At 71.8% G+C, this 57,671-nt stretch carries 39 protein-coding genes and 1 pseudogene (1 of these 40 running past the window's edge); 24 read left to right on the top strand and 16 right to left on the bottom strand.

The genetic code is table 11. The features are described 5' to 3' along the window. A protein-coding gene (locus tag ACZ58V_RS12780; RefSeq protein WP_471290680.1) for an FtsK/SpoIIIE domain-containing protein crosses the window boundary here: on the top strand, positions 1–1,845 show its final stretch. 2,031 nt of this gene lie to the left of the window's left edge; only the last 1,845 of its 3,876 coding nucleotides appear in the window; its start codon lies off the left edge, out of view; the stop codon is at positions 1,843–1,845. 86 nt (positions 1,846–1,931) lie between these two features. Here ACZ58V_RS12780 and ACZ58V_RS12775 read toward each other — a convergent pair. Next, positions 1,932–2,285 (bottom strand): annotated as a pseudogene (locus tag ACZ58V_RS12775) (RNA-guided endonuclease InsQ/TnpB family protein); the annotation flags it as partial. A gap of 257 nt (positions 2,286–2,542) precedes the next feature. On the opposite strand from ACZ58V_RS12775, the gene ACZ58V_RS12770 reads away from it, so the two are divergent. The 8 genes from ACZ58V_RS12770 to ACZ58V_RS12735 all read left to right on the top strand — a co-directional run bounded on the left by ACZ58V_RS12770 (position 2,543) and on the right by ACZ58V_RS12735 (position 16,539). Beyond that, positions 2,543–3,955: an ABC transporter substrate-binding protein gene (locus ACZ58V_RS12770; protein WP_468190425.1), complete on the top strand. Its 1,413-nt coding sequence runs from the start codon at positions 2,543–2,545 to the stop codon at positions 3,953–3,955. 4 nt (positions 3,956–3,959) lie between these two features. Further along, positions 3,960–5,306, top strand: a complete 1,347-nt coding sequence (locus tag ACZ58V_RS12765) for a carbohydrate ABC transporter permease (RefSeq protein WP_468190427.1) — start codon at positions 3,960–3,962, stop codon at positions 5,304–5,306. Next, the gene (locus tag ACZ58V_RS12760) at positions 5,303–6,163 is read left to right on the top strand and encodes a carbohydrate ABC transporter permease (RefSeq protein ID WP_468190428.1); all 861 of its coding nucleotides are present in this window, start codon (positions 5,303–5,305) and stop codon (positions 6,161–6,163) included. Before ACZ58V_RS12765 ends, ACZ58V_RS12760 begins: the two co-directional genes overlap by 4 nt. 141 nt (positions 6,164–6,304) lie before the next feature. After that, positions 6,305–8,566, top strand: coding sequence for a bifunctional glycosyltransferase/CDP-glycerol:glycerophosphate glycerophosphotransferase (locus tag ACZ58V_RS12755; RefSeq protein WP_471290004.1), 2,262 nt, complete (start codon positions 6,305–6,307; stop codon positions 8,564–8,566). Between the two features lie 63 nt (positions 8,567–8,629). Next, complete coding sequence (locus ACZ58V_RS12750; RefSeq protein WP_471290003.1) at positions 8,630–10,828, top strand: bifunctional glycosyltransferase/CDP-glycerol:glycerophosphate glycerophosphotransferase; 2,199 nt, start codon at positions 8,630–8,632, stop codon at positions 10,826–10,828. Positions 10,829–10,836: 8 nt separating this feature from the next. Next, on the top strand, positions 10,837–13,077 hold the full coding sequence (locus ACZ58V_RS12745) for a bifunctional glycosyltransferase/CDP-glycerol:glycerophosphate glycerophosphotransferase (RefSeq protein WP_471290001.1): 2,241 nt from the start codon (positions 10,837–10,839) through the stop codon (positions 13,075–13,077). Beyond that, a complete protein-coding gene (locus tag ACZ58V_RS12740) occupies positions 13,074–14,876 on the top strand; it encodes an arabinofuranosyltransferase AftB family protein (RefSeq protein WP_471290000.1) in 1,803 nt (600 codons plus the stop codon). Before ACZ58V_RS12745 ends, ACZ58V_RS12740 begins: the two co-directional genes overlap by 4 nt. 103 nt (positions 14,877–14,979) lie before the next feature. Then, positions 14,980–16,539, top strand: coding sequence for a hypothetical protein (locus ACZ58V_RS12735; protein WP_471290679.1), 1,560 nt, complete (start codon positions 14,980–14,982; stop codon positions 16,537–16,539). Positions 16,540–16,550: 11 nt separating this feature from the next. Here ACZ58V_RS12735 and ACZ58V_RS12730 read toward each other — a convergent pair whose 3' ends face one another. Continuing rightward, positions 16,551–16,964, bottom strand: coding sequence for an organic hydroperoxide resistance protein (locus tag ACZ58V_RS12730; protein WP_382580063.1), 414 nt, complete (start codon positions 16,962–16,964; stop codon positions 16,551–16,553). A gap of 95 nt (positions 16,965–17,059) precedes the next feature. Between ACZ58V_RS12730 and ACZ58V_RS12725 the strand changes: the two genes are divergently transcribed. From ACZ58V_RS12725 to galE, 3 genes are all read left to right on the top strand, one after another. Beyond that, on the top strand, positions 17,060–17,563 hold the full coding sequence (locus ACZ58V_RS12725; RefSeq protein WP_471289998.1) for a MarR family winged helix-turn-helix transcriptional regulator: 504 nt from the start codon (positions 17,060–17,062) through the stop codon (positions 17,561–17,563). A 112-nt stretch (positions 17,564–17,675) separates the two neighbouring features. Beyond that, on the top strand, positions 17,676–19,292 hold the full coding sequence (locus ACZ58V_RS12720) for a glycosyltransferase family 2 protein (RefSeq protein ID WP_471289996.1): 1,617 nt from the start codon (positions 17,676–17,678) through the stop codon (positions 19,290–19,292). Positions 19,293–19,349: 57 nt separating this feature from the next. Further along, positions 19,350–20,333 (top strand): UDP-glucose 4-epimerase GalE, encoded by a 984-nt coding sequence (galE, locus tag ACZ58V_RS12715; protein ID WP_468190441.1) that lies wholly within the window; start codon positions 19,350–19,352, stop codon positions 20,331–20,333. Between the two features lie 237 nt (positions 20,334–20,570). Here the strand turns inward: galE and ACZ58V_RS12710 are convergent, their stop codons facing one another. Further along, the gene (locus ACZ58V_RS12710) at positions 20,571–21,206 is read right to left on the bottom strand and encodes a TetR/AcrR family transcriptional regulator (protein WP_189724007.1); all 636 of its coding nucleotides are present in this window, start codon (positions 21,204–21,206) and stop codon (positions 20,571–20,573) included. Between the two features lie 196 nt (positions 21,207–21,402). Between ACZ58V_RS12710 and ACZ58V_RS12705 the strand changes: the two genes are divergently transcribed. The 4 genes from ACZ58V_RS12705 to ACZ58V_RS12690 all read left to right on the top strand — a co-directional run bounded on the left by ACZ58V_RS12705 (position 21,403) and on the right by ACZ58V_RS12690 (position 27,059). Continuing rightward, a complete protein-coding gene (locus ACZ58V_RS12705) occupies positions 21,403–22,323 on the top strand; it encodes an ABC transporter permease (protein ID WP_468190444.1) in 921 nt (306 codons plus the stop codon). Then, positions 22,316–23,140 (top strand): ABC transporter ATP-binding protein, encoded by an 825-nt coding sequence (locus ACZ58V_RS12700; protein WP_468190446.1) that lies wholly within the window; start codon positions 22,316–22,318, stop codon positions 23,138–23,140. The genes ACZ58V_RS12705 and ACZ58V_RS12700 overlap by 8 nt, the downstream gene beginning before the upstream one ends. An 80-nt stretch (positions 23,141–23,220) precedes the next feature. Continuing rightward, on the top strand, positions 23,221–25,416 hold the full coding sequence (locus ACZ58V_RS12695) for a CDP-glycerol glycerophosphotransferase family protein (RefSeq protein ID WP_471289993.1): 2,196 nt from the start codon (positions 23,221–23,223) through the stop codon (positions 25,414–25,416). Further along, positions 25,413–27,059: a glycosyltransferase family 2 protein gene (locus ACZ58V_RS12690; RefSeq protein WP_471289991.1), complete on the top strand. Its 1,647-nt coding sequence runs from the start codon at positions 25,413–25,415 to the stop codon at positions 27,057–27,059. The genes ACZ58V_RS12695 and ACZ58V_RS12690 overlap by 4 nt, the downstream gene beginning before the upstream one ends. 204 nt (positions 27,060–27,263) lie before the next feature. Here the strand turns inward: ACZ58V_RS12690 and ACZ58V_RS12685 are convergent, their stop codons facing one another. The 5 genes from ACZ58V_RS12685 to ACZ58V_RS12665 form a co-directional block, all read right to left on the bottom strand. After that, complete coding sequence (locus ACZ58V_RS12685; RefSeq protein ID WP_471289989.1) at positions 27,264–28,733, bottom strand: hypothetical protein; 1,470 nt, start codon at positions 28,731–28,733, stop codon at positions 27,264–27,266. After that, complete coding sequence (locus ACZ58V_RS12680) at positions 28,717–29,175, bottom strand: GtrA family protein (RefSeq protein WP_471289987.1); 459 nt, start codon at positions 29,173–29,175, stop codon at positions 28,717–28,719. Before ACZ58V_RS12680 ends, ACZ58V_RS12685 begins: the two co-directional genes overlap by 17 nt. 117 nt (positions 29,176–29,292) lie before the next feature. Beyond that, entirely contained in the window at positions 29,293–34,254 is a 4,962-nt protein-coding gene (locus ACZ58V_RS12675) for an NAD-glutamate dehydrogenase (protein ID WP_471289985.1), read from the bottom strand. A gap of 589 nt (positions 34,255–34,843) precedes the next feature. Continuing rightward, positions 34,844–35,509 (bottom strand): HAD family hydrolase, encoded by a 666-nt coding sequence (locus ACZ58V_RS12670; RefSeq protein WP_468190458.1) that lies wholly within the window; start codon positions 35,507–35,509, stop codon positions 34,844–34,846. A gap of 74 nt (positions 35,510–35,583) precedes the next feature. Further along, positions 35,584–36,099, bottom strand: coding sequence for a DUF6912 family protein (locus tag ACZ58V_RS12665; protein ID WP_471289982.1), 516 nt, complete (start codon positions 36,097–36,099; stop codon positions 35,584–35,586). 615 nt (positions 36,100–36,714) lie between these two features. Between ACZ58V_RS12665 and ACZ58V_RS12660 the strand changes: the two genes are divergently transcribed. Next, complete coding sequence (locus ACZ58V_RS12660) at positions 36,715–37,437, top strand: Rv3235 family protein (RefSeq protein WP_471290678.1); 723 nt, start codon at positions 36,715–36,717, stop codon at positions 37,435–37,437. A 109-nt stretch (positions 37,438–37,546) separates the two neighbouring features. Here ACZ58V_RS12660 and secA read toward each other — a convergent pair whose 3' ends face one another. Continuing rightward, positions 37,547–40,393, bottom strand: a complete 2,847-nt coding sequence (gene secA, locus ACZ58V_RS12655; RefSeq protein WP_471289980.1) for a preprotein translocase subunit SecA — start codon at positions 40,391–40,393, stop codon at positions 37,547–37,549. 277 nt (positions 40,394–40,670) lie between these two features. Between secA and ACZ58V_RS12650 the strand changes: the two genes are divergently transcribed. Both ACZ58V_RS12650 and ACZ58V_RS12645 read left to right on the top strand, forming a co-directional pair. Further along, a complete protein-coding gene (locus ACZ58V_RS12650) occupies positions 40,671–41,240 on the top strand; it encodes a GNAT family N-acetyltransferase (protein WP_468190464.1) in 570 nt (189 codons plus the stop codon). 210 nt (positions 41,241–41,450) lie between these two features. Further along, positions 41,451–42,623 (top strand): winged helix-turn-helix domain-containing protein, encoded by a 1,173-nt coding sequence (locus tag ACZ58V_RS12645; RefSeq protein WP_468190466.1) that lies wholly within the window; start codon positions 41,451–41,453, stop codon positions 42,621–42,623. Positions 42,624–42,626: 3 nt separating this feature from the next. On the opposite strand, the gene ACZ58V_RS12640 is transcribed toward ACZ58V_RS12645, so the two are convergent. The 7 genes from ACZ58V_RS12640 to mtnA all read right to left on the bottom strand — a co-directional run bounded on the left by ACZ58V_RS12640 (position 42,627) and on the right by mtnA (position 51,778). Then, entirely contained in the window at positions 42,627–43,373 is a 747-nt protein-coding gene (locus ACZ58V_RS12640; protein WP_471289977.1) for a response regulator, read from the bottom strand. A 205-nt stretch (positions 43,374–43,578) separates the two neighbouring features. Beyond that, complete coding sequence (hpf, locus tag ACZ58V_RS12635) at positions 43,579–44,274, bottom strand: ribosome hibernation-promoting factor, HPF/YfiA family (RefSeq protein WP_189724019.1); 696 nt, start codon at positions 44,272–44,274, stop codon at positions 43,579–43,581. 313 nt (positions 44,275–44,587) lie between these two features. Further along, on the bottom strand, positions 44,588–45,487 hold the full coding sequence (locus ACZ58V_RS12630) for a ComF family protein (RefSeq protein ID WP_468190471.1): 900 nt from the start codon (positions 45,485–45,487) through the stop codon (positions 44,588–44,590). A gap of 167 nt (positions 45,488–45,654) precedes the next feature. Next, positions 45,655–47,487, bottom strand: coding sequence for an LpqB family beta-propeller domain-containing protein (locus ACZ58V_RS12625; protein WP_468190473.1), 1,833 nt, complete (start codon positions 47,485–47,487; stop codon positions 45,655–45,657). Beyond that, a complete protein-coding gene (mtrB, locus tag ACZ58V_RS12620) occupies positions 47,477–49,735 on the bottom strand; it encodes an MtrAB system histidine kinase MtrB (RefSeq protein WP_468190474.1) in 2,259 nt (752 codons plus the stop codon). Before mtrB ends, ACZ58V_RS12625 begins: the two co-directional genes overlap by 11 nt. A gap of 1 nt (position 49,736) precedes the next feature. Next, the gene (gene mtrA, locus ACZ58V_RS12615) at positions 49,737–50,426 is read right to left on the bottom strand and encodes a two-component system response regulator MtrA (protein WP_009188938.1); all 690 of its coding nucleotides are present in this window, start codon (positions 50,424–50,426) and stop codon (positions 49,737–49,739) included. Between the two features lie 200 nt (positions 50,427–50,626). Further along, the gene (gene mtnA / locus ACZ58V_RS12610; RefSeq protein ID WP_468190477.1) at positions 50,627–51,778 is read right to left on the bottom strand and encodes an S-methyl-5-thioribose-1-phosphate isomerase; all 1,152 of its coding nucleotides are present in this window, start codon (positions 51,776–51,778) and stop codon (positions 50,627–50,629) included. Positions 51,779–51,918: 140 nt separating this feature from the next. On the opposite strand from mtnA, the gene ACZ58V_RS12605 reads away from it, so the two are divergent. The 5 genes from ACZ58V_RS12605 (at position 51,919) to ACZ58V_RS12585 (ending at position 57,550) form a co-directional block, all read left to right on the top strand. Further along, complete coding sequence (locus ACZ58V_RS12605; protein WP_471289973.1) at positions 51,919–53,283, top strand: DUF7847 domain-containing protein; 1,365 nt, start codon at positions 51,919–51,921, stop codon at positions 53,281–53,283. Between the two features lie 61 nt (positions 53,284–53,344). After that, on the top strand, positions 53,345–54,058 hold the full coding sequence (locus ACZ58V_RS12600) for a DUF4129 domain-containing protein (protein ID WP_468190481.1): 714 nt from the start codon (positions 53,345–53,347) through the stop codon (positions 54,056–54,058). After that, entirely contained in the window at positions 54,055–55,251 is a 1,197-nt protein-coding gene (locus tag ACZ58V_RS12595) for a DUF4350 domain-containing protein (protein ID WP_471289971.1), read from the top strand. The genes ACZ58V_RS12600 and ACZ58V_RS12595 overlap by 4 nt, the downstream gene beginning before the upstream one ends. Continuing rightward, positions 55,251–56,240, top strand: a complete 990-nt coding sequence (locus tag ACZ58V_RS12590) for an AAA family ATPase (RefSeq protein ID WP_471290677.1) — start codon at positions 55,251–55,253, stop codon at positions 56,238–56,240. Before ACZ58V_RS12595 ends, ACZ58V_RS12590 begins: the two co-directional genes overlap by 1 nt. After that, complete coding sequence (locus ACZ58V_RS12585; RefSeq protein ID WP_468190485.1) at positions 56,240–57,550, top strand: DUF58 domain-containing protein; 1,311 nt, start codon at positions 56,240–56,242, stop codon at positions 57,548–57,550. Before ACZ58V_RS12590 ends, ACZ58V_RS12585 begins: the two co-directional genes overlap by 1 nt. The last annotated feature ends 121 nt before the right edge of the window (positions 57,551–57,671 follow it).

Below are 57,671 nucleotides of genomic sequence, written 5' to 3'. Positions count from 1 at the left end.
GACCGCTCCCGCCCTCTGGAGGAGCGCACCGCCGAGTGGTCCTGGCTGGGCTGGCTGCCGCATGTCCGTCCCGGGCACGGCCAGGACTGCCGGCTGCTCCTCGCCCACGACCGGGAACAGGCCGCGGCCCGCACCGACGAGCTCCTCCGCCGCCTGGAGGACCAGCTGGCGGAGGCGGGCGCGGGGGGCGCCGACCCCGTCACCGGCCACCCGGCCCCCGACGACACCCCTAGTACGGACGCTTCCGTCCCCTTCCCCGGCCCGTTCACCGTGCTCGTCGTGGACGGCGACCCCGGCGGGGCCGATCTGCGCGAGGCCGTGGCGCGGCTGGCGGCGGAGGGCCCGCAGGCCGGGATACACGTGGTGTGCCTGGCCGAGACCCCCGCCGCCTCCCCGGCCTCGCCGGTGACGGAGACCTACGAGGCGGCCTGCGCGGTGTCGCCGACGTTCCGGCAGTGCGGCGCGGTCGCGCTGCTCAGCGGGGACGTGGCGACGGCGCTGCGGCTGATGCGCGTGGCCCGGGCCGGAGCGGGCTCCGCACCGGCCGGTCACGGCACGGTCGCCACCGTGGACGCGGTCTCCCCCGCCTGGGCCGAGCGCTTCGCGCGGGCGCTGGCGCCCCTGCGGACGGACGCCGCGACGAGCGAGCGGCAGCCGCGCGTCTCCGCGCCGCTGCCCCAGGCGGCCCGGCTGCTGGACGAGCTGGGCCTGGCCCGGGCCACCCCGGCGTCGCTGATGGCGCGCTGGGCGGACGCGGCCGACGACGCGGACGCGCTGGGCGGTCGGGTGCGGGCGGTGCTGGGCGCCGGGCCGCGCGGCCCGGTCGGCGCGGATCTCGCGGCCCAGGGACCGCATCTGCTGATCGAGGGCCCGCCGGGCAGCGGCCGCACCGAGCTGCTGCGGGCGGTCGTCGCGTCCCTGGCCGCCGCCGAGCGGCCGGACCGCCTGGGCATCGTGCTGGTCGACGGCCGGGGCGGCCCCGGCCCCGGCTCGGGCGGCGGGCACGGCGAGGGGCTGCGGGTGTGTACGGACGTGCCGCACGTCACCACGCATCTCTCGGCCCACGACCCGGTCCGGATGCGGGAGTTCGCGCAGTCACTGAGCGCCGAGCTGAAGCGGCGCGCCGAGCTGCTGGGCCGGTCCGACTTCGCCGAGTGGCACAGCGGTCGCGAGCTGTCGGGCCGTATGGTCGCCCAGCGCACCGCCACGGCCCGGGGCGGCGACCGGGGCGAAGCCGCCGCCGGGCCCGGTGCCGGGGATCTCGACTCCCCGTCCAGCTCGACCATGCGGCTGCGGCCCGGAGCGGCCCGGCGGCAGACGGAGGCGGCCTCGCCGCTGCCCCGGCTCGTCGTGGTCGTCGACGATCTGGACGCCCTGGTCTCCCCCGCGCTCGGCTCGACCGGGCGGCCCGCCGCCGGCTCGGTGATGCGCGCGCTGGAAGCCGTGGCCCGGGAGGGCGAGCGACTGGGTGTCCACCTGGTGACGGCCTCCGGCCCCTGCCCCCGTACGGCGGAGACGGAACCGGCCCGCCGCGCCACCCTGCGCGTCAAGCTCGACGCCCCGGCACCGGGTCCGGACGAGCCCGCGCCCGGCCGGGGCAGCCTGACCTGCGCGGACGGGCGGGTCACGCCGCTCCAGGGCGGGCGGGTCACCGGCCGTATCCCCCGGACGGCGACCCTGCGCCCCACGGTCGTACCGCTGGAATGGCACCGCATGGGTGACCCTCCGGCCCGGCGCCCGGTGCGGGAACTCGGAAACGGCCCGACCGACCTGGCACTGTTGGCCAGCGCGCTGGAAAGGGCAGCGAAAGAGGTCTCGGCGGCAGAGGTGCCGTCCCTTCTTTGACATGCTCCTCGCCCTGAAGGGCGAGGATTCTGGCCTTCTCGACCGGGTGCGGTGCCGCTAGGCGGCATGGGGTCCGGTCGGGAATCCGTGGCGGTCCACTCCCGCACGTTCAGGGCTTTGGGCCCGTCCTTGACGCCGCAGGTGGAGCAGGTCTGGGAGGTCGGCTCGAACCGGCCGATCTTGACCAGGGTGCGGCCGTAGCGGGTCGCTTTGTACTCCAGCATGCTGAGGAACGAGGACCATCCGGCGTCGTGCACGGACTTGGCCAGCCTGGTGCGGGCCAGTGCGGTCACCGACAGGTCCTCCACGGCGATCCCTTGGTTCTCGGAGATCAGCTTCGTGGAGAGCTGGTGGTGGAACTCGCGACGGGCGTCGGTGACCTTGGCATGGGCGCGGGCGACCTTCAGGCGGGCCTTTTCGCGGTTCTTCGAGCCTTTCTCCAGATCCGCTTCACCCCCGACCTGAAGGCCGGAGCACTGCGAAATGAATCCCGGTGGCAGTCGTCAGCACGCGTACATGGCACTGGCCGGAAGCCGACCCCGCCCGTGGATTCAGAGGTTCAGTCCCTGGTCACGAGGGGGTCACGATCCCCCGCTTGACAGCCGACGCCATCTTGCCGCCCCCGCACACCCGGGCGTAGACCAGACCGCACGGGAGCGCGCTCGACGTTCGACGAGGAACGAAGAACGGGGCAGTCATGCGCATGACGAGCAGCACCATCCGGACACGCTGGTCGCCCAAGCAGGACAAGGCGACCCTCCAGCACCGCAGAGCAGCCAAGGCCGCGGCCGCCGTCGCCGCGGGAGCGCTCGCGCTCTCGCTCACCGCCTGCGGAGGCGACGGCGACAGCGGCGGTGGAAGCCAGGGCACCGCCGAGGAGACCGCCGACAACGTCACCCTGCCGAAGCTGGACGGGACGAGCCTGGAGATCGCCGCCGTGTGGAGCGGCACGGAACAGGCCAACTTCAAGAAGGTCCTGGCGGAGTTCGAGAAGCGCACGGGCGCCAAGGTCACGTTCGTGCCCGCCCAGGACCCGATCATCAACTTCATCGGCTCGAAGGTGGCCGGCGGGCAGCCGCCGGACATCGCGATGCTGCCGCAGCCGGGCGCCATCAAACAGGCCGTCGACCGGGGCTGGGCCAAGCCGCTGGGCGCCGACGCCCTCAAGGAGCTCGGCGAGAACTACTCGCAGGGCTGGCAGGACATCGGCAAGGTGGGCGGCAAGCAGTACGGCGTCTACTACAAGGCCGCCAACAAGTCCCTGATCTGGTACAACAACCAGGTCTTCGAGAACGCGGGGGCCAGCGAGCCCGAGACCTGGCCGGATCTGCTCAACACCGCGCAGACGGTCTACGACTCCGGCGTCACCCCGTTCTCCGTCGGCGGCGCCGAGGGCTGGACGCTGACCGACTGGTTCGAGAACGTGTACCTCTCCCAGGCGGGTCCGGAGAAGTACGACCAGCTGGCCCAGCACAAGATCAAGTGGACGGACTCGTCCGTGAAGGACGCGCTGACCACGCTCGCGCAGGTCTGGGGCAAGCCGGACTACATCGCGGGCGGGGCGAAGGGGGCGTTGCAGACCGACTTCCCGGCCTCCGTCACCCAGGTCTTCACCGGCGGGGACCAGCCCAAGGCCGCCATGGCCGCCGCGGGCGACTTCGCGCAGGTCAACATCCCCTCGAGCATGAAGGTCGGTACGGACGCGAAGGTGTTCCCGTTCCCGGCGGTCGGTGACAACGGGCCGGTGGTCTCGGGCGGCGACGCGGCCGTGATCCTGGAGGACTCGAAGGGGGCGCAGGCCCTGGCCACCTGGCTCGCCTCACCCGACGCGGCACAGATCCAGGCCAAGCTGGGCGGCTACCTCTCGCCGAACAAGAACGTGCCGAACTCCGCGTACCCGAACGCGGTGCAGCAGAAGATCGCCAAGGCGCTCATCGGCGCCGGTGACGACTTCCGCTTCGACATGTCCGACCAGGCCCCGCAGGCCTTCGGCGGCACACCGGGCAAGGGTGAGTGGAAGATCCTGCAGGACTTCCTGAAGAACCCGAAGGACATCGCGGGTACCCAGGCGAAGCTGGAGGCCGAAGCGGCCGCGGCCTACGGAGACTGATGTCATGACGTCGGCCACGGCGGCAGGGGGCAACGGGCCCCCTGCCGCTCCCAAGACGCGCAAGAGCGTGACCGGCACCCGCAGGACCGTCGTGGCGCTGTTCCTGCTGCCCGCGCTCGTCCTGCTCGGCGCGCTCGTGGTGTACCCGATCGGGTACTCGGTCGTGCGCAGCTTCTACGACCAGCCCGGCGAGAGCTTCGCCGGGATAGACAACTACAAGGCCCTCTTCACCGACGAGGGCATCCGCACCGCGCTGAAGAACAACGTGTTCTGGGTGGTGTTCGCGCCGACGGTCGCGACGGCGCTCGGCCTGGTCTTCGCGGTGCTGACCGAACGGGTGCGCTGGGGTACGGCGTTCAAGCTGGTCGTCTTCATGCCGATGGCGATCTCGATGCTGGCGGCGGGCATCATCTTCCGCCTGGTGTACGACCAGGATCCGGACAAGGGCGTGGCGAACGCGGTGTGGGTGGGCGTGCACGACACGTTCGCCCAGGCGTCGGCGTTCCCGAAGGCCCACCCGGGCCGACAATCGCCGCTGGAGCCGGCCGGCGGCGGCGCGTTCATCACCAAGTCGCCCGTCCGCGCGGGCGAGACCGTCTCGCTGCCCCTGGTGGGTGTGGCGCCCGATCTGATGCCCGACGGCGCGAAGGGCGCGGTGGCGCCGAAGCCCGAGCCGGACAAGATCACCGGTACGACCTGGCAGGACTTCACGCGGGGCAAGGGCGTGGGCACGCTGGGCGGGGTCGACGCGGCCGAGCTGGGCTACGCCGGCATGAAGGTCGAGGCGGTGAAGGACGGCAGGGTGGTGGCGTCGGCGACGGCGGCCGACGACGGCACCTTCACGCTGCCGGCCTCGGCGGACGGGGCCCAACTGAGGCTTCCGGCAAGCAACTTCAAGGAGCCGTACAACGGCCTGGACTGGCTCGGCCCGTCCCTGGTCACCCCGTCCATCATCGGCTCGTACATCTGGATGTGGGCGGGCTTCGCGATGGTGCTGATCGCGGCCGGGCTCGCGAGCGTGCCCCGGGAACTGCTGGAGGCCGCCCGGGTCGACGGCGCGAGTGAGTGGCAGGTGTTCAGACGGGTCACGGTGCCGCTGCTGGCGCCGGTCCTCGCGGTCGTCACGGTCACCCTGATGATCAATGTGCTGAAGGTCTTCGACCTGGTCTTCATCATCGCCCCGGGCTCCTCCCAGGACGACGCGAACGTCCTGGCCCTGGAGCTGTACCGCAAGGGCTTCTCCGAGGACCAGCCCGGTATCGCCAGCGCCATCTCGGTGTTCCTGCTGCTGCTCGTGATCCCGGTGATGTGGTTCAACGTAAGGCGGCTGAGGCGGGAGGTGCGGCGATGAAGGCGAAGCAGTCGCTGGGGTCCCGGCTCGCCGAGAGCGTCAGCGGTGGGCTGGTGAGGGTGTTCCTCATCCTCGTCGGCCTGTTCTGGCTGGTGCCGACGATCGGTCTGCTGCTGGCCAGTCTCCGCTCGCCGGAGGACATCGCGGCGAGCGGCTGGTGGAAGGTGTTCACGGAGCCCTCGCAGATCACCTTCGACAGCTACGCGAAGCTGCTGGAGAACGACGACATCACCGGTTCCCTGCTGAACACGGTGTGGATCACCGTCCCGGCGACCCTGCTGGTCGTGATCATCGGCTCGCTGGCGGGCTACGCCTTCGCGTGGATGGAGTTCCCGGGGCGGGACTGGTGGTTCCTGGCCGTGGTCGGCCTGTTGGTCGTACCGGTGCAGGTCGCGCTGATCCCGATCGCCGAACTCTTCGGCAACATCGGCATCTTCGGCTCGGTGCTCGGCGTGGTGCTCTTCCACGTCGGATTCGGTCTGCCGTTCGCGGTGTTCCTGCTGCGGAACTTCTTCGCGGAGATCCCGAGAGAGCTGCTGGAGGCGGCACGCCTGGACGGGGCGGGCGAACTGCGGCTGTTCTTCCGAGTCGTGCTGCCGCTCGGCGGCCCGGCGATCGCCGCCCTCGGCATCTTCCAGTTCCTGTGGGTGTGGAACGACATGCTGGTCGCGCTGATCTTCTCGGACTCCGGGAGCCAGCCGATCACGGTCGCGCTCCAGACGCAGGTACGGCAGTTCGGCAACAACATCGACGTGCTGGCACCCGGCGCGTTCATCTCGATGGTGGTCCCGCTGGCCGTCTTCTTCGCGTTCCAGCGGCAGTTCGTGTCCGGCGTGATGGCCGGGGCGGTCAAATAGCCGTAGCGGCAAGGGAGTCGGAGGGACGGACCCGTGGTGGTCCGTCCCTTCCGCATTCCCCCGGATGACGTAGCCGCCGTAACCAAGTGGCCTTCCCGGCCGTTCCCGGGCCGAACGCCCGCGCCGACCGATGGATGCCTCTTGCCCAGGTTCAGTGTCATTGTCCCCGCGTACCAGGTTCAGGCGTACCTGCACGAGTGCCTGGAGTCGGTGCTCTCCCAGTCCTGTCCCGATCTGGAACTGATCGTCGTCGACGACTGCTCGCCGGACGCGTGCGGCGCGATCATCGACGAGTTCGCCGCCCGCGACGCGCGTGTACAGCCCGTCCATCTGCCCGAGAACGTCGGCCTGGGCCCCGCCCGCAACGCCGGCGTGGCGCACGCCAGCGGCGACTATCTGCTGTTCCTCGACAGCGACGACACCCTCACGCCGGACGCGCTGCGCTCCATCGCCGACCGGCTGAAGGAGACCGGCGAGCCGGACGTCCTGGTCTTCGACTACGCGCGCACGTACTGGACGGGCGAGGCGGTCCGCAACCAGGCGGCCCTGCTGCTCGCCGAGGAGGGCCCGGCCCCGTTCCGCCTGGAGGACCGGCCGGGTCTGCTGAAGCTGCTGATGGTCGCCTGGAACAAGGCCTACCGGCGGGAGTTCGTCGAGCAGAAGGGGTTCGTCTTCCCGCCCGGCTACTACGAGGACGCGCCGTGGACGTACCCGGTGCTGATGACGGCCGAGTCGATCGCGACCCTCGACCGCGTCTGCGTGCACTACCGCCAGCGGCGGATGGGCAGCATCCTGCGCACCACCAGCGAGCGGCACTTCGACGTCTTCGACCAGTACGACCGGGTGTTCGCGTATCTCGAGGAGCGCCCCGAACTGAACCGGTGGCGGCCGGCGTTGTTCCGCCGCATGGTCCACCACCTGGCGATCGTGTACTCCCGGCGGGACAGGCTGCCGCGCGGCTCACGGGCAAGCTTCCTGCGCCGGGCCCGCACCCACTACCGCCGCTACCGCACCCCGCTCCCGCCCACCTCCCTGCGCGCCCGGGTGCACCACACCCTGATCCGCTTCGGCCTGCACCGCACCTACCGCACGCTGCAACTGGCGTCGGCCCTGCACCGCGCCACCGCAAGGACCGCAGGAAAGCTGCTGCACGGTCTGCGGACCGCCGCGCTCAGGGTCCACTACGGCGTCCAGCGCTGCCTCCCCGTGCGCTCCGACCGTGCCGTCTTCGCCGCCTACGACGGCCGCGGCCACGGCTGCAACCCGGGCGCGCTGGAGTCCACGATCCGCGGCCTCGCGCCGCACATCCGCACGGCATGGATCGCCCGTCCGGAGCACCACCACGCCAGCCCGCCGGGCCCGCGCTGTCTCGTCCCCGGCACGGCCGCCTACTGGACGGCGCTCGCCCGTTCCCGGTACCTGGTCAGCAACACCGACTTCGACCACCGCCTGGTCAAGCGCCGGGGCCAGATCCTGATCCAGACCGGGCAGGGCACCCCGCTGGGGCACATCGGCCTGGACCTGCAGGAACGCCCGGCGGCCGCCCGCGGCAGGGACTTCGCCCGGCTGCTCAAGGGCGTCGACCAGTGGGACTACGTGCTGTCCGCCAACCGCCACACCACCCTGACCCAGGAGCGCGTCCACCCCGGCCGCTACACCACGCTGGAGTACGGCTACCCCCGCAACGACGTGTTCCGGACGGCGACCGCGGCGGACGTGGCCCGGCTGCGCGCCTCGCTGGGCATCCGGGAGGGCACGGTGGCGATCCTCTACGCGCCGACCCACCGCGACTACCGCCGCTCCCAGCACCGCACCCTCGACCTCCAGCGGATCGTGCGCCGCCTGGGCCCGCGCTTCGTCGTCCTGGCCCGCGCCCACCACGCCTACGGCGCCCCGCTGACCACCACCCGCGGCCGGGTCGTCGACGTCAGCGACCACCCGAGCGTGGAGTCCCTCTGCCTGGCCTCGGACGCCCTGGTCACGGACTACTCGTCGCTGATGTTCGACTACGCCAACCTGGACCGGCCGATCGTGATCCACGCCGACGACTGGGAGGCGTACGAGGCGGCCCGCGGCACCTACTTCGACCTGCGCGCCTCCCCGCCGGGCGCCCTGGCACGCGGCGAGGACGAGCTGATCGACATCTTCGCCACCGGCCACTGGCGGGGCTCCCGCTCGACCCAGCTGCGCGCGGCGTTCCGCGAGCGGTTCTGCACCTACGACGACGGACGGGCCGCCGAGCGGGTCGTCCGCCGCGTCGTTCTCGGGGAGTCGGAGCTGCCGCCGGTCGTCCCGCTCGACGAGCGCCGTCCGGTGCCGTCGGCGGCGGCCTCGCTGACGCGCGAGCCGCTCGCCACGGTGCCGCGACCGGCCGGTCCCCCGAACGTCACCGACCACCTCTGAAGAGCCTCGAAGCCCCTCGAAGATCCCCGTAGACCCTCGAAGACCCTCGACAGAAAGAGCAGAATGCCCCGCTTCAGCATCGTCGTCCCGTCCCATGGGGTCGCGGGCCGGCTGTCCCTGGCGCTGGACTCGGTCCTCGCCCAGTCGTTCGGCGACTTCGAGCTGATCCCGGTGTGCGACGCACCCGACGCGCCGGCGGCCGATGTCGTCGCCGGGTACGCCGAGCGGGACTCCCGGGTGACGCCGGTGCACTCCCCGCCGTCGGCCGGTCTGGCCGGGGCGCGCAACACCGGGCTGCGGGCTGCGGTCGGCGGCCATGTGCTGTTCCTCGACGGCGACGACGTCCTGGTCCCGGGGGCACTGGCGGCGCTGGACGCCCGGCTGAGCACGGTGGGCGACGTCGACGTGCTGTACGTCGAGCACGAGCGCGCCCCCTGGTGGGAGGGCGAGCCGGCCAACCCGGCCGCGCCCCTCCTGGCCAGGGCGCCGGACGGGGTCTTCGCCCCCGACCGGGCCCCGGAGCTGACGGGCGTGACGCTCCCGGCGTGGAGCGCGGTCTACCGCCGGGCCTTCCTCACCGAGCGGGACATCACCTTCCCCGAGGGCCACTTCACCGACATCGGGTTCGGCGCTCTGGTCGCCCTGCGGGCGGAGCGGGTGGCGGCCCTGCGCACGGTCGTCGTCCGGCACCTGCTGCGCCGGCAGGGCAACCGGCTGAACCTTCCGGGCGAGCACCATGCCGAGCTGCTCGACCAGGCCGAGCTGGTGCTGACCCGGGCCGCGGAGCAGGGGCTGTCGGCGGACCGGCTGAAGCCGCTGTTCACGCAGCTCTTCGCCGCCGTACTGAAGACGGCCGCCCACCCCCGGCGGCTGCCGGCCGGGCGCCGCGCCTTCTTCCGCCGGGCGGGCGCGCTCTACCGGCGGCACCGCCCCACCGGCTACCGGGCGCCCGGCGGCAGTCTCGGCGTCCAGCACCGGCTCCTCGCGGCCGGTTCGTACGCGGCGTTCCGCATCCTGCGCGCCGCCAACCGGAGGGCGCTGCGGGCCGCCGCGCTGCTCCCGCGCCCCCGGGGGCTGCGCACCCGCCTGCGCTACGCGGCGAACCTGCGCCTCCCCTTGGACAGGAACCTCGCCGTGTACTGCGCGTACTGGGGCCGCGGCTACGCCTGCAACCCGGCCGCGATCCACGCCAAGGCCCGCCTACTCGCCCCGCACCTGCGCTCGGTGTTCCTGGTGGAGCCGGACGCGGTGGACGGCCTGCCGAAGGACGTGGAGTACGCGGTGATCGGCAGCCGGAAGTACTGGGAGGCGCTGGCCCGCGCCCGGTACCTGGTCAACAACGCCAACTTCGCGGACGCCGTGGTCAAACGCCCCGGCAGCACGCATCTCCAGACCCAGCACGGGACCCCGCTGAAGACCATGGGCGCCGACCAGGCGACGTATCCCGTGGTGGCCGCGGCGACGGGGAGCTTCGCCAGGCTGCTGGCCCGGATGGACCGCTGGGACTACAACCTCACCTCCAACCGGCACTCCACCGAAATGTGGGAGAAGGCGTTCCCCGGAGCGCACGAGACCCTCGAGTACGGCTATCCGCGCAACGACGTCTACTACACGGCGTCCGCCGAGGACGTCGCCCGCGTCCGCAAGGAACTCGGGGTCCCCGAGGACAAGAAGGCGATCCTCTACGCCCCCACGCACCGCGACTACGCCACCGGCTTCGCGTCCGGCCTGGACCTGGCCGAGTTCTGCGAGGCGATCGGCGACGACTACGTGGTGCTGCTGCGCGCCCACTACTTCTACGACCGGGGGCCCGGCCGGGGCGGCGACCGGATCATCGACGTCACGGGGCATCGGTCCTCCGAGGACGTGTGCCTGGCCGCCGACGCGCTGATCACCGACTACTCGTCGATCATGTTCGACTACGCCAACCTGGACCGCCCGATCGTCGTGTACGCCGACGACTGGGACGTCTACCGGGAGACCCGGGGCGTCTACTTCGACCTGATGGAGACCCCGCCCGGCCGGGTCGCCCGTACGCCCGAGGAGCTGGCGGCGGCCTTCGTCGACGGCGGCTACGCGGACGAGTCCGCGACGGCCCTGCGTGCCGCGTTCCGGGAGCGCTTCTGCCAGTTCGACGACGGGCGGGCCGCCGAGCGCGTCGTACGCCGGGTGCTGCTGGGAGAGCCGCCCGAGTCGATCCCGCCCGTGATCCCGCTCGCGGAGCGCGTCCCGGCCCCCGCCGCCACCCTCGTAAGGAGCTGACCGAAGAAGTGCCCCGCTTCAGCATCATCGTCCCCGTCTACAAGGTGCAGGGCTTCCTGCGCGAGTGTCTCGACTCGGTGCTCTCCCAGTCGTACGGCGACTTCGAGGTGATCGCCGTGGACGACCGCTCCCCCGACGGCAGCGGCGCGATCCTCGACGAGTACGCCGCCCGCGACGCCCGGGTGCGGGTGCTGCACCTGCCCGAGAACGTCGGCCTGGGCCGGGCCCGCAACGCCGGACGGGAGCGGGCGGCCGGCGACTACGTCCTGTTCCTCGACAGCGACGACCGCTACACGCCGGGTCTGCTGGCCGCCGTCGCCGCGCGTCTCGAGGCGACCGGCGACCCGGACATCCTGGTCTTCGACCACGTGCGCACCTACTGGTGGGGCCGGGGCGGGCGCAGTGAGGCGGCGGACCTGCTGGCCGCGGCGGGCACGGAGACGTTCTGCGTCCGGGAGAGCCCGCAGTACCTGAAGCTGTTCCTGGTCGCCTGGAACAAGGCCTACCGGCGCGCCTTCCTCCAGGAGCACGGCCTGGAGTACGCGCCGGGGCTCTACGAGGACGCGCCGGTCACCTACCGGTCGATGGTGCTGGCGGACCGCATCGCCTGTCTGGGCCGGATCGGGGTCGAGTACCGGCAGCGCAGGCAGGGCGCGATCACCAAGACCCCGGGGCGGCGGCACTTCGAGATCTTCGCGCAGTACGAGGGCCTGTTCGCGTTCCTGGAGCAGCGCCCCGACCTCGACTGGGCGCGTCCGCCGCTGCTGGAGCGGGCGCTGGACCACATGCTGTTCGTGCTGGCCCGTGAGGACCGGGTGCGGCCCGCGGACCGGGGCGACTTCTACCGCGAGATCCGCTCCTTCCACCGCCGTCACCTCCCCGAGGGCGGCTTCCCGGAGCCGGACGGCTGGCGCGGGGTCGAGATGCGGCTGCTCGCCTCGGCGCCCTACGCGTCGTACGCGGCGGTGCGGGGTCTGCGGGACCTGCGCGCGAGTGCCCTGGGCAGGAAGCGGCGGGTGGTGCGGAAGGCGTCGGGGACCGCTCTGCGCACCTGGTACGCGGCCCAGTCGAAGCGCCCGCTCGATCCGCAGCTCGCCGTCTACTCGGCGACCCATCACCGTGGCGTGTCCGGCGACCCGGCCGCGATCCACGCCAAGGCGCGCGAGATCGCCCCGCACATCCGGGGCGTGTGGGTGGTCCGGGAGGACGCGGTGGACGCGCTGCCGCCCGGCATCGACCATGTGACACCGGGCTCGCGGCGCTACCACGAGGTCATGGCGCGGGCCACGTACTGGGTGAACAACGTCAACTGGCCCGGCACCCTGGCCAAACGGCCCGGCAGCGTCCACATCCACACCCACCAGGGCACCCCGCTCAAGTACATGGGCGCCGACCTGCTGACCAAACCGGGCGCCCGGCACGGCTTCGACGTGCCGCAGATGCTGCGCCGGGCCGACCGCTGGGACTACAGCCTGGTCGCGGGTCTGCACGCGGAGCGGGCCTGGGAGCGGGCCTACCCGTGCCACTTCGCCTCGCTGCGGACCGGCAGTCCGCGCAACGACGTCCTGGTCGGCGCGGACGCTGAGCGGGGCGCGGAGGTGCGCGAGCGGCTCGGCATCCCCGCCGGTCACACGGTCGTGCTGTACGCGCCGACCCGGCGCGACTACCGCAAGGGCGGCCATGTCGACCGGTTCGACCCGGCCCGGTTCGCCGAGGACCTGGGCCCCGGCCACACCCTCGTCGTCCGGCTGCACCCCTCGCTGGCCGGGGGCGTGGCGCGCGGCCTGGGGCTGGCCGAGCTGCACCGGCGGGGCGTGCTCGTGGACGCGACCGACGAGCAGCACGTCGAGGACGTGCTGCTCGCCTCCGACGCGCTGGTCACCGACTACTCGGCCCTGATGTTCGACTACGCCCTCCTCGACCGGCCGATCGTGGTCCACGCCGACGACTGGGGCGCGTTCGCGGCCAGCCGGGGCGCCTACTTCGACATCACGGCCGACGCACCGGGGCATGTGTCGCGCTCCTACCGGGAGCTGGCCTGGCTGTTCGCGTCCGGCACCTGGCAGGACAGGGAGTCGGAGCGGCTGCGGGCGGGCTTCCGGGAGCGGTACTGCGAGTTCGAGGACGGGCAGGCGGCCGAGCGGGTCGTACGTCTGCTGATGCTGAGCGGACGGGGCGCTGCGCCGCTGCCCGCGGCCCGCCGGACCGCGGGTGCCGGTGCCAGGTCCGAGGCGCTGGTCGAGCGATGAGAACACCCGCGACCCCCGAGGCCGTCCCCTCCCTGCCCGGCCAGCGGGCCGCCTCGGCCCGGCCGCCGGCCGCCGAGCGGCCGCGGCCGGTGCACTGGTGGCACGCGGCGCTGGTCGCCGTGCCCACCGCGGTCCTGTTCGTGCTGGGCTACCGGCGGCGCTGGATCTGCGACGACGGGCTGATCTATCTGCGACCGGTCCGGCAGATCCTGGCGGGCAACGGGCCCGTGTTCAACGTGGGAGAGCGGGCGGAGAGTTCGACCGGCACCCTGTGGCAGTGGCTGCTCGCGCTCGCCGCCTGGGTCACCGGCGAGGATCCCGCGTTCCTCGCGGTGGGGCTCGGGCTGCTGCTGAGCGCCGCCGGGTTCGGGCTCGCCCTGTACGCCTCGTGCCGGCTGCACCGGGGCGCCCGGCTGCTGCTCCCGGCGGGTGTGTGCGTGCTGCTGGCCGTGCCGCCGTTCTGGTCGTACATGACCTCGGGCCTGGAGAGCGGCCTGGGCGCCTTCTGGACCGGCCTGTCGTGGTGGCTGCTGACGCGCACGCGGCGCGGGCAGGAGGCCCGGCCGATGTACACGGCCGCCTTCGTGTTCGGGCTGGGTCCGCTGGTGCGACCGGATCTCGCGGTGGTCACGGCGTGTTTCCTGGCGGCGCAGTGGTGGGTGCTGCGTCCCTCCCGGCGGGGCACCGCCGTCATGCTGGCCTCGGCGGGAGCGCTGCCGCTGGCGTACGAGGTCTTCCGGGCGGGGTACTACGGGATCCTGGTGCCGCTGCCCGCCATCGCCAAGGAGGCGGGCGCCAGCGACTGGAGCCGGGGCGCCGGATACGTACAGGAGACGCTCGGGCCCTACTGGCTGTGGCCCGTCGTCCCCGTGCTCGGCGCGCTGGCCGTCCTGCTGGTGCGGCGCACGCGCCGGGAACGGCGGTACCGCGCCCCCGGGCGGACCTCGCTCGCGGTGGTGCTGGCTCCACTGGTCGCGGGCCTGCTGCTGTCCGCGTACGTCATCCGCGTCGGCGGGGACTACATGCACGCGCGCATGATCCTGCCCGCCCTTCTGCTGCTGCTCCTGCCGGTGCTGGTCGTGCCGGCGAACCGATTCACCGGCGTGGCGAGCGCGCTGCTGCTGGTGTGGCTGTGCGCTGCGGTCAGCCCGCTGCGGACGCCGTTCGACGTGCGCGACACGCCGGGTTCCTTCAATGTGCGCAGCTCCGACGTGGAGGCCCTCGGCGACCACAACCCGGTGCGCACCGGCACCTGGGTGGCCAACTGGCCCGCCCTGCCGGAGGGGCGCGGCATGCTGGCGCAGGCCGTGCGCGCGCCGGGGCCGACGCTGCTGTACTTCGACGCCGGGCGGCGGCTGCACTCGACGCCGATGCGGCCGGGCTCCCGGTACCACGTGGTGATCGTGGGCCGTCATCTCGGCGTCACGGGAGCCGCGGCGCCGCTCGACGTCTACGTCAACGACGCCTGGGGGCTGGCCAGTCCCGTCGGCGCGCATCTCGCGCTGGAGCGGTGGAGCTGGCCCGGGCACGAGAAGTTCCTGCGCAACCACTGGGTCTTCGCGGAGTGGGCGGCTCAGCATCCGCCGGAGCGGGATCTGCTGCGTGCCGGGGCCTCGCTGGAGACGGTCGTGGCGGCCCGGGCCGCGCTGGACTGCGGCGAACTGGCCGAACTGAAGCAGTCGGTGCGCGCCCCGCTCACCGCCGAACGGTTCTGGCGGAACCTCACGGGGTCCGTCGAGCGGACGGGGTTCCGGTTCGCGCGCTGGCCCGCGACGGCGGAGAGGGCGCTCTGCGACTGACCCGATGAGGTGACCCGGGGTCAGAGCACGCGTGGGGCGGGAACATTCGGCGCATGCCCCAGACCCTTCCCCCAGTCCTGCGAGCAGTCCTGTGAGCAGTCCTGTGAGCGCCTCGGTCCTCGTCCGGCGGACCGTGCGCGGTGCGACGGCGCTGCGCGGCGGCCGCGTGGGGCGCCTCACCCCGTACCAGCTCTTCGGCGCCCTGTTCTGGCTGGTGATGACGCTGGCGTACTGGCGGGTCCCGCTGTGCTGCGACGCCGGACAGCACGCGGCGGTCGTGGAGCGGATCGGGGCCGATCTGCTCCATCCGGCCCACCCCATGACGGACCTGCCGGGCGAGGGCAGCCCGTACTACGGCCCGTACGCCGTCGCGCAGGGCGTTCTGGCGCGGCTGACGGGGCTGTCCGGCTGGGCAGTCGTGAAGCTCGCGGGGCCGGTGCATCTGCTGGTGCTGCTGACGGGACTCGGCCGTTTCGTCCGGACCCTCACCCCGCGTCCCTGGGCGCCGGTACTGGCCCTGCTGTTCATGACGCTGCTGTGGGGCACGGCGCGGATCCTGTGGAGCGGCCGGCTCGGGCTGATGCCGATGACGACGAACCTGGGCTATCCGTCCGCGCTCGCGATCGGGCTGACGCTCTGGGCATGGGCCTGGACGGCGACGCGGGCGCGTGCGGACGCCCCCGTGCGGTTCGTCGGTCCGAGCGGGCTCGGCGGCCGGCCGGGGTACGCGGGGCTCGGCGCCCTGTACGGGCTGATCCTGCTCACCCATTCCGTCACAGGCGCCTCGGCGCTCATCGGCGCGGTGGCGGTCGTGGCGTCCCGGCAGCGCGGGTGGCGCCGGCCGGTCGTGGCGCGCTGGGCGCTCGCCGTGGCCGTCTGCGGGGCGGTCGCGGTGTCGTGGCCGTACTACGACGTCCTGACGCTGGTGGGCGACTCCGGCATGGACGACGACCTGCACCGGCGGCTGTACGAGGAGATGCTCGCCGACTCCTGGCTGGCGCTGCTCGGCGTGCCCGCGCTGTGGGTGCGGGCACGGAGGTCGGTGAGGGACCCGCTGGTGCTGATGTTCCTGCTGGAGTGCTCGCTGGTGGGGTACGGCCGGGTGAGCGGGCACCACACGTATGCCATGGCCCTGTGGGCCGTCCTGGTGCCGCCGCAGTGCGCGCTGGCGGTGGAGCTGGCGGCGCCCCGGCCCTGGCGGCGGGCCCGGAAGATGCTGGGCGGGGCGGCGGCGGCCGGGGCGTGCGCCGGGTTCGTCACCGTGCACGCCGGGGCGGTCGTGCCGCGCTCGGTCGACCCGATGGGGTTCGCACAGCCCGTGCGCTGGCCGGCGTACGACTGGGCGGCACGGCACATCGGGCCGGGCGAGGTGGTGATCACCGACGGGTATCAGGCCGGCCACTCACTCGCCGGGTTCGGGCCGAACCTCGCCGCGCCCGTGCGGCCCGACCCGGCCCTGGACGAGCGGGAGCGGGAGCGCCGGGCGGCCGACGTCCAGGCCTACCTGGCCCCCGGTTCGACCCGCGCCGGGCGTGCCGCCGTCGTCCGCCGCTACCACGTGCGCTGGCTGCTGCTGACGCGCTGGCACCCGGTGCCCGAGGAGGCCGTGGTGGTGGCGTGGAGCGGGGAGACGGGGGAGGTGCTGGCGCGGGTCGGGGGGTGACGTGCCGGTGGTTACTCGATGACGAGGTCGACCTCGATGTTGCCGCGGGTGGCGTTGGAGTACGGGCAGACCTGGTGGGCCTGCTCGACCAGCTTGCGGCCGGTCGCCTCGTCCACGCTGTCGGGCAGCTCGACGCGGAGCGTGACGGCGAGACCGAAGCCCTCGCCCTGCTTGCCTATGGAGACCTCGGCGGTCACGGCGGCGTCGCTGACGTCGACCTTGGCGCCGCGGCCGACGAGGCCGAGGGCGCTGCCGAAGCAGGCGGCGTAACCGGCGGCGAAGAGCTGCTCCGGGTTGGTGCCCTGGCCGTTGCCGCCCAGCGCCTCCGGCATGCCCAGCGCGAGGTCCAGCGTGCCGTCGGAGCTGACGGTGCGGCCCTCGCGGCCGTGGGTGGCGGTGGCGACAGCGGTGTAGAGCGCGTCCATGGAAATCCTTCCCTCTCACGTCACGTTCCGGCGGCCCGCTTCCGGGCCGCCTGACACCCACGATTAGAGCACACAATTAAGTTGTGCGCAATTGAATGGCGGGGCCGAGCTACCCTGGAGCCATGAACACGCCGGACGACGACTGGCTCCGCCTGGACCAGCAGATCTGCTTCTCCCTGCACGCGGCCTCCCGCGCCTTCAACGGCGTCTACCGCGTGATCCTCAAGGACCTCGGGCTCACCTACCCGCAGTACCTGGTGATGCTGGTGCTCTGGGAGCAGGGCGAGCTGCCCGTGAAGAAGCTCGGGGAGCACCTGCGTCTCGACTCCGGCACCCTGTCGCCGCTGCTCAAGCGGCTGGAGGCGGCCGGTCTCGTGCGCCGGGAGCGCAGCGCGCGCGACGAACGGTCGGTGGAGGTGCGGCTGACCGAGGAGGGCACCGCGCTGCGGAAGCGGGCGCTCCAGGTGCCGCGCCGGATCGCCGGCGCGACCGGCTTCGACGCCACCGAGGTCCGCGCCCTGCGCGCCCGCCTCGACGAACTCACCTCCGCGCTGGACGCGGCCGCGCTCTCGGAGACGCCGGGAGACGGGCGGATGTAGCGAGGCCCCGCGGTCACAGCGGGGCCGGGCGGCCGGAGCGAAGTCGGGCGGTCGCAGCGGCGTCGGGCGTTTTATCGCTTTCACGCCATTCGCCCGACTTACGATCCTCGTAATGAATGCCGCTGTGGATGCCGACAGGCCTCGCCCCCAGGTCGCCGTCGTGGTCATCGGCTACGACGACGCCGCCCATGTGACGGACGCCGTGCGCTCGGCGCTCGCGCAGGGCCCGGCCGTGCGCGAGGTCGTGGCCGTCGACGACTGCTCGGCGGACGGCAGCGCCGCCCTCCTCGACCGGCTCGCCGCGTCGGAACCCCGCCTGAGGGTGATCCGCCGCCGGGTCAACAGCGGCGGCTGCGGCACCCCGCGCAACACCGGGCTCGACGCGGTGACGTCGCCGTACGTGATGTTCCTGGACAGCGACGACGTCCTGCCGCCCGGCGCGGTCGACGCCCTGCTCGGGGCCGCGACGGGCGCGCACGCGGAGGTCGCGGGCGGTCTGTGCGTACGCCGGGAGCTGCCGTCGGGGCGTGAAGTGCCCTGGCAGGCGCGCCTCTACGCGCTCCACGCCGTGGTACCGCGTCCCGCGCTGCGACCGCACCTGGTCCAGGACCCGCTCTGCGTCAACAAGCTCTACCGCACCGATTTCCTGCGCGAGCACGGCATTCGCTTCCCCGAGGGCCGCTTCCCGTACGAGGACATCGTCTTCAGCGCGCGCGTGCTGGCCGCGGACCCACGTATCGCCCTGATCCCGGACCTGGTGTACGTCTGGCACGTGCGCTGGTCCGCAGAGCGACTGTCGATCTCCCTGGACCGAGCCGGCGTCGGCAACTGGCGGGCCCGGACGGAGGCCTGCCGGCAGGCGTACGAGACCCTGCTGGGCGCCGGGCAGAAGGCACTCGCGCGGGCCGCGCGCGCCCGGTTCCTCGACCACGAGCTGCGGATCTACGTGCGCGAGCTGGGGTTGCGTGACGCCGCCTACCGGCGCGCGTGGTGGGAACTGACGCGGGCGCATCTCGCCGAGTACGACGCCGACGACTGGGCGCTCGACCCGGCCGCTCCGGGCCGGCTGGCCGGGCGGGTCGTCCTGGCCTCCCCGGAGCCGCGCGACCTGCCCCGGCTCGGGGAACTGGCGGCCCGTCCGGCCCGGCTGCGTCCACCGTACGCCCGTGCCGCGGACGGCACGCCCGTCTGGTCGGACGACCTCCCGCAGGTCTCCCTGGAGCCCCTGCTGACCCGGCCGGTGCGCGCGCTGCCCCTCGCCGTGGACGCGGAGCTGCGGCCCCGCGCGCGGGGCGCCCGGCTGCGGCTGCGCCTGCACGAGCTGTACGGCCGGGTGGCACGGGCGGGCCCGGAGGCGGTGGATGTGGAGTGGCGGCACCGGGACGACGGGGACGTCAGGGTCCGCGCCACGACCCGGTTCGCGGAAGCCGCGGGCGGCTGGATGGCGGAGGCGGACGTCGATCTGCCCGCGCTGGCCGCGCTCGGTACGGGCACCTGGGACCTGCGCCTTCGGGTCCGCTTCCGTGACGGCGCGAGCCGCGAGGTCACGGCGCACGCGCTCGCGGGCGCCGGTCTACTGCGCCGCTGTGCCGTCCCGAGCGCCCGGCACGGTGTGGTGCTCGTGCAGCCGTACGCCACCCACTCCGGCGCGCTGGCGCTGCGGGTGGCGCCCGGCGTACGCGGTGTGCTGTCCGTCGTACGCGCGAGACTGCGCCGCCTGCTTCACTGAGAAGCCCCCTGCTTCACTGAGAACACGACGGCAAAACTGACGAGGGGACGGTCGCACATGACCTGGTTGATCACCGGCGGCGCCGGTTACATCGGCGCGCACGTCGTACGGGCGATGACCGCGGCGGGGGAACAGGCGGTGGTCTACGACGACCTGTCCACCGGTATCGCCGGGCGCGTGCCCGAGGGGGTGCCGCTGGTGGTGGGCTCGACGCTGGACGGCGAGCGGCTCGCGCGTACCCTCGCGGACCACTCGGTCACCGGCGTCCTCCATCTCGCGGCGAAGAAGCAGGTGGGAGAGTCGGTCGAGCAGCCGCTGCGCTACTACCGGGAGAACGTCGAGGGCCTGCGGATCCTGCTGGACGCGGTGACGGCGGCGAAGGTGCCGTCCTTGGTGTTCTCCTCCTCGGCGGCGGTGTACGGCATGCCGTACACCGCCGACCTGGTCACGGAGGAGACGCCGTGCGTGCCGATGTCGCCCTACGGCGAGACGAAGCTGGCCGGTGAGTGGCTGGTCCGCGCCACGGGCCGGGCGACCGGTCTGTCGACCGCTTGCCTGCGCTACTTCAACGTGGCGGGCGCGGCGAGCCCGGAACTCGCGGACGTCGGGGTCTACAACCTCGTGCCCATGGTCTTCGAGAAGCTCACGGAGGACGCGCCGCCGCGCATCTTCGGCGACGACTACGCGACCCCGGACGGCACCTGCGTACGCGACTACATCCACGTCGTCGACCTGGCCGAGGCCCATGTCGCGGCGGCCCGGGCGCTGCGCTCCTCCCCCGGCCGCGACCTCACGCTCAACATCGGCCGGGGCGAGGGCGTCTCCGTCCGCGAGATGATCGACCGCATCAACGCGATCACCGGCTACGACCGGCCGCCCACGATCTCCCCCCGCCGCCCCGGCGACCCGGCCCGCGTCGTCGCCTCGGCCGACCGCTCCGCCACGGAGCTGGGCTGGAAGGCCAGGCACGACGTCCAGGACATGATCACATCGGCGTGGGAGGGCTGGGTACGGCAGCACCCGGAGGCGAGGCGGGGCTGAACCGGCCTCGGCTCGTCGCCGTGGCCGGGTCGGCCGCGCTCACCGCTCGGGGTTCACGAGGCCCCCGGGGCGCCCGCCCCCACGCCCCGGGACCCGAGCACCCGAGCGCACCCCCCGCCCGTCAGCGCTACCGGGCTGTCGGCCGACACCGGCGCCGGTCAAGCCCGGCATGCGGCGCCCCTGCCCACACCCCCGGCAGATCCCCGACAGCACGACGTCCCGGACCTGGCCCCAGCCCTACAACGCCCGCAACGCCCCCGCCGTGGCCCGGGCCAGTGACCCCAGGTACCCCTGCGGCAGCTTCGGGCTGCGGATGACCACCGAGCGCCAGTACAGCGGGCCCGAGATCAGGTCGAGGGCCAGGTCGCGGTCGAGGCCCTCGCGGAGTTCGCCGCGGCGTTCCGCCGCCGTGACGATGCCGGTCGCGACGCCGTCCTGGCCCTCGCGCAGGGCCTTCTGGAGGGCCTCGGCGATCTCGGCGTTGCGGGCCGCCTCGGCCTGGAGGTCGGGGATGATCTGCGAGGCGACGGGGTGGCGCAGGGCGCGGGACGTCACCTCGTACAGCAGCCGCAGGTCGCCCTCCAGGGAGCCGGTGTCGGGCGCGGGCAGGCCCTGCACGGCGAGCGCCGAGACGATGTCGAGCACGAGGTGCAGCTTCGAGCGCCAGCGGCGGTACACCGCCGTCTTCCCGACGCCCGCCCGGCGCGCGATCCCCTCGATGGACATCCGCGCGTAGCCGACGGCCGCGAGCTCCTCGAACACGGCCGCCCGGATCGCGTCCGTCACGTCCTCCCGCAGTACGGCCGCCCCCGCGGGCGCGCGGCGGCGCGGACGCGGCTGCGGCGGCTCGTCGGCGTTCGCGTTCGTCGTCATGCCGACAGCATAGGGGCGTCACGACGAAACGGTTGCGTTCCGACGCTCGAAAGGCCTACGCTCACGTTGCGACGATACGGTCCCGTCCCGACGTAAGAATTCGTGAAGAGTCTGGTAAAAACCCCACTTTCCCGCTCCTCACGACCCCGGGTCCCACACCCCTCCCCCGAACCTCCCCCGAACGAAAGCAGCGGATGTGAGCCAGGTCCTCGACACACCGCCCCAGCCACCGGCCCCGGCCCCCGCCGACGACGACCTCGCGGCCCTCGCCGCCCGCCACGGCCTCGCGGTCAGCGGCGCCCGGCCCTCCCTGCCCGCGTACGTCCGACAGCTGTGGGCCCGCCGCCACTTCATCACCGCGTTCGCCACCGCCAAGCTCACCGCCCAGTACAGCCAGGCGAAGCTGGGCCAGGTCTGGCAGGTGATGACCCCGCTGCTGAACGCGGCGGTCTACTACTTCATCTTCGGCGTCCTGCTCGGCACCAAGCACGGTGTGCCGGACTACATCCCGTTCCTGGTCACGGGCGTGTTCATCTGGACGTTCACGCAGAGCTCGATCATGGCGGGCACCCGCGCCATCTCCGGCAACCTCGGCCTCGTCCGCGCCCTGCACTTCCCGCGCGCCGCCCTGCCCCTGTCGTTCTGCCTCCAGCAGCTCCAGCAGCTGCTGTTCTCGATGGGAGCCCTGGTCGTCATCCTGCTCTGCTTCGGGGTGCCGGTCGGCGTGTCCTGGCTGCTGGCGCTGCCGGCGCTGTTCCTGCAGTTCACGTTCAACGCGGGCGTCTCCATGGTCATGGCCCGGATGGGCGCCAAGACCCCGGACATCGCCCAGCTGATGCCGTTCGTGCTGCGCACATGGATGTATGTCTCGGGTGTCATGTGGAGCATCGACAAGCTGGCCGACAAGGACAGCCTGCCGCGCGCCGTGACGATCCTGCTGGAGACCAACCCGGCCGCGATCTACATCGACCTGATGCGCTTCGCCCTGATCGACAGCTTCCACGCGAGCCAGCTCCCGGCCCACGTGTGGGCGCTCGCCGTCGGATGGGCGCTGATCGCCGGCGTCGGCGGCTTCATCTACTTCTGGAAGGCTGAGGAGACGTACGGCCGTGGCTGAGCACCTGAGCGAGAAGATCCCCACCGTCGTCGCCGACGGCGTCGACATCGTCTACCGCGTCAACGGCACCGGCGCCGGACGCGGCTCCGCGACCGCCGCCCTCAACCGCATCGTGCGCCGCGAGAAGACCGAGAAGGCGGCGGGCGTACGCCGGGTGCACGCCGTGCGGAACGTGTCCTTCGTCGCGTACAAGGGCGAGGCGATCGGCCTGATCGGCACCAACGGCTCCGGCAAGTCGACCCTGCTGAAGGCCGTCGCCGGACTCCTCCCCGTGGAGAACGGCCGTATCTACACCCACGGCCAGCCCTCCCTGCTCGGCGTCAACGCGGCCCTGATGAACGACCTGACCGGCGAGCGCAACGTGCACCTCGGCGGCCTGGCCATGGGCATGTCCCGCGAGCAGATCAGGGAGCGCTACGAGGAGATCGTCGACTTCTCCGGCATCAACGAGAAGGGCGACTTCATCACGCTGCCGATGCGCACGTACTCCTCCGGCATGGCCGCGCGGCTGCGGTTCTCCATCGCCGCCGCCAAGGACCACGACGTCCTGCTGATCGACGAGGCGCTGGCCACCGGCGACCGCTCCTTCCAGAAGCGCTCCGAGCAGCGCATCCGCGAGCTGCGCAAGCACGCGGGCACGGTGTTCCTGGTCAGCCACAACAACAAGTCGATCCGCGACACCTGCGACCGGGTGCTGTGGCTGGAGCGCGGCGAGCTGCTCATGGACGGGCCGACGGAGGACGTCCTCAAGGAGTACGAGGCGTTCACCGGGGACAAGTCCGCGAAGCCCAAGCCGAAGGTTCCTGTTCGCTCGTGAGGCGTACTCCGGTCGGCCGTTTTGTCTTATTGATGACACGATGACCGCATACGGTGTACCGGCGTGAAGGAGCCCTCGCGATGGCCGAGCTCAGCCTCATCGTCCACGGGGCGAACGTTCAGGACCATCTGACGGAACTCCTCGACTCCCTCGCCGCGCATCCCCTGCCGGACGCCGAGGTGATCGTGGCCGCGGTCGGCGACTGGGCCCGGGAGACGGCCGAGCGGCACACCCCGGACGTCCAGGTGCTGCCGGTGCCGGACGGCATGGGCGACGCGGCGGCCCGGGCGGCGGGCGCGGCACGGGCCTCGGGCCGCTGGCTGCACTTCGTCCACGCCAAGGACGGCCTGCCCGCCGGAGCCCCGCGCACGGTCGCCGAACGGGTGGCCGAACTGCCCGCCGAGGTGGACGTCCTGCTCCTCGACCACGTCCGCAGCACCTGGCACACCTCCGGCATGCCCTCCCCGAACGGCTCCCTGCTGGCCCGGGCGGGGCGCGCCGATGTCGCCCTCGACGTCTGCGCGCCCCTGTTGCGCCTCACCCCGCTGCTCGGCACCCGCGTCCTGCGCGCGGACTTCTGGCGGGCGCACGAGCAGCAGCTCACCACCGACGACGAGCAGCACGCCGCCCTGGCCGCCCTGCTGCTCGCCGACCGCGTCGCCTGCCTGCCGCACGTCGCCTATGAGGACCGCACCCTGCGCCCCGCGAGCCTGCCCCCGGTCACTCCCGAACAGCGCTACGGCCTCGTCGAGCGTTACGAGTCCCTCCTCGACCTCACCCGGGACCGCCCCGCCGCCCACGCCGTCCTCTACGACGTCATGGTCCGCGACTGCCTGCGCGTCTTCGCGCGCGGCGGCATGGAGGAGGAGGTCGCGCGGGAGTTCTTCCGCCGGGCGTCCCTGGCCGCCCTGCGCCGCCGCCCCGAGGGCTACAGCCGCCCCGCCGGTCTCGAAGGCGTCCGCCGCTCCCTGCTCGAAGAGGGCGCCTACGGCAGGTACCGGGCCTTCCAGGCCGTCAACCGCACCCGCCGAACCGCCAAGTCGGCCGTACGGACCCGCAAGCGCCAGGCCGGCGCCAAGCTCCGCGACCACCAGTACCGCCGGGCACTCGCCCGCCCCGTGAACCCCCACCTCGCGGTGTTCGCGGCGTACTGGAACCGCGGCGTCGCCTGCAACCCCGCCGCGATCGCCGCCGAGCTCTCCGAACTCGCCCCGCAGATCCACCCGGTGTGGGTGGTCACACAGGAGAACGAGGCCCTCCTCCCGCCCGGCACCGACCATGTCGTGCCCGGAAGCCGCCGCTACTGGGAGGTGCTGGCGACCGCCAAGTACCTCGTCAACAACGTCAACTTCCCGGGCGCGGTGGTCAAACGCCCAGACGCGATCCACGTCCAGACCCACCACGGCACGCCGCTGAAGCGCATGGGCCTGGACCAGATGGCGTACCCGGCCGCCGCGCAGGGCCTGGACTTCAAGGCGCTGCTGGAGCGCATCGACAAGTGGGACTACAGCGTCTCCGCCAACAGCCACACCACCCGCATGTGGGAGCGCGCGTACCCCTCGCACTACGTCTCCCTCGACCACGGCTATCCGCGCAACGACGTCTACTACACGGCCACGGCCGAGGACATCCGCGCCGTCCGCGACCGCCTCGGCATCGACCCGGGCCGCCGGGCCGTCCTCTACGCGCCGACCCACCGCGACTACGAGGCCGGCTGGACCCCCCGCCTGGACCTCGCCGCCCTCGCCGACCGCCTCGGCGATGACACCGTCCTGCTCGTGCGCGGCCACTACTTCTACGGCGGCGCGGCCTCCCCGCTCACCAACCTGCGCCGCACGGACCGGATCATCGACGTCTCCTCCTACGACCCGGTCGAGGATCTGTGCCTGGCGGCGGACGCCCTGGTCACGGACTACTCCTCGATCATGTTCGACTACGCCAACCTCGACCGGCCGATCGTGATCCACGCCGACGACTGGGAGACGTACCGCACCACCCGTGGCGTCTACTTCGACCTGATGGACCAGGCCCCGGGCCCGGTCGCGCGCACCCAGCAGGAACTGACGGAGATCCTCACCACCGAGGCCTGGCGCGACGAGGGCGCGGCGAAGACCCGGGCCGCCTTCCGGCGCAGGTTCTGCGAGTACGACGACGGACGCGCCGCCGAGCGCGTCGTACGCCGGGTCTTCCTCGGCCAGGACGAACGCTCCCTGCCGCCGGTGCTGCCGATCGAGGAACGCACCCCGGCCCCGACCCCGCAGGAGGCGACCGCATGAGCACCCCCGACGTCACCGTGACGGTCATCGTCTACAACGACGCCGAACGCCTCACGCGCGCGGTCGACTCGGTCCGCCGGCAGACCCACGCGAACCTCGAGATCATCATCAGCGACGACCACTCCACGGACGGCACCCCGGAAGTGGCACGGCGCCTCGCGGCCCAGGACCCCCGCGTCCGGCACCTCCGCCTGGAGCAGAACAGCGGCGGCTGCGGCATCCCGCGCAACCGCGCCCTGGACATCGCCCGGGCGCCGTACCTGATGTTCCTCGACAGCGACGACGAACTCCCCGACGACGCCGTCGCACTGCTGCTCGCCGCGCACCGCGAACGCGAGATCGACTTCGCGATGGGGGCGGTGCAGCGGGTCCGGGTGGACAACGGCCGCCGCTCGACCTGGATGCCGCACCTGGTCGCCGAGCGCCGCACCCTCGACGGCATCGCGGCCGACCCGCGCCTGCTCTTCGAGCACCTGTCGACGAGCAAGATGTATGCCCGCGCCTTCCTCGACCGGCACGGCCTGCGCTTCCCCGAGGGCATCCACTACGAGGACCAGTTGTTCTCGGCGCAGGCGTACTGCCTGGCCAAGAGCTTCACGATCGTCCCGGAGCCGGTCTACCGCTGGTACGTGGCGCCCTACGCGGCCTCCGAGGCGGCCTCGATATCGAACCAGCGGCACAAGCTGGCAAACGTCCGGGACCGTATCCACGTCCAGCACCTCATCGACGCGTTCCTGGCCGAGAGCGGGCACGAGTCGCTGCGCGAGGACAAGGACCACAAGTTCCTCAAGCACGACTTCCGGATGTACGCCGGTGACCTGCCCTACCGGGACGAGGCGTGGCTGTCGTCCTTCGCGGACCTGGTCACCCCGTACCTCGACACGCTCGCCCCCGGCGCGTTCGCCCGCCTCCCGCGCGCCGAACGCGTCGTCCTCCAGCTGATCCGCGACCGCCGCCTGCCGGAGGCCCGGCTGGCGGCACGGGGCCTGGGCCACGGCGTGGGGCCGCGGCAGATCACGACGGACGGGGAGGGCCGCACGTACTGGGGCGACCGGATCCCGGAATCCGAGTGGGCCCGCCGTGAACTGGACATCTCAGACCTGGATCTGGAGACCCGTCCCTTCCCGAGCGCGCAGTTCCGCCACGAGATCACGGAGATCACCCGGGGCCCGGGCGCCTCCGTCGACCTCGCGATCCGCACGTACGACCCGGCCCTGCGCCTGCCTGTCGGCCCTCGGCGTGCCACCCTCCTCATCGCCCCCGGCGGACACCGCGTCCACGTCCACTTCCGCCTCTCCCCCGTCAGCCCCGGCGTCTTCGAGGGCCACGCCCACCTCGACCTCGGAGCCGCACTGCTCCCCTTCTACGGCTTCTCCGGAGTCCGCCACCCCCTGCTCCGCCTGCAACACCAGGGCGTCTCCCACACCGGCCTCCTCCTGGCCCCCCTGACCTTCCCGGCCTTCACCACCCAAGTCCCCCACCACCACCTGACCCTGGAACCCGAAGGCCACGCCCCCGGCCGCCTCCAGGCCCGCTGGGAACCCATGGGAGCAACAGCGAGGCTGATCCGCCCGACGGTACGACGACTGGCCCGCCCCCGGGTGAAGAGAGCAGCACGCTTGGTGGCAAGCGCACTGCGCTGAGCTGCGCTGCTGAGCTGCGCTGCGGCCATGTGTCCCGCCCCCGCTGCCGGGCATTACGTGCCCCCCCCCCCCCCGCTGCGGGCATGCGTGCCGCTAGGGGCGGCACGGGTGGGCGCAGCGGCACCCCGCTACGCCGGGCCGCGGCCCCACCCGGCCCCAGCACCGACAAGGGCGGCTCCTTTGTCCCCTGGTGATGGACGTACCTCACCGCACCACGGCATAAAGCACCTGCCCCCCAGGCCCCCGCCCCACCTCCCGCAACCCCACCCCACGCCGCCCGGCCACCCCCGTATCCATCACCCACCGCACCCCGTACTCCCGCAGAATCGCCCCCCGCTCCCCCTCCGACACCCCGGCGGCGAAATACCTCCGCACCGCCTCCTCCCGCCGCCCCTCATCCGGCAGGAAGAAGTCGGGATACCCAGGCGCCACGGTGTACGCCCCATACGCCGGGATCTGCGCACTCGGCCGCCCCTCCCGAGCCATCACCACATCCCCGTACCTCACCCACCGCGTCATCCACTGATACCCCACCCACGGCTCCCGGTACTTCTCCGCGACGGCCGCAGGCAGATCCCCCGGCCTCACCACGTACCCGACCGTCCCCACCTGCGTCCACGCCCCCACAGCCAGCGCCACCCCCAGCACACACCCCCACCCCACCCGCACCGCCCGCCGCCCGGCCTCCCCCACCTCCACCGCCACGGCGACCTGCGCCGGAATCAACACCGCCGGCAACACCCGCCCCCACGCGTACTGCCCGCTCACCCCGCCCACCGCCACCACCACGAACCCCAGCACGAAGAACAGCACCAGCGGATCCCACCGGTCCCGCCACCACCGCGCCCCGAGGGCCACCACCCCGAGCAGCACCAGCCAGTACCGCCCGAACAGGTCCTCGTACAGGGGCCGATGCACCGACTCCAGCCCGTCCCACGCACCGGCCAGCGCGAAGAAGTCGTAGTACGGCCACACCAGCAGCACCACAAGCCCCAGCACCACCCCGCACCCCAGCCGCCCCCACACCGCCCGCCCGGGCCGCGCGGCGACCACCGTCGCGATCGCCCCCAGCGAGGCCACCACCCCCGAGAACTGATGGCACAGCAGGATCACCGCCCACAGCACCCCCAGCCCGAGCCACACCCCCCACCCCCCGTCCTCCCGCACCGCCCGCCCCAGCCAGGCCCAGAGGTGAAACGCCAGCCCCAGGGCGAACACGCTCGGGTACGACACCGTCAGCGCGAGCGAGTTGAGCCCGTAGAAGCCGCTCCAGTTGAAGAGCACCGTGCCCCACAGGAACAGCAGGCTCAGCACGGCCAGCGCGGGCGCGGCACGACGGCCGCTCAGCGTCCGCACATACCGCCACACCCCTGTCACCAGCAGCCCGAGCCCGACCAGCGCCCCGAGCCGCAGCACCCAGAAGACCGACAGATCGCTCACCCGCGCGACGCAGCCGAGCACCAGCGTCCAGGGCGAGTAGTACGGACTCGGCGTGTCCGCGTCGACGAGCGGATTGCCGGGGTCGAGGAGGTTGTGCCGCAGGCGCTGGACGGTGGCCGCGTGCACGCCGAGGTCCCCGGCCCAGGGCAGCCGGACGATCACGAGGAGCAGCAGCACGACGACCACCGCCGCGGCGGCCTGCGCGGCGAGGGCCCCTCTAGGCGCGGCGCGCATCGTGCTGGAACACCCAGGTGCGGTAGACGAGGAAGCGGAAGGCTGAGGCCAGAGCGATGGAGGCCGCCTTGACCACGTTCGACTCGAAGGGACCAGACAGGCCCAGGCCGTGGTATCCGGCGTAGAACAGCCCGCTCTCCAGGGCGACGCCGATTCCGCTGAAGCCGAAGAACAGCGCGATCTGGCGCCGCGTGCGGGACGCACTGTCGCGGTAGGTGACGTACCGGAATCCGAGGTAGTTGCCGCCCATGGCGACCAGGCTGGCCAGCACGGTCGCGACCATGGCGGCCCGGTGCAGCCCGTGCAGGAGCACGTTGAACACCAGGAAGTTCACCGCGACACCACTCCCGCCGACCAGCGCGAAGTTCAGCACTTCGAGCACGAGGCGTCGGACCGGCAGGGCAGGAGCGGTCATGCGCTCCTCGGAGAGGTTCACCGTCACGGCACAAGCCTTAGCCGGAAACGGTAAGTCCTCCACTCGAATCGCCCTAAGGCTCGCCAAGAAGAAGGCGCCCCGGGCCGACAGCGGCCCGGGGCGCCCAAGAAGAGGCCGTACGCCCTACGAATGCGTCCGCAGCAGCGTCCTCATCGTGCGCATCGCCACCGACAGGTTGGCGAGGTCGAACGCGTCGGAGCCCTGGATCTCCTCCAGCGTGGTGCGGGCCCTGCCGAGGATCGCCGCGTTCTTCTGCTCCCACGCCTTGTAGCGCTGCTCGGGCGTCGAGGTGCCGTTGCCCACCGCCAGGACGTCGGCGGTCAGCGCCGAGTGCGCCGCGTACAGGTCCTCGCGGATCGCCGCTCGGGCCATGGACTGCCAGCGGTCGGCGCGGGGCAGCTCGATGATGCGGTCCATGAGCTGGGTGATGCGCAGCCGGTCGGCGAGGTCGTAGTAGACCTCGGCGACGTCCAGCGGCTCCCGGTCCATGCGGTCCGCGACCGAGACGATGTCGAGCGTCGGGAAGGCGGAGGAGAAACCGGCCACCCGGGTGGCGAGTTCGTCCGGGACTCCGACGCCCGTCAGCTCGTCGAAGATCTTCTGATACCACTCCAGGTCGGCGCCGCGCAGCAGATTCGGCAGCTGCCCCCAGACCTGCTCGACCCGGTCGGCGAAGAAGTCGACCGTCTCGGCGAGCTCCAGCGGCTGCGGCCGGTTGTTGAGCAGCCAGCGCGTGCCGCGCTCCACCAGGCGGCGCGAGTGCAGCCGGATGCGGGTCTGGACGTCGGCCTCGACCTTGTTGTCGAGCGCCTCCACCCCGTCCCACACCGGGGACTGGCGGAAGATCGCCCGGGCCGCGGTCTGCGCCCGCACGATCTCCTCCAGCGACGCCCCGGTCTCCTCGCGCAGACGGTGCAGATACGTCGTACCGCCCGTGTTGACCGTGTCGTTGACCAGGACGGTCGTGGTGATCTCGCGGCGCAGCGGGTGGCTGACGAGGTGCTCGGGGAACTGCTCGCGCAGCTCGGTCGGGAAGTACGCGTGCAGCAGGGTGCTCAGGTACGGGTCGTCCGGCAGCGAGGTGTGCAGCAGCTCCTCGGCGACCGTGATCTTCGTGTACGCCATGAGTACGGCCGTCTCCGGGCCGGTCAGTCCCTGGCCCTGGGCGAGCCGCTCGCGGATCTGCCGGTCTGCGGGCAGGAACTCCAGCGCCCGGTTCAGGTGACCCTCCCTGACCAGGTGCTTCATGAAGCGCTGCTGGGCGTGGAGCATGGAGCCGGACTGGGCGAGGGCGTTGGCGATCGCCGTGTTCTGCGCGTAGTTGTTGCGCAGCACCAGGCGGCCGACCTCGTCGGTCATCTCGGCGAGCAGCTTGTTGCGCTGCTTGACGGTCATGTCGCCGTCCGCCACCAGGCCGTTGAGCAGGATCTTGATGTTCACCTCGTGGTCGGAGGTGTCCACGCCCGCGCTGTTGTCGATGGCGTCGGTGTTGATCCGGCCGCCGTGCAGCGCGAACTCGATCCGGCCGAGCTGGGTCAGGCCCAGGTTGCCGCCCTCGCCGACGACCTTGACGCGCAGGTCCTTGCCGTCGACGCGGATGGCGTCGTTGGCCTTGTCACCGACGTCCGCGTTCGACTCGGCCGAGGACTTGACGTACGTGCCGATGCCGCCGTTCCACAGCAGGTCCACCCGGGCCTGGAAGATCGCCTTCATCAGGTCGGCCGGGGTCAGCTTGGTGACCTTGGCCTCGATGCCGAGGGCCTCGCGGATGTGCGCGTTGACCGGGATCGCCTTGGCCGTGCGCGGGAAGATGCCGCCGCCGGCCGACAGCAGCTCCTTGTTGTAGTCCTCCCAGCTGGAGCGGGGCAGCTCGAACAGGCGGCGGCGCTCGGCGTAGGAGGTGGCGGCGTCCGGGTTCGGGTCGATGAAGATGTGCCGGTGGTCGAAGGCGGCCACCAGCCGGATGTGCTCGGAGAGCAGCATGCCGTTGCCGAACACGTCACCGGACATGTCGCCGATGCCGACGACCGTGAAGTCCTCGGTCTGGGTGTCCACGCCCAGCTCCCGGAAGTGCCGCTTGACGGACTCCCAGGCGCCGCGGGCGGTGATGCCCATGCCCTTGTGGTCGTAGCCGGCGGAGCCGCCGGAGGCGAAGGCGTCGCCGAGCCAGAAGTTGTACTTCTCGGCGACCCCGTTGGCGATGTCGGAGAAGGTCGCCGTGCCCTTGTCGGCGGCGACGACGAGGTAGGTGTCCTCCTCGTCGTGCCGGACGACGTCCGCCGGGGGCACGACCTCGCCGGCCACCATGTTGTCGGTGATGTCGAGCAGCGCGGAGATGAACGTCTTGTAGCTCGCGACGCCCTCGGCCAGCCACGCGTCCCGGTCGACGCTCGGGTCGGGCAGCTGCTTGGCGACGAAGCCGCCCTTGGCGCCGACGGGCACGATGACGGTGTTCTTCACCATCTGTGCCTTGACCAGGCCGAGGATCTCGGTGCGGAAGTCCTCACGCCGGTCGGACCAGCGCAGACCACCGCGGGCGACCTTGCCGAACCTGAGGTGCACGCCCTCGACCCGCGGCGAGTACACCCAGATCTCGAACGCCGGACGCGGCGCCGGGAGGTCGGGGATGGCCTGCGGGTCGAACTTCATGGAGACGTAGTCGTGCGGCTTGCCGCCCGCCGCCTCCTGGAAGAAGTTGGTGCGCAGGGTCGCCTTGATGACGGTGAGGAAGGACCGCAGGATCCGGTCCTCGTCCAGACTCGCGACCTGGTCGAGGGCCGCGTCGACCTCCTCCAGCAGCGCGTCCACGATCTCGTGCCCCGCGCGCTGCCGGTCCGGCGACATCCGCGCCTCGAACAGGGAGACGAGCAGCCGGGTGGTGTGGACGTTGTTGCGGAGGGTGTCCTCCATGTAGTCCTGGCTGAACGTCGAAGCCGCCTGGCGCAGGTACTTCGCGTACGCCCGCAGCACCATCGCCTGGCGCCAGGTGAGGCCGGCGCTCAGCACGAGGGAGTTGAAGCCGTCGTTCTCGGCCTTGCCGGTCCAGGTGGCGGCGAAGGCGTCCTGGAAGCGCTCGCGGGCGTCGTCGCCGAGGTAGTCCCCGCTGCCGTTCTGCGAGCGCGGCATGCGCATGCCGAAGTCGTAGATCCAGGCCACGCTGCGGTCCGGGCAGCGCAGGTCGTACGGCCGCTCGTCCACGACCTCGACGCCGAGCCGGTTGAGGACCGGCAGCACGGCCGAGAGGGAGATGGCGTCGCCCGTGCGGTAGATCTTGAAGCGGCGCTCATCGGGGGCGGCGCCCACCGGCTCGTACAGGCTGAGCGCGAAGTCCTTGCCCTCCTCGGCGTTCAGCTGCTCGAGGTGGACGAGGTCGGCGACCGCGGCGCGCGGGTTGTGGTCGGCCTTGTAGCCCTCGGGGAAGGCGTGCGCGTACCGGCGCATCAGTTCGGCCGCGCGCTCCTCGCCGAGCTCGGCGTTGAGCGCCTCGGCGAAGGCGTCCTCCCAGGAGCGGGCGGCCTCCACGAGCCGGGCCTCGATGCGGTCCTTGTCGGAGTCGGACAGCTCCGGCAGCTCGGTGCCCTGCGGGACCCGGACCACGAAGTGCAGCCGGGAGAGGATCGACTCGGTGTTCCAGGCGGTGAAGTCGACGCTGATGCCGCCCAGTTCCTCCTTCAGGATCTCGATGATCCTGAGGCGTACGGCCGTGGTGTAGCGGTCGCGCGGGAGGTAGACGAGGGCGGAGTAGTAGCGCCCGTACTCGTCCTGGCGCAGGTAGAGCCTGAGCCGCCTGCGCTCCTGGAGGTAGAGGACGGAGGTGACGATGGACCGCAGCTCGTCGACGGGGGTCTGGAAGAGCTCGTCGCGCGGGTATGTCTCCAGGATCTGGAGCAGGTCGCGTCCGTCGTGGCTGTTGGGCGAGAATCCGGCGCGCTCCAGGACGTCCTCGACCTTGCGCCGGATGACGGGGACGCGGCGCACGGACTCGGTGTAGGCGGCGGAGGAGAACAGCCCGAGGAACCGCCGCTCGCCGACGACGTTGCCGTCGGCGTCGAACTTCTTCACCCCGATGTAGTCCAGGTACGACGGCCGGTGCACGGTCGCCCTGCTGTTCGCCTTGGTCAGGACGAGCAGCTTGTGCTCGCGCGCCTTGGCCCGGGCGTCGGCGGGCAGCCGCTCGAACGACGGGCTGACCGGGTGGCTCTCCTCGGCTGCGTGGTGCGGGTCCGCGCGCAGTATGCCGAGCCCGGTGCCGGGGACGGCGGCCAGGGAGTCGTCGTCGCGCAGCTGGTACTCGCGGTAGCCGAGGAAGGTGAAGTGGTCGTCGGCCAGCCAGCGCAGCAGCTCGCGGGCCTCCTCGACCTGAGGTCCGGGCAGGTCGCCGGGGATGGACTCGTCCGGCAGCCCCTCCGCCAGCCGGATCGCCGCCTCCCGCATCTTGCCCCAGTCCTCGACCGCCTCACGGGCGTCGGACAGCACACGCAGCAGGTCGGCGGTGATCTGCTTCAGATCGGACCGGTCCGTCTCGCGGTCGGTCTCCACGTGGATCCAGGACTCGACGTGCGCGTCGTGCGGGAGCTCGCCGGCGCCGGTCGCGGGCGTGGGCAGCACCTCGATGAGCTTGCCGGTCACATCGCGCCGCACCACGAACTGCGGGTGGATGACGACGTGGATCCCGCGCCCCTGCCGCGTCAGCTCATTGGTGACGGAGTCGACGAGGAAGGGCATGTCGTCGGTGACGACCTCGACGACGGTGTGGCTGCACATCCACCCGTTCTCTTCCACGGTGGGGGTGTGAACCCGCACGTTGGCCGTGCCCTGGGGGCGGTTCTCGGCCAGCCGGTAGTGGGATACGGCGGCTCCGAAGACATCGACCGGGTCGCGGTCGGCAAGGTCCTCCGGGGCCGTGTGCAGGTAGTAACGCTGGAGGAACGAGATCAGGGACTCGCGGTCCGGGGCTTCCTGGGCGTCTGGGGTCTCCTCGCCCGTCGACCCGGTCGGTAGGTGCCCCCCGACCGGGCTGTTCTCAGCAACCCGGGCGGCCCTCTCGAGCAACTCGGCCTTGGCTTCGTCCAGCTTGGTCTGCATTGTCCTCTGGCTCCTGTCGCGCGCCGTTGCGTGACGTAGAAGGAAGTACGGTCTCTGCGCTGACGACGTCACGCCGTGACACGGGGTATCCGGTCTGTTCCGACGCTATGCCGCCAGAGGAGAGGAGCGGGGGTGTCTGAGCCATTTTTGAGCTGCCCCACGGGTGTGACGCTGCTCTCTGCGACGCCTCGGTCCCGGTGGTGCTCGGCGTCCCGGGAGTCATCGATGCCCCGTACCGCCCGCGAAGACCAGCGACCGCCGCCCGGTCACGGATGTGGTCCGTGCACTCCGGGCGCAGGGCAGGGACGACGACGTCCCCGCGAACTATCGCGCTGATCACGCCACCAAGGCTATCGCTCCTTACAGGGGCCCCGTCATGAGCCGTATGTGTACAAAACCAGGCCTGGAAGTTTGACGTTCTGCACATTTAGCTGCGGGCATGTGTGCCGCTAGGGGCGGCACGGGTGGGCGGTGGGGGTCCCCCCGCTCGAGCGAAGCCGAGAGTGGGGGAGGCACCCCGCACCGCCGGGCTGCGGACCCACCCGGCCCGAGCACCAACGCCGAGCACCCGGAACCCACCAGTTTCCGGTCAGGCCGCGAGCCGCTCCGCCTCCGCCACGGCCTCCTCCAACGTGTCCACCACAGGCACGCCCACCGCTTCAAGACTCACCCGACTGTGCGACCCACCGGTGTACAGCACGGCCCGAGCCCCCACGTGCAGCGCAGCCACCGCGTCATCCGCCGCATCCCCGATCACCACGGTCCGCCCCGGCTCCACCCCCGACAGCGACGCGAGATGCCGCACCATGTGCTCGGCCTTGCTGCCCCCGGACGGCCCGGTCCGCCCGTCCACCCGTATGAAGTGCGACTCGATCCCGAACCCCCGCACCAACGGCACAAGCTCCTCGTGCCCATACATACTCAGAATCGACTGACTGCGCCCCGCCGACCGCCACCCCGACAACAGCTCCACGGCGCCCGCCGTCAGCCCGCAGGTCACCCGATGCTCGGCGTAGTACCGATGGAAGATGTCATCCATGAGCTGCCACTCAGCCTCGGTCGGCAGCCGCCCCATCAACCGCTCGTAGAACTTCGGCACCGGCACGCAGTACAGCTCCCGGTACTTCTCCAGCGTCAGCGTCTCCAGCCCCAGCTCGGCGAACGCCGCGTTCGTCGCCCCGATGATCGCGTCGATGTCATGGAACAGCGTCCCGTTCCAGTCCCAGACAATGTGCGCGCCCGTCTTCATCCCCATGCCTGAAAACGTACCCGCCCCCACTGACAATCAAGAGAACGGCGCCTCAACGCGCCCCCCGTTGCCCGGGCCTCTCAGTCCTCCTGCCCCACCAGGTTCGGGATCTCCTGCGTGGCGAACCACAGCAGCTCGTGATCCTCGGCACCGTCCACGACGAACTGCGCGTCGTCGTCCCCGGCATCCGCCGCCCCCAGCGCCGCGGCAGCCGCCGTCACATCCGCCTCCGCGTCATCCGCGTCGACATGCACCGAAGCCGCCCTGGCCAGCGCCACGGCCCCCGAGACCCGTACCTCCCCCAGCGCCGCCTGATCGAGCCCCCGGTCGGGATCGGCATTCGCGGCCCGGTCGGGCACGTCCACGGCCACCACGACCCGGCGCCGCGGCACCCCCGGCTCGATCGCCAGCAGCCGCAACGAGGCCAGCGCGGCCCGGTTCAGCGCCGCGTACTCCAGTTCCTCGATGTCGTCGGAGACGTACCACTCGCGCAGCGCGGGCGTCACGGCGTACGCCACGAACGGCCCGGCTCCCAGCTCACCCGTTTTGTACGCCTCGGCGAGACCGGGGAGGGTCAGGGGCACGTAGACACGCATGGCTGGCCGCTTTCGTGGTCGGTTCAGGTCAGAGGGCTCGGGAAGGCCCCGGAGGGCCTCCAGGATACGTGCGGGGGTCCCCTTTCGAGTCCCGGCCCGTGACGCCGGACGCGTCCACCCCGGGCCCGGAATTCACCCGGCACACCCCCGCCCTGACGGGCCCCTCAGCCCCCGGATCACCCGGATAGGTGAACATTCCGGCGCCCGCGGCCCGAGGCCCATTTCCTTGCCCCTGCCCCCGTCCGCCCTATACAAGATCACCAACCCGAAGTTACTCACCGGTATCAACCGGCCCACGAAACGGGGACCCCCATGCACAAGGTCATGACCAGGGCACAACACCGCCCGACCGGCCACCCTCCGGCGCACCCCGACCCCCACCGCCCCGGCGACACCACCTCACGCACTCCCAACAGCACCACCCCGAGCACCCCCGGCGACACCGCTCCGCGAACTCCCGGAGACACCGCTCGGCGAACTCCTGGCGGCACCGCTCGGCGAACTCCTGGCGGCACCGCTCGGCGAACTCCTGGCGGCACCTCCTCACACACCCCCGACAGCACCGCCCTGCGCACCCCCGGCGGCACCTCCTCACACACCCCCGACAGCACCGCCCTGCGCACCCCCGGCAGCACCACCCCGGGCACCCCCAGCAGCACCGCCTCACACACACCCTGCGACACCGCTCCACACACCCCCAGCAGCACCACCCCACGCACCCCCGGCGACACCACCCCGCGCCCGCCCGGCGGCGCAGCCCCTCCGCGCACGCCCGGCGGAGGCCCCACCCGCACCACGGCCGCAGGAGGCCGTCCCCCGGCCCCCGGCCGCGCCAAGACCGCCCACACCCGCCCCGCGGACAACCGCCCACCGACCCCCTCCCGCACCCGCACACCCCGCACAGGCACCCGCGCAACACCCCGGCCGACGCCACGCACCCCCACGGACACCGCACCCCGCGTCCCGGCCCAGAGCCCCCGTCGGCCGATCCCTCAGCCGCTGCTCCCCACCGACCTGTTCGCCGACCTCCTGCTCGCCGTCCTCAGCGGCCGTCGCCCCGTCCACTCGATGCTCCGCCACACCCGGGGCCGCGCCTACGACGAACTGGCCTGGCTCGCCGAGCGCGGCCCCCTGCGCACCCGCGGCGCCCGCCCCGTCATCCGGGACATCGGCTGGTTCGAACCCCGCGCCGGCGCCATCGAGGCCTTCGCCCGCATCGGCGCCGGCGACCGGCTCCGCGCCATGGCCTTCCGCCTGGAACTCGGCCAGGACCTCCGCTGGCGCTGCACGGCGGTAGAACTGGGCGGCCCCCGCCCGCCCCAGGCGGAGGCCGACTGAGGGACGCGTCGGCCGAGGTCGCGGACGCCCGGCCGAACCACCCCAAGCCGAAGGGCCGGACACCCTCGGGTGTCCGGCCCTTCAAGCCGCTACGGCGCCTCAGCCACCGTCACTTCTTACGGCGCCCCCGGCCCCGCGCCTGCTTCCGGCGCTCCGCGCGCGTGAGGCCGTCGGACTCGGAACGCGCCGGCTCGCCGTCCTCGGTGAAGTCGCCCTCGATGGTGCCGCCCTCACCGTCGACCGTCGGCGCGGAGAAGTGGAGGTTGCGCCGCTGCGGGACGTCGAGCCCCTTGGCACGGATCTCCGGCCGGGAGCCCGCCTGCGCCGGCACCGCGTCCTGCTTCTCCAGATCGGCCACCGGCTTGGTGTCCTCGACCGGGACCTCCTCGACCTGCTGCTCGACCTGGACCTCCAGGTTGAACAGGTAGCCGACGGACTCCTCCTTGATGCCCTCCATCATGGCGGTGAACATGTCGAAGCCCTCGCGCTGGTACTCGACCAGCGGGTCCTTCTGCGCCATCGCGCGCAGGCCGATGCCCTCCTGGAGGTAGTCCATCTCGTAGAGGTGCTCGCGCCACTTGCGGTCCAGGACCGACAGCACGACCCGGCGCTCCAGCTCACGCATGATCTCGGAGCCGAGCTGCGCCTCACGCTCCTCGTACTGCTCGTGGATGTCGTCCTTGATGGAGTCGCCGATGAACTCGGCGGTCAGCCCGGCCCGGTCGCCGGCCGCCTCCTCCAGCTCCTCGACCGTGATCTTGGACGGGTAGAGCTGCTTGAAGGCACCCCACAGCCGGTCGAGGTCCCAGTCCTCGGGGAAGCCCTCGGCGGTCTCTGCCTGGACGTAGGCGTCGATGGTGTCGTCCATGAAGTGCTGCACCTGCTCGTGCAGGTCCTCGCCCTCCAGGACGCGGCGCCGCTCGCCGTAGATGACCTCACGCTGGCGGTTGAGGACCTCGTCGTACTTGAGGACGTTCTTACGGGTCTCGAAGTTCTGCTGCTCGACCTGCGACTGGGCGGAGGCGATCGCGCGCGTGACCATCTTGTTCTCGATCGGCACGTCGTCCGGGACGTTCGCCATCGACATCACGCGCTCGACCATCTGGGCCTTGAACAGCCGCATCAGGTCGTCGCCGAGCGAGAGGTAGAAGCGGGACTCGCCCGGGTCGCCCTGACGGCCGGAACGACCGCGCAGCTGGTTGTCGATCCGCCGCGACTCGTGGCGCTCGGTGCCCAGCACGTAGAGCCCGCCGAGCTTCTCGACCTCGTCCTTCTCGGCCTGGACGGCCTTCTCGGCCCGCTTGAGCGCCTCGGGCAGGGCGTGCGCCCACTCCTCGATGTGCTCCTCGGGGTCGAGACCGCGCTGGCGCAGCTCCGCCTCGGCGAGGTCCTCGGGGTTGCCGCCGAGCTTGATGTCCGTACCACGACCGGCCATGTTGGTGGCCACCGTGACTGCGCCCTTGCGGCCGGCCTGGGCGACGATCGTCGCCTCACGGTCGTGCTGCTTGGCGTTCAGCACCTCGTGCTGGATGCCGCGCTTGCTGAGCTGCTGCGAGAGGTACTCGGACTTCTCGACCGAGGTGGTGCCGACGAGGATCGGCTGGCCCTTGCGGTGCTTCTCCTCGATGTCGTCGACGACGGCCTCGAACTTGGCGACCTCGGTCCGGTAGATCAGGTCCGACTGGTCCTTGCGGACCATCGGCCGGTTGGTCGGGATCGGCACCACGCCGAGCTTGTAGATCTGGTGGAACTCGGCGGCCTCGGTCATGGCCGTACCGGTCATGCCGGCCAGGCCGTGCTCTTCCTTGCCGTTGTGGTCGTAGCGCTTGTACAGGCGGAAGAAGTTCTGGAGGGTGATCGTGGCGAGCGTCTGGTTCTCGTCCTTGATCGGCACCCCCTCCTTCGCCTCGATCGCCTGGTGCATGCCCTCGTTGTAGCGGCGGCCGGCGAGGATACGTCCGGTGTGCTCGTCGACGATCATGACCTCGTCGTCGATGATGACGTAGTCCTTGTCCTTCTTGAAGAGCTCCTTGGCCTTGATGGCGTTGTTCAGGTAGCCCACCAGAGGCGTGTTCACCGACTCGTAGAGGTTGTCGATGCCCAGCCAGTCCTCGACCTTGCTGACGCCGGACTCGTGGATGGCGACCGTGCGCTTCTTCTCGTCGACGTCGTAGTCGCCGGTCTCCTCGATGCCCTTGAGCGGCTGGCCGGCCTCGCCGCGCTTGAGGCGCTTGACCAGCTTGGCGAAGTCGCCGTACCACTTGGTGGCCTGGTCGGCCGGGCCGGAGATGATCAGCGGAGTACGGGCCTCGTCGATGAGGATGGAGTCGACCTCGTCGACGATGGCGTAGTTGTGGCCGCGCTGGACGAGCTCGTCCTGGGACCACGCCATGTTGTCGCGCAGGTAGTCGAAGCCGAACTCGTTGTTCGTGCCGTAGGTGATGTCGCAGGCGTACTGCTCACGGCGCTGAGCCGGCGTCATGTTGGCGAGGATGCAGCCGACCTCGAGGCCCAGGAACCGGTGGACGCGGCCCATCATCTCGGAGTCGCGCTCGGCCAGATAGTCGTTGACCGTGATGATGTGGACGCCCTTGCCGGACAGGGCGTTCAGATACGCCGGCAGCGTGCCGACGAGGGTCTTGCCCTCACCGGTCTTCATCTCTGCCACGTAGCCCATGTGCAGGGCGGCGCCACCCATCATCTGCACGTCGTAATGACGCTGGCCGAGGACGCGCTTGGCGGCCTCGCGGACGGTGGCGAACGCCTCGGGCAGCAGGTCGTCCAGGGTCTCGCCGTCGGCGTAGCGCTGCTTGTACTCATCGGTGAGGGCCCGCAGCTCGGCGTCGGAGAGGTCGACGAAGTCCTCTTCGATGGATGCGACCTGGTCCGCGATGCGGTGCAGCTTGCGCAGGATCTTGCCTTCGCCTGCACGCATGATCTTCGAGAGGACGGACACGGGGGTTGGTCTCCTTGCCGGTCGGGCCTGGGACGGTCGGTTACCACTTGACTTACTGAGCAACGGCCATCGTATGCGAGGACCCCACCGCGCCGGGAGGGCCTGCCGTGACGGCGACCGTGCGCTGCTTCAATTCTGATTCGTCTGCTTCACAGGGGACAACGTCCGGGCGCCGCGGATAGTGCCGCGCCCCCGACCGAATTAAGCGAAGCGTGACAAGACGCTCACCCACCGCAAACAGATGGCACCTTCGACGACCTCCGAGCAGAATCGGCCGATGGACCCCGTCACCCTCACCACGGACCGCCTCCTGCTGCGCGCGGTCGGCCCCCAGGACACCGACGCGGTGTACGACGCCTGCCAGGACCCCGACATCCAGCGCTGGACCACGATCCCCTCGCCCTACCTGCGCGAGCACGCCCAGGGTTTCACGGAACAGATGGTCCCGGACGGCTGGGCGGACGGGTCCATGTTCACTCTCGGCGTCTTCCTCCACTCCGGAGAACTGGCGGGCATGCTCGGCATCACCATGCACGCCCTGGGCGTCGGCGAGATCGGCTTCTGGGCCACCAAGCAGCACCGCGCCAACGGCTACATCACGGAGGCCGTCCTCACCACCTGCCGCTGGGCCTTCGTCCACGCCGCGCTCGACCGCGTCGAATGGCGCGCCGAGGTGGGCAACCGCGCCTCCCGCGCCGTGGCGGAGCGCTCCGGCTTCACCATCGAGGGCACCCTGCGCGCCGCCGTCAACAACAAGGGAGTACGCCGAGACTCCTGGGTAGGCTCCCTCCTCCCCTCAGACCTGAGCCTCCCGTCAACGGCCCCGTACTTGCCTGCGCCCGCCTAGCTGCGCCGCTCAGCTGCGGGCAATCGTGCCTCCCCCAGTGCCTCAAGGGCCTGGGAGGTGCCCCCAGGGCGGCACGGGCGGGCGGTGGGGGGAGGCACCCCGCTCCGCCGGGCTGCGCACCCACCCCGCCCCGGCGGCAACGCCAGCACCAGACACCCAACCCCGCAGGTCACGCCCCATTGTCAGTCCCACCCCCTATCGTGCGGACCCATGACCACCCCGCGCCCCACCGCAGAGCTCTCCGCAGACGAGGCCCGCCGCTTGGCGCTCCGCGCCCAAGGCTTCCTCGGCGCCCCAGACCGCCGCTCCGGCGTCCGCGGCACCCTCCGCCACCTGGGCGCGATACAGCTCGACACCATCTCGGTCCTGGCCCGCTCCCACGAGCTCGTCCCCTACGCCCGCCTGGGCGCGGTAGGCCGGAGAACAGTCGAGAACGCCTACTGGAAAGACACTCACGCCTTCGAGTACTGGTCCCACGCGGCCTGCATCCTCCCCATCGAGGAGTGGCCCCACTTCGCCTTCCGCCGCCGCGCCTACCGCAACCGCCCGCACTGGAACCACGACCTCCCGGACGGTGTCTACGACCAGGTCATCAAGCAGCTCCGCTCCGAAGGCCCCCTCACCGCGACGGAGTTGGGCGGCGCGAAGAAGACGAACGACTGGTGGGACTGGTCCGGCACGAAGGTCGCCGTCGAACGCGCCCTGATGTACGGCGAGGTGGTCTGCGTCGAGCGCCGCGGATGGAAGCGCCTCTACGACCTCGCCGAGCGTGCCGTCCCGCAGCCCTTGTTGCACGACGAACTCGACGACACCGAGTGCGTACGCCGCCTGGTCCGCCTGGCAGGCCAGTCCCTCGGCGTCGGCACCCGCGCGGACATCGCCGACTACCACCGCCTCAAGGGCGAACAGGTCGACGCGGTGATCGCCGACTCGGGCCTGGTCCCGGTCACGGTCGAGGGCTGGTCCAAGCCGGCCTGGGCCGACCCCGCGGCCCTGGAGACACCTCCGCGCGGCCGCCACCGCACCACCCTCCTGTCGCCCTTCGACTCCCTGATCTGGGAGCGGGCGCGCACGGAGCGGATCTTCGGCTTCACCCACCGCCTGGAGGCCTACGTCCCCAAGCAGAAGCGGGTGTACGGCTACTTCGCGATGCCGGTCCTGGCCGGCGGCCGGCTAGTCGGCCGCGTGGACCCGGCCCGCGAGGGCGGCACGCTGGTGGCCAGGCAGGTCACGCTCGACGGCCCGAAGGCGGTCCCGGCGGTCGCCCAGGCCCTGGCCGAGGCGGCGACCTGGGTGAACTGCACGGACGTACGCGTGGAGCGGGTCGACGCACCACACCTGCGCGAGCCTCTCGTGAGGGAACTCGCCCGGACGGCCGCCTGACCGTCAGCGAATCTCGAGAATCTTCTCCCGCATCGCGTATACCACCGCCTCCATCCTGGAGTGCAGCTGCAGCTTCTCCAGGATGTTGCGCACATGGTTCTTCACGGTGTTCTCGGAGATGAACAACTCCTTGGCGATGTCACGGTTGTTCATCCCCGTCGCGACGAGTTTGAGGACTTCGAGTTCGCGGTCCGTCAGCCGCGGCGCGGGCACCAGCCGGCGTTCGTCCGTGCGCTGGATCATCGACTTGAACTCGGTGAGCAGCTTCGACGCCATGGACGGGCTGATCTGCGACTGCCCGTCGGCCACCGCGCGAATGGCGGTGGCCACCTCGTCCGTCGAGATCTCCTTGAGGAGATAGCCGGTCGCACCCGCCTTGATGGCGTCGTAGAGATCGGCTTCCTCGTCGCTGATCGTCAGCATGATGATCTTGGCGCTGGGTGCGACTTCCTTGATGGAGGTGCACGCCTCGATCCCGCCCCGCTTGGGCATCCGCACGTCCATCAGAACGATGTCGGGCAGCAGGTCGGCGGCCTTCTCGACGGCCTCGGCGCCGTCGCCGGCCTCCCCGATGACCTGGATGTCCTCCTCGGCCGCGAGCACGATCTCCAGGCCACGGCGGAACAGGGCGTGGTCGTCCACCACAAGGACCCTGATCGGTTCCTTGCGTGGAGAGTCCGTGTCCGGGCCCATGGCGACGACGCCGTCGCCGGCATCCTCGTCACGCATCGGTCCGAAGCTGTCCGCCATCGTTCCTCCCCCTGAAGGCTGCGGCCTGTGTTCCTGAGCCATCGCCAACCCAGAGCAACGACCCACCGGTTGGGTCGTGGCCACCATGATTTCATGCCCGGACGGCACCGGGACGACCGAGCGGGGCGCGCAGTGGTCGCACAGGGGTGCCCCTGGGGGCGCACACGCGCTCCAGGGGCACCTGCTCCGCTGTCACCCAGCACGGTCAGCCGCCGAGCGCACCGCCCGCATCGGGGGCGTGCACCTGTGTGACCATCGTGTCCGTGCTGAGGTGGATCACGCCGTAGTCGTAGGCGTGCCGTCGGTAGACGACACTCGGTTCCTTGGTCTCGGAGTCGACGAACAGGTAGAAGTCGTGCCCGACCAGCTCCATCTCGTAGAGAGCCTGGTCGAGGGTCATGGGCGCTGCGACGTGGGTCTTCTCGCGGACGACGATGGGGCCGTCACCCTGTACTTCCAGTGAGCCGATCTTCTTCGTGGGCACGGCTGCCGGCTCTTCCTCCGGGGTCGGCACCAGGCCGTTGCCGTTGAGCGTCGCCACGCCCGGGACGTGATCGGCGACCTCGGCGGCCGGGATCCGGCGCGAGCCACGACGCGAGAACCGCTTGTCGTGTTGCCTGCGCAGCCGGGCTTCCAGCTTCTCCGCCGCCAGGTCGAGCGCCGCGTACGGATCGCTCGCCGCTGCCTCCGCCCGGATCACCGGACCGCGGGAGCGGAGCGTGATCTCCACTCGGTCACAGCGGTCGGCCTGCCGAGGGTTGGGCTCCTTGGACACCTCGACGTCGAGGCTGATCACCTTGCCATCGAGCTTCTGGATCTTCTCCAGCTTCAGCTTCTCGGCCACGTGCTTCCGGAACCGCTCGGGCACCTCGGTCTTGCGGCCCTTGACGACGATGTCCACGCAGAACTCCGTTCCCGGATCACTCCGCTTCGGTGCGGAGCATCTCCCTTTTGCACCAGGTTCCGGTGAGGCCCGGAACCTCGGACACTCGGTGACTTCCACCTCCTCCCCCGTGAGCGAGATCTCCACTCCACCGTCGCGAGTGATGAAGAAAAACCCGCAGCACGGCATTCGGTTTTGAGAGGCGTGGCCTGCGGCTTTCCCTCTCAACCGAACATATCTCGCCCGGACGGATGTCGTCACCCTCTACTGCGGCGTACCTCCGTTCAGGTGAATAGGCCCTCTCGTTACCTGCAACGACGCAAGTTCTCAGTCAGTTCCGGTTTATTTCGAAAGAGTCCGGCGATGCCGCGACCACAGCCGCGCACACCACGTCAACGACTCCGCCGTCGCCGCCCGCGCCCGTGATTCCCTGCCGGGCGGGCCATCGGCCCGTCCCCTCTCGCGTTGATCCGACGTTCTGTTCTTCTCTGCTTTCCCACGTCTCTCCCCTGTACACGGCCCCAGTTCCCGCAGCGTTCGAAACCAGCCCCGCCGTCGACCGCACGGCCCGCGCGGCTTCCGCCAGGGACGCCCCCGTGGTCATCACGTCGTCGACGAGGACGACCAGGCCCTCGGAGAGCAGCCGGGCACCACCGGGCGCCACCGCCAGCGCGCCCGCGAGATTGTCCAGCCGCTGCCGTGAGTTGAGCCCCGACTGGTCGGCCACGACCCGCCGCTGCCGCAGCACGCCGAGCGCCCTGGCCGGCACCCCGCTCCGCCGCAGCTCACCCGCCGCCGCGAGCGCGATCCGCCGCGCCGGGTCATGCCCCCGGGCCCGCACGGCCCGCCGCCCGGACGGAACGGGCACGAGCAGTACAGGCGCCCCGCTGCCCCGCGGCCACGCCTCTCCTGCCCCCGGCCAGGACCCCCTCCGCGCTCCTGGAAGCCCCGCCCGTACCGCTCCCGCCAGAGCAGCCCCGAGCGGACCGGCGAGCGCCAGAGCACCTCGTTCCTTGTGGGCCAGCAGCGTCGCCCGGACTTCGTCCGCGTACCGCGCCGCCGCGTGCACCACGGGCAGCCCGGGTGGCTCCGGCACCGGCCGCACCCGATGCGCCACGGCTCCGCTCAGCACCGCACGGCACTTCGCGCACAGCACCGTACGAGGCGCCCCGCAGCCCCCGCACTCGCCCGGCAGCACCAGGTCGGTGAGGTCCTGCCACCAGCCCCGCATGGCCACCACTGTGCCAACAGCGAGGGCACCCGGCCACCCCTGTGGATAACTCCCTGTGGACAACGCGTCGCCCCGAGCCGACGGCCGGCTTCCACCGGCCCCGCCAGGACCCACCGCATCCCATCGGGACGCCTCACCCCGGACAAACCGGCGCTATGAACCGGCGCTCACCCCGGATATACCGGCGCCGTCCCCTCCGTCACCTTCTGCCACTGCGCGCCCGACGGCAGCCGGACGATGCCGTCCACCGAGTACGCCACCAGCGGCAGCCGGTCGTCCTCGGCGGCGGTGACCTCCTTGACGCCGGTCAGAGCGGCGGGCGCCGGCACGTCCGGCGTGGAGCCGTCGACCTGGACGTACCGCATCTGCTCCACGCCCCCGTGCTCGCGCCCGACCACCACGAGCCGGCTGTCCCCGGCCCACGACATGGCTGTGACCTCCTCCAACTCCGGCGTCGCGGAGCGAAGTTCGACCACCCTGACGGCCGGCTCCTCGCCCGGCTTCTCCTCCCGCTCGATCAGCCCGATGAGCAGGGTCTTCTTGCCGCCCTTCTCCACGACGAGCGCGATCCGCACCCCGTCGGCGGCCACCCGCACGGACTGGATCCGCCCGTCCAGGTGCGGTGTGCGCACCTCCAGCGGATCGCCCTTGCCCTCCTCGAGCAGCAGCAGCCGGGGGTTGTCCGGGTCACGGTCGGCCACCCACAGGCCGTCGTCCGCGTCCCAGCTCGGGGTCGTCAGCCGGTCCTCCTCGGTCCGGCCCTGGCTGCGCAGCACCGGCTCGCCCAGCGAACCGCCCGAGACCAGCGAGCCCACGTACAGCGACCTGCCGTCGAGGCCGACACCGGCCGCGGTGTGCTCGTCGCGCGACACCGCCACCGACCGCAGCGCCGTGTCGCCCTCGCCCAGCGCCCCCGGCGCCGTGTCGGGCTTGGTGTCGCTGCTGCCCGCCGGGATCCGTACGAGCCGGTCCTTGGCATCGACGAAGTACAGGTAGTCGGGGTGGCGCGCCGAGGTCCGGAAGGCCGCCGCATCGGCCGCTTCCTGCGTGAGCGAGCACAGCTCGGCCCCGCCGGCCCGCAGCGCGACCTCGTCCACCGCGGGGCTGAGGTTCCGCAGCGTGAAGAGCGTCTGGGCCGCCATCTCCTGGCACCTGTTGGTGCCGATGCCCGCGGCCTTGTCGTTGAGCGGGACCGTCAGCTTGTTCCGCTCGTCGGGCGTCAGCGCTCCGGCGTTCTTCGCCAGCGCCGTACCGGTGGGGACGCTCGACCTGACCACGGGCCCGAGCCACCGGGTGGGCCCGTTGAGCAGGGAGCGCACCATCTGCGTCGTGGGATCCACGCGGCGACGGATGTAGACAGGGTCGGCGACCGCCGTTGGCTGCGTGTTCGCCCCGGCCGCCATGGTGTTGGAGGCGAAGTAGTACTTGCTGACGGACATGTAGTTGCGCTGGAAGTCCGACTGCCCCATGAGGACGCCCTGGGGCAGCGCGTCGATCCGCCACTGCCCGCTCTTCTCGTCCTGCGTCAGGTGCACGGTCCTGCCGTAGGCCCCGGTCGCGGGCGCGTACGACTGCTGCGCGTCCACGGTGGCCACCTTGGTGCCGGTGAGCGTGTACGAGATCTCGCCGGTGTCCTCCCGGCCGCCGGCGCCCTCGGCCTTGGCACCCGGCCCGTCCGTGAGCACCGTGGTGGACAGCTCCGGCCGCCAGGTCTTCGCGGCCTCGCCGGTCAGGTACTGGCGCGCGGTCTTGTAGTGCGGATCGTCGCTGGTGAGCGCCTCCAGGAAGCCCTGCACGATCTCCGAGGGCGGCGCGTCCTCCCCCGGCGGCACGGCGAACACCCGCACCTGGGTGTCCTGGCGCGGTGTCGACTCCACGCCCCGCAGATCCCCGCTGTCCGGCATCGAGGCACACCCCGCCAGCACCAGCACGCCACCGGCGGCGTACGCCATCACGCGCGCGGGCGTACGCCGACCGCGCCCCTCGCGGTCAGCGCCCACGAGATGCCTCCCCTTGCCTGTCCGCTTCTCCCGGCTCGGCTTCCCTGCCCGAGCCCGCGGAGCCGTTGTCCTTGTCCCGCGGCCCGCTCCCGACCGATTCCCGGGGCGTCCCCGCAGGGCCACTGCCGGCCCCGTCACGAGCCGTTCCGGCCGGTTCACCCGCACCCTCGTCACGAGCCGTCCCCGCCGTACCACCCACACCGACCGTGCCCGCCGGGCCCTCGCCACGGGCCGACTGCTCCCCTGCCCCCGGACCGTCCGGCCGCCGCGTGCCCGAGGCGGGCCGCGGCACCACACGCGCGCCGTTGCCGGGCAGCGCCGTCGGATCGGCCGTGGGAGCCACGGTGGACGCCCGCGGCGGTATCGGGTTCCGCGCCGGCCCCGGCGCCACCGGACCGCCCGCAGGCTGTGCCGGCACGGTCGCCCGTTTCTCGCCGTCCCCGCCGCCGCAGGGCAGACCCGCGTCGTCCAGCCCCCGGTTGCGCCGTGAGTCCTTGGGCTCCAGCGGTATCGGGGAGCCCCGCAGCGGCTCGTCCGCGGTCCTGGGCAGCGTCAGCCGGAACTGCGAGCCGCCGCCCGGCTCACCCCACGCCTGCAGCCAGCCGCCGTGCAGCCGCGCGTCCTCCAGGGCGATGGACAGCCCCAGCCCCGTACCACCCGTGGTACGCGCGCGTGCCGGATCGGCCCGCCAGAAGCGGCTGAACACCCGGGTCGCCTCACCCGGCTTCAGCCCGACCCCGTAGTCCCGCACCGCTACGGCGACCGCGCCGCCGGCCGCGGCGAGCTTGACGACGACGTCCCTGCCCTCGCCGTGCTCGACGGCGTTCACGACGAGGTTGCGCAGCACGCGCTCCACGCGCCGGGCGTCGGCCTCGGCGACGACGGGCTGCTGGTCGCCGAAGACCCGGATCTGCGTGCCCTTGCGCTCCGCGAGCGGCTCAGCCCCGCTGACCACGCGCCGCACGACGTCCCTGAGGTCTATCGGCTCGGCCTCCAGCGCCGCGGCACCCGCGTCGAACCGGCTGATCTCCAGCAGGTCCGCGAGCAGCGACTCGAACCGGTCCAGCTGGTCGGCGAGCAGCTCCGCCGACCGCGCGGTGATCGGGTCGAAGTCCTCCCGCGCCTCATGGATGACATCCGCCGCCATCCGTACGGTCGTCAGCGGCGTACGCAGCTCGTGCGACACGTCCGACACGAACCGGCGCTGCATACGCGACAGGTCCTCCAGCTGGCTGATCTTCAGCTGAAGGTTCTGGGCCATCTTGTTGAAGGCCTCGCCGAGCCGCGCGATGTCGTCCTCGCCGGTGACCTTCATACGTTCCTGAAGCCGCCCGGCCGACAGCCGCTCGGCGATCCCCGCCGCCATCCGCACCGGCGTGACGACCTGGCGCACCACGAGCCAGGCGATGGCCCCGAGCAGCACCACGACGAACAGCCCGGCCGTCGCCAGAGTCCCCTTGACCAGGCTCAGCGACTTCTCCTCCTGGGTGAGCGGGAAGAGGTAGTAGAGCTGGTACGGATCGCCGTTCGGGTCGTTGACCTGCTTGCCGATGACCAGGGCGGGCTGGGAGTCCTTGGTGTCGTTGTTGTAGATGACCCGGCTGTAGCTCTGCGCGGCCGTCGTACTGCTGCCGATCCGCTCCCGCAGCGCCGCGGGCACGCTCTTGCTCCAGTCCACCTCACCGGAAGCACGCGGACCGCGCCCGCCGGCCCCGTCGGCGTCGGAAGCCGGGAGCGTGACCACGTCAAAGGCTCCCTGCCCGCCGCTGGACAGCGAGGAGACCAGATCACTCATCCACTGGATGACGTTCTGCGCGGGACGGCCGTCCGCCGTGGCGACATCGTCGCCGGTCCCGCTCGCCGCCTCGTCGGCCCGCTGCTTGGCCACGGCGAACCCGCCGGTGGCCTGGCTCTGGGACGCCTTCACCTTGGCGTCCAGCAGGCCGTTGCGCACCTGCCCGATGACGACGAAGCCCAGCAGCAGCACCACGCCCAGCGACATCAGCAGCGTCGTGACGACGACCTTGAGCTGAATGTTGCGCCGCCACAGCCGCATGACGGGCAGCAGCGGCCGGCGCACCCACCGCATGAACAGGCGGATGACCGGACTGCCCTGGACCCCGCCCTGGAGCAGCAGCCCGCTCTCCAGGAACCGTCCCCAGCGGGAACCCGCCTTCTTCCGCCCGACAGGCCGCCCCGGGCGGGCCCCGGACCGTCCGGGCGCCGAAGCGGCACTGTCGCCGGACATGTCAGCTCGGTCCTGCCTTGTACCCGACACCACGGACGGTCACCACGATCTCCGGCTTCTCCGGGTCCTTCTCGACCTTGGAGCGCAGCCGCTGCACATGCACGTTGACCAGCCGCGTGTCCGCCGCGTGCCGGTAGCCCCACACCTGCTCCAGCAGCACCTCGCGCGTGAACACCTGCCACGGCTTGCGCGCGAGCGCGACCAGCAGGTCGAACTCCAGCGGCGTCAGCGCGATCGACTGCCCGTCCCGCTTCACGGAGTGCCCGGCCACGTCGATGACCAGGTCACCGATGGCGAGCTGCTCCGGAGCGGGCTCCTCCGACCTCCGCAGCCGCGCCCGGATCCGGGCGACCAGTTCCTTCGGCTTGAACGGCTTCACGATGTAGTCGTCGGCACCCGACTCCAGGCCCACCACGACGTCGACCGTGTCGCTCTTCGCCGTGAGCATCACGATCGGCACCCCGGACTCCGCCCTGATCAGACGGCACACCTCGATGCCGTCCCGACCGGGCAGCATCAGGTCCAGCAGCACCAGATCGGGCTTGGCCTCACGGAAAGCGGCCAGCGCCTTGTCACCGTCGGCCACGAAAGACGGCTCAAAACCCTCACCACGCAACACGATGCCGAGCATCTCGGCCAGTGCGGTGTCGTCGTCGACGACAAGGACTCGTCCCTTCATAAACGACATCATCCCATTCTCATAACAGTGGCGAAGGCAGTGGTGAGGTAGGTCACCGGCCAGTGACCATAGTCGCAGCAAGCGCCACTGTCTGCCCTCGCCCGCCCATAGTTGATCTCCACGACGCCCGCCGACCGGGCCCCGGCACAGGGGCGTGGGACGCGACAGCCGGAGCCCGCCCGCCCCGCCCCACGCTCCGGCAGCCGTCCGACTCAGCCCGTCGTCACCCTCCGCGACCGCGCACACACCTCGGCGAGCGCCTCCGCCGTCACCGGCGAAACCACCCCCTCCTCCGTGACGATCGCCGTCACCAGCTCGGGCGGGGTCACGTCGAACGCCGGGTTGTACGCCTGCGTCCCCAGCGGCGCCACGGGAATGCCGCCCCCCGCCTCCTGCGCACCGGCGACCGGCACCTGCGGCGCCACCACCTCGGTCACCTCGTGACCGGGACGCTGCTCGACCTCGATGGACGCCCCGTCCGGGGTGTCCGGATCCACCGTCGTCACCGGCGCCACCACGATGAACGGCACATGGTGGTACCGCGCGAGCACCGCCAGCGGATAGCTCCCCACCTTGTTCGCCACCGAACCGTCCGCCGTGATGCGGTCCGCCCCGATCAGCACCGCGTCCACCTCCCCGGCGGCGAACAGCGACCCCGCCGCGTTGTCGGTGAGCAGCGTGTACGCCATCCCGCTGCGCGCCGCCTCGTACGCCGTCAGGCGAGCGCCCTGCAGCAACGGACGCGTCTCGTCCACCCACAGCCGCCGGAGCCTGCCCACCCGGTGCGCCGCGAGCGCCACCGCGAACGCCGTCCCCTCCCCGCCCGACACCAGCGAACCGGTGTTGCAGTGGGTGAGGATCCGGTGCCCGCCACCGGGCAGCAGCTCGTCCAGGAGCGTCAGCCCGTGCTGGGCCATCCGCGCACTGGCCTCGGCGTCCTCCCGGTGCAACTGCCGCGCCGCCGCCAGCGCCGCCGACGCCGCCTGCCGGACATCACCGCCCTTGGCGAGCGCCGCCTCGTGGGCCGATTGCGCCCGGCGCACACCGAGGGCCAGGTTCACCGCGGTCGGCCGGGCACTCGCCAGCGCGGCCGCGGCCTCGTCCACGTCGAAGCCCCGCACGGCGGCGAGCGCGACACCGTACGCCCCCGCGATACCGAGCAACGGCGCCCCGCGCACGGAGAGCGAGCGGATCGCCTCCACCAGCGCCGACGCGTCCGTACAGACCAGTTCGACCTCCTCGGCCGGCAGCCTCGTCTGGTCGAGAAGGACCAGAACGGGTCCTTCCGGTGGCTCCTCCCAACGGATCGCGGGGATCTCGGTCGGCCGCTTGTCATCGCCGCTGTACGCGTACTGATCAGCCATGCCGTCAGTCTGCCCCCTGTCGAGCGGACAATTGAAGGTACGCAGCCCATACCGCGGCCGGTCATTCCAAGACCACCCCATGGCACGATGGCTGCCAACCTGCCGCCGCGACCGCGGACGGGCACCGTGAAGGAGCGACGATGAACGACACTCCGGGCTGGGCCTCGCCCGGATCCGCCCCGTCCGACGGGCAGAAGCCGGACCAGTCCGGCCCTGCCGAGCCCACCGACCGCCCCGGCCCCGCACAGCCCGCGGACCAGCCCGGCCAGGCCCCGCAGGGCCCCGGCCCGCAGTGGTCCAAGGACCAGCCGCCACCCGCCCAGTGGTCCGCCCCCAGCAGCCCGACCGTCCCCGGCCAAGCTCCCCCACCACCACCCGGCCCGGGCTGGGGCACCCAGCCCCCCGGCGGCCACGGCCCAGCCGGATACGGCCCTGGCGGCCCCGCAGCCCCCGGCGGATACGGCGGATACGGGCCCCCCGGCGGCTGGGGAAGCGGCTGGGGCGGCCCCCCGCCCGCCGCCAAGCCCGGCATCATCCCGCTCCGCCCGCTCGGCGTGGGCGAGATCCTCGACGGCGCCGTCTCCACCATGCGCACCTACTGGCGCACTGTCCTGGGCATCTCCCTGACCGTCGCGGTCCTCACCGAGATCATCGTCGTCCTGTTCCAGGGCCTCGTCCTCGACGACTCCAGCACCCGGGCCCTCAACGACCCGAGCGCCACCCTCAGCGAGCTGAGCCGCGCCATGAGCGACGCCCTGCTCAACTCCAGCGTCGTCTTCGTGATCTCCCTGGTCGGCACCGTCATCGCGACCGCACTGCTCACCACCGTCACCAGCCGCGCCGTACTCGGTAAATCGGTGACCCTCGGCGAGGCCTGGCGGGACGCCCGCCCTCAGATCGTCAAACTGTTCGGCCTCATCTGCCTGTTGCTGCTCATCACCGCCGGTATCGTCACCGCCGGCACCCTGCCCGGCATCCTCGTCACCATCTCCGGGAGCACCGGCGCGGGCGTCGCCCTCACCGTCCTGGGCGTCATCGGCGCCGGCATCGTCGCCCTCTGGCTGATGATCCGCTTCTCCCTGGCCTCGCCCGCCCTGATGCTGGAGAAGCAGGGCATCAAGAAGGCCATGAGCCGCTCCGCGAAGCTGGTCCAGGGCACCTGGTGGCGGATCTTCGGCATCCAGCTGCTCGCCACGATCATCGCGAACGTCGTCGCCTCGATCATCGTCATCCCGTTCACCTTCCTCGCCGCGGCCCTCAGCGGCGACGGCGTCACCGGCTGGCTCAACAGCGGCGGCGCCGACCTCGGCTGGACGTTCCTCATCGTCAGCGGCATCGGCGCGGTGATCGGCTCCATGATCACCTTCCCGATCACCGCGGGCGTCACCGTGCTCCTCTACATCGACCAGCGCATCCGCCGCGAGGCCCTCGACCTCGAACTGGCCCGCGCCGCAGGTGTCCAGGACTACGGCTCCCACGCCCCCGGCGCCACCCCGGGGAGCTGATGCGGTGAGCTGGGCGGGGGAACCTCTCACAACGGCACTGCCACGCACCGCCATACGCACGATGCTGCACGCCGGCGACACCTCCGTACTGTCGTCGGCGCGCTCCACCGACGAGCCGCCCCTCACCACCCCACGCGACCCCGCGCGCGAGGCGGCCCGACGCGAGCTGTCCAAGCGGATGTACCACGAGAACGACCCCAGCCTCTTCCAGCGCGCCCTCGACGCCTTCTGGGACTGGCTCGGCAAACTGTTCAACGCCGCCTCGTCCGCAACACCCGGCGGCACACTCGGCCTGGTCGTCATCATCCTGGCCGTCGTCGCGGTCCTGGGCGCCCTGTGGTGGCGCCTGGGCACCCCGCGCCGCCAACCCACCTCGTCCGCCGCCCTGTTCGACGACCGCCCCCGCAGCGCCGCCGACCACCGCGCCGCCGCCGAGGCACACGCCGCCCAGGGCCACTGGAACCAGGCCGTCCAGGAACGCATGCGGGCCCTCGTCCGCGCCCTGGAGGAACGCGCACTCCTCGACGTCCGCCCCGGCCGCACCGCCGACGAGGCCGCCGCCGAAGCCGGCCGGGCCCTGCCCGCCCACACCGACCGACTACGCGCCGCGGCCCGGGACTTCGACGACGTGACGTACGGCGGCCGCTCGGCGACCGAGCAGTCGTACCACCGCATCGCCGAACTCGACCGCGACCTGGAACGCACCAAGCCCCAGCTCGCCACCAGCAGCGCCCACAGCACGGCCCCCCACACCCGCCAGGGAGCCGCCGAATGACCACCGAGGCCACGCTCCCGTCCACCTCGGCCTCGCCCACCGCCCGCCAGGTGTGGACCCGCACGCGCGGTGTCGCGCTCGCCCTCGTACTGCTCGTCGCGGGAGCCATCGCCATCGCCGTGATCCGCTCCGACGCCCGCCACGGCGAACTCGACCCGCGCTCCGTCGACCCCAACGGCAGCCGCGCCGTCGCCGAACTCCTCGCCGACCGGGGCGTGGACACCCGCGTGGTGACCACCCTGGACGAGGCAGCCGCCGCATCCGGCCCGGACACGACCCTCCTGGTCGCCACCCCCGACCTGCTGACCCGAGGTCAGCAGTCCCGCCTGCACGACTCGTTCGCCGGCTCCGGCGGCCGCACCGTCCTGGTCGCCTCCGGCAGCGCCTCCGTCGAACGGCTCGCCCCCGGCGTCACCGCCGACCCCGCCACCAGCCTCGACTCGACGCTCGCCCCCGACTGCGACCTGCCCGCCGCCCAGCGCGCCGGCACCGCCGACACGGGCGGCGTCCGCTACAGCACCACGCACCTCGACGCCGACCAGTGCTACCCCAGCGAGCGCCTGGCCACCCTGCTGCGCATCCCGGACACGACCGGGAACGGCGACACCGTCGCCCTCGGCGCACCCGACATCCTCCTCAACGACCGCCTCGACCAGCAGGGCAACGCCTCGCTCGCCCTCCAACTCCTCGGCTCCCGACCCCATCTGGTCTGGTACCTCCCCTCGCTCTCCGACACGTCGGCCACCGGCACCGACGACGAACGCGGCTTCTTCGACCTGCTCCCCTCGGGCTGGCTCTGGGGCACCCTGCAACTCTTCATCGCCACAGCCCTGGCCGCCCTCTGGCGGGCACGCCGACTCGGCCCCCTCGTGCCCGAAAAACTCCCCGTCGCGATCCGCGCCTCCGAAACCGCCGAAGGACGCGCCCGCCTCTACCGCAAGGCCGACGCCCGCGACCGCGCGGCAAACGCTCTTCGCTCCACGACCCGCACCCGCCTCGCCCCCCTCACCGGCGTCCCCGTCACCCAGGCGCACACGCCCGAGGCCCTGCTCCCCGCCCTGTCCGCCCACCTCCACGGCGACGGACAGGACCTGCACGCACTCCTCTTCGGACCACCGCCCAGCGACGACGCAGCACTCATCGCACTCGCCGACCGACTCGACGCCCTCGAAAGAGAGGTACGCCGTCCATGATGGACCCGACCACTGACAACGCCGGGCAGACCGGGGACCCGGGCACCGCCCGAGCCGCCCTGGAGGCCCTGCGCGCCGAGATCGCCAAGGCCGTGGTCGGCCAGGACCCCGCCGTGACCGGCCTCGTCGTCGCCCTGCTCTGCCGCGGCCACGTCCTCCTCGAAGGCGTCCCAGGCGTCGCCAAGACCCTCCTGGTCCGCGCCCTCGCCTCCGCCCTCGAACTCGACACCAAGCGCGTCCAGTTCACCCCCGACCTCATGCCGAGCGACGTGACGGGCTCCCTGGTCTACGACACCCGCAGCGCCGAGTTCTCCTTCCAGCCCGGCCCGGTCTTCACCAACCTCCTCCTCGCGGACGAGATCAACCGCACGCCCCCCAAGACCCAGTCGTCCCTCCTGGAAGCCATGGAGGAACGCCAGGTCACGGTCGACGGCGCTCCCCGCCTCCTCCCCGACCCGTTCCTGGTCGCAGCGACCCAGAACCCGGTGGAGTACGAAGGCACCTACCCCCTCCCGGAAGCCCAGCTGGACCGCTTCCTCCTCAAACTCACCATCCCCCTCCCCTCCCGCCAGGACGAGATCGACGTCCTCACCCGTCACGCCGATGGCTTCAACCCACGCGACCTCCACGCCGCCGGCGTACGCCCCGTAGCGGGCCCCGCCGACCTGGAGGCAGCCCGCGCGGCGGTCGCCAAGACGGCCATCTCCCCGGAGATCACCGGCTACGTCGTCGACATCTGCCGCGCCACCCGCGAGTCGCCGTCCCTCACCCTCGGCGTCTCCCCCCGAGGCGCCACGGCCCTCCTTGCCACCGCCCGCGCCTGGGCCTGGCTGACAGGCCGCGACTACGTCATCCCGGACGACGTGAAGGCCCTGGCCCTCCCCACCCTCCGCCACCGCGTACAACTCCGCCCGGAGGCCGAAATGGAAGGCGTGACAGCCGACTCCGTCATCAACGCGATCCTCACCCACGTCCCCGTCCCCCGCTGATGGCACTCACCGGACGCGCCGCCCTCCTCGCGGCCCTGGGCTCCCTCCCCGTCGGCATCTGGGAACCCGGTTGGACGGGCATCCTGGCGGTCAACGCACCCCTGGCCGTGGCCTGCGCCTGCGATTTCGCGCTGGCGGCCCCGGTACGACGCCTGGGCCTGACCCGCTCCGGAGACACCTCCGTACGCCTGGGAGACACAGCGGACGTGACTCTCACGATCACCAACCCGTCCCGCCGCCCCCTCCGCGCCCAGCTGCGCGACGCCTGGCCCCCCAGCAGTTGGCTGCCAGGCACGGAAACGACGGACTCCCGCCACCGCCTCACCGTCCCCGCAGGCGAACGCCGACGCGTGACAACCCGCCTCCGCCCCACCCGCCGAGGCGACCGCCAAGCCGACCGGGTCACCATCCGTTCCTACGGCCCCCTCGGCCTCTTCGCCCGCCAGGGCACCCACAAGGCCCCCTGGACGGTTCGCGTCCTGCCCCCGTTCACCAGCCGCAAGCACCTGCCCTCAAAACTGGCCCGCCTCCGCGAACTGGACGGCCGCACCAGCGTGCTCACCCGCGGCGAGGGCACCGAGTTCGACAGCCTCCGCGAGTACGTCCCCGGCGACGACACCCGCTCCATCGACTGGCGCGCCACAGCCCGCCAGTCCACGGTCGCCGTACGCACCTGGCGCCCCGAACGCGACCGCCATATCCTCCTGGTCCTCGACACCGGCCGCACCTCGGCAGGCCGCGTGGGCGACGCGCCCCGCCTCGACGCCTCCATGGACGCGGCCCTCCTCCTCGCAGCCCTCGCCTCCCGCGCCGGCGACCGCGTCGACCTCCTCGCCTACGACCGGAAGGTCCGCGCCCTCGTCCAGGGCCGCACAGCAGGCGACGTCCTTCCGTCCCTGGTCAACGCGATGGCCACACTCGAGCCGGAGCTCGTCGAAACGGACGCCCGAGGCCTCACAGCCACAGCCCTCCGTACATCACCCCGACGCTCCCTGATCGTCCTGCTCACCACCCTGGACACGGCCCCCATCGAAGAAGGCCTGCTCCCGGTCCTCTCCCAGCTCACTCAGCGCCACACCGTCCTGCTGGCATCGGTGGCAGACCCGCACATCACCGAAATGGCCAGAGCACGCGGAAACACCGACGCCGTCTACCAGGCCGCCGCAGCAGCCCAGGCACAGTCCGAACGCCACCGCACGGCAGATCAACTCCGCCGTCACGGCGTCACAGTCGTGGACGCGACACCGGACGACCTCGCGCCGGCACTGGCAGATTCGTACTTGGCATTGAAGGCAGCCGGACGCCTATGACATTCAGGGCCCCGCGAGGGGCCCTGAAACGCAGAAAACCCCGTGCCGAATGGCACGGGGTTTTCTTTCAATGATTGTTCGGCGGCGTCCTACTCTCCCACAGGGTCCCCCCTGCAGTACC

It is taken from the genome of Streptomyces sp. NPDC040589 (assembly GCF_055594445.1).
Note: the sequence above shows the minus strand (reverse complement) of the source record. Positions and strands in the feature narration are given on the sequence as shown.

Coding starts and splice junctions, on each gene's coding strand:
- ACZ58V_RS12770 (WP_468190425.1), top strand. CDS start 2,543: ATGCGCATGACGAGCAGCACCATCCGGACACGCTGGTCGCCCAAGCAG.
- ACZ58V_RS12765 (WP_468190427.1), top strand. CDS start 3,960: ATGACGTCGGCCACGGCGGCAGGGGGCAACGGGCCCCCTGCCGCTCCC.
- ACZ58V_RS12760 (WP_468190428.1), top strand. CDS start 5,303: ATGAAGGCGAAGCAGTCGCTGGGGTCCCGGCTCGCCGAGAGCGTCAGC.
- ACZ58V_RS12750 (WP_471290003.1), top strand. CDS start 8,630: ATGCCCCGCTTCAGCATCGTCGTCCCGTCCCATGGGGTCGCGGGCCGG.
- ACZ58V_RS12740 (WP_471290000.1), top strand. CDS start 13,074: ATGAGAACACCCGCGACCCCCGAGGCCGTCCCCTCCCTGCCCGGCCAG.
- ACZ58V_RS12730 (WP_382580063.1), bottom strand. CDS start 16,964: ATGGACGCGCTCTACACCGCTGTCGCCACCGCCACCCACGGCCGCGAG.
- ACZ58V_RS12725 (WP_471289998.1), top strand. CDS start 17,060: ATGGCGGGGCCGAGCTACCCTGGAGCCATGAACACGCCGGACGACGAC.
- ACZ58V_RS12720 (WP_471289996.1), top strand. CDS start 17,676: ATGAATGCCGCTGTGGATGCCGACAGGCCTCGCCCCCAGGTCGCCGTC.
- galE (WP_468190441.1), top strand. CDS start 19,350: ATGACCTGGTTGATCACCGGCGGCGCCGGTTACATCGGCGCGCACGTC.
- ACZ58V_RS12710 (WP_189724007.1), bottom strand. CDS start 21,206: ATGACGACGAACGCGAACGCCGACGAGCCGCCGCAGCCGCGTCCGCGC.
- ACZ58V_RS12695 (WP_471289993.1), top strand. CDS start 23,221: ATGGCCGAGCTCAGCCTCATCGTCCACGGGGCGAACGTTCAGGACCAT.
- ACZ58V_RS12690 (WP_471289991.1), top strand. CDS start 25,413: ATGAGCACCCCCGACGTCACCGTGACGGTCATCGTCTACAACGACGCC.
- ACZ58V_RS12685 (WP_471289989.1), bottom strand. CDS start 28,733: ATGCGCGCCGCGCCTAGAGGGGCCCTCGCCGCGCAGGCCGCCGCGGCG.
- ACZ58V_RS12675 (WP_471289985.1), bottom strand. CDS start 34,254: ATGCAGACCAAGCTGGACGAAGCCAAGGCCGAGTTGCTCGAGAGGGCC.
- ACZ58V_RS12670 (WP_468190458.1), bottom strand. CDS start 35,509: ATGGGGATGAAGACGGGCGCGCACATTGTCTGGGACTGGAACGGGACG.
- ACZ58V_RS12665 (WP_471289982.1), bottom strand. CDS start 36,099: ATGCGTGTCTACGTGCCCCTGACCCTCCCCGGTCTCGCCGAGGCGTAC.
- ACZ58V_RS12650 (WP_468190464.1), top strand. CDS start 40,671: ATGGACCCCGTCACCCTCACCACGGACCGCCTCCTGCTGCGCGCGGTC.
- ACZ58V_RS12645 (WP_468190466.1), top strand. CDS start 41,451: ATGACCACCCCGCGCCCCACCGCAGAGCTCTCCGCAGACGAGGCCCGC.
- ACZ58V_RS12640 (WP_471289977.1), bottom strand. CDS start 43,373: ATGGCGGACAGCTTCGGACCGATGCGTGACGAGGATGCCGGCGACGGC.
- ACZ58V_RS12630 (WP_468190471.1), bottom strand. CDS start 45,487: ATGCGGGGCTGGTGGCAGGACCTCACCGACCTGGTGCTGCCGGGCGAG.
- mtrB (WP_468190474.1), bottom strand. CDS start 49,735: ATGTCCGGCGACAGTGCCGCTTCGGCGCCCGGACGGTCCGGGGCCCGC.
- mtrA (WP_009188938.1), bottom strand. CDS start 50,426: ATGATGTCGTTTATGAAGGGACGAGTCCTTGTCGTCGACGACGACACC.
- mtnA (WP_468190477.1), bottom strand. CDS start 51,778: ATGGCTGATCAGTACGCGTACAGCGGCGATGACAAGCGGCCGACCGAG.
- ACZ58V_RS12605 (WP_471289973.1), top strand. CDS start 51,919: ATGAACGACACTCCGGGCTGGGCCTCGCCCGGATCCGCCCCGTCCGAC.
- ACZ58V_RS12600 (WP_468190481.1), top strand. CDS start 53,345: ATGCTGCACGCCGGCGACACCTCCGTACTGTCGTCGGCGCGCTCCACC.
- ACZ58V_RS12595 (WP_471289971.1), top strand. CDS start 54,055: ATGACCACCGAGGCCACGCTCCCGTCCACCTCGGCCTCGCCCACCGCC.
- ACZ58V_RS12590 (WP_471290677.1), top strand. CDS start 55,251: ATGGACCCGACCACTGACAACGCCGGGCAGACCGGGGACCCGGGCACC.
- ACZ58V_RS12585 (WP_468190485.1), top strand. CDS start 56,240: ATGGCACTCACCGGACGCGCCGCCCTCCTCGCGGCCCTGGGCTCCCTC.